39 protein-coding genes and 5 pseudogenes are annotated in these 43,471 nt (G+C 61.8%); 16 read left to right on the forward strand and 28 right to left on the reverse strand.

The window, feature by feature from the left end:
• Positions 1 to 83: 83 nt before the first annotated feature.
• A pseudogene (locus ACSHZY_RS16865) lies at positions 84 to 569 on the forward strand (DUF932 domain-containing protein); the annotation flags it as partial.
• A gap of 55 nt (positions 570 to 624) precedes the next feature.
• Positions 625 to 912 (forward strand): hypothetical protein, encoded by a 288-nt coding sequence (locus ACSHZY_RS16870; RefSeq protein ID WP_435171123.1) that lies wholly within the window; start codon positions 625 to 627, stop codon positions 910 to 912.
• Between the two features lie 338 nt (positions 913 to 1,250).
• On the opposite strand, the gene ACSHZY_RS16875 is transcribed toward ACSHZY_RS16870, so the two are convergent.
• Genes ACSHZY_RS16875 through ACSHZY_RS16885 form a run of 3 tightly spaced genes read right to left on the reverse strand, consistent with a single transcriptional unit; the run spans position 1,251 to position 3,658 of the window.
• Positions 1,251 to 2,297 carry an SOS response-associated peptidase gene (locus ACSHZY_RS16875; RefSeq protein WP_435171126.1) on the reverse strand — a complete coding sequence of 349 codons (1,047 nt, stop codon included), beginning with the start codon at positions 2,295 to 2,297 and terminating at the stop codon, positions 1,251 to 1,253.
• Positions 2,298 to 2,312: 15 nt separating this feature from the next.
• On the reverse strand, positions 2,313 to 2,951 hold the full coding sequence (locus ACSHZY_RS16880) for a VirC2 family conjugal transfer protein (RefSeq protein ID WP_435171128.1): 639 nt from the start codon (positions 2,949 to 2,951) through the stop codon (positions 2,313 to 2,315).
• A complete protein-coding gene (locus ACSHZY_RS16885) occupies positions 2,948 to 3,658 on the reverse strand; it encodes a hypothetical protein (protein ID WP_435171131.1) in 711 nt (236 codons plus the stop codon). Before ACSHZY_RS16885 ends, ACSHZY_RS16880 begins: the two co-directional genes overlap by 4 nt.
• 630 nt (positions 3,659 to 4,288) lie before the next feature.
• On the opposite strand from ACSHZY_RS16885, the gene ACSHZY_RS16890 reads away from it, so the two are divergent.
• Genes ACSHZY_RS16890 through virD4 form a run of 3 tightly spaced genes read left to right on the forward strand, consistent with a single transcriptional unit; the run spans position 4,289 to position 9,371 of the window.
• Positions 4,289 to 4,765 (forward strand): DNA mobilization endonuclease VirD1/MobC family subunit, encoded by a 477-nt coding sequence (locus ACSHZY_RS16890; RefSeq protein ID WP_435171133.1) that lies wholly within the window; start codon positions 4,289 to 4,291, stop codon positions 4,763 to 4,765.
• On the forward strand, positions 4,762 to 7,173 hold the full coding sequence (locus ACSHZY_RS16895; RefSeq protein WP_435171134.1) for a relaxase/mobilization nuclease domain-containing protein: 2,412 nt from the start codon (positions 4,762 to 4,764) through the stop codon (positions 7,171 to 7,173). The genes ACSHZY_RS16890 and ACSHZY_RS16895 overlap by 4 nt, the downstream gene beginning before the upstream one ends.
• Before the next feature lie 11 nt (positions 7,174 to 7,184).
• Positions 7,185 to 9,371 carry a type IV secretion system ATPase VirD4 gene (virD4, locus tag ACSHZY_RS16900; RefSeq protein ID WP_435171136.1) on the forward strand — a complete coding sequence of 729 codons (2,187 nt, stop codon included), beginning with the start codon at positions 7,185 to 7,187 and terminating at the stop codon, positions 9,369 to 9,371.
• A gap of 35 nt (positions 9,372 to 9,406) precedes the next feature.
• Here the strand turns inward: virD4 and virB11 are convergent, their stop codons facing one another.
• The 13 genes from virB11 to ACSHZY_RS16965 all read right to left on the reverse strand — a co-directional run bounded on the left by virB11 (position 9,407) and on the right by ACSHZY_RS16965 (position 19,733).
• The gene (virB11, locus tag ACSHZY_RS16905) at positions 9,407 to 10,405 is read right to left on the reverse strand and encodes a P-type DNA transfer ATPase VirB11 (RefSeq protein ID WP_435171138.1); all 999 of its coding nucleotides are present in this window, start codon (positions 10,403 to 10,405) and stop codon (positions 9,407 to 9,409) included.
• Positions 10,406 to 10,416: 11 nt separating this feature from the next.
• Complete coding sequence (locus ACSHZY_RS16910) at positions 10,417 to 11,778, reverse strand: TrbI/VirB10 family protein (protein WP_435171139.1); 1,362 nt, start codon at positions 11,776 to 11,778, stop codon at positions 10,417 to 10,419.
• On the reverse strand, positions 11,775 to 12,548 hold the full coding sequence (locus tag ACSHZY_RS16915; RefSeq protein WP_435171141.1) for a TrbG/VirB9 family P-type conjugative transfer protein: 774 nt from the start codon (positions 12,546 to 12,548) through the stop codon (positions 11,775 to 11,777). The genes ACSHZY_RS16910 and ACSHZY_RS16915 overlap by 4 nt, the downstream gene beginning before the upstream one ends.
• A 1-nt stretch (position 12,549) precedes the next feature.
• On the reverse strand, positions 12,550 to 13,257 hold the full coding sequence (locus tag ACSHZY_RS16920; RefSeq protein WP_435171142.1) for a virB8 family protein: 708 nt from the start codon (positions 13,255 to 13,257) through the stop codon (positions 12,550 to 12,552).
• A 71-nt stretch (positions 13,258 to 13,328) separates the two neighbouring features.
• Positions 13,329 to 14,510: a type IV secretion system protein gene (locus ACSHZY_RS16925; RefSeq protein WP_435171144.1), complete on the reverse strand. Its 1,182-nt coding sequence runs from the start codon at positions 14,508 to 14,510 to the stop codon at positions 13,329 to 13,331.
• Positions 14,511 to 14,519: 9 nt separating this feature from the next.
• On the reverse strand, positions 14,520 to 14,942 hold the full coding sequence (locus tag ACSHZY_RS16930) for a hypothetical protein (protein ID WP_435171146.1): 423 nt from the start codon (positions 14,940 to 14,942) through the stop codon (positions 14,520 to 14,522).
• Positions 14,939 to 15,637, reverse strand: a complete 699-nt coding sequence (locus tag ACSHZY_RS16935; RefSeq protein ID WP_435171147.1) for a type IV secretion system protein — start codon at positions 15,635 to 15,637, stop codon at positions 14,939 to 14,941. Before ACSHZY_RS16935 ends, ACSHZY_RS16930 begins: the two co-directional genes overlap by 4 nt.
• On the reverse strand, positions 15,634 to 15,771 hold the full coding sequence (locus tag ACSHZY_RS16940) for a hypothetical protein (RefSeq protein ID WP_435171149.1): 138 nt from the start codon (positions 15,769 to 15,771) through the stop codon (positions 15,634 to 15,636). The genes ACSHZY_RS16935 and ACSHZY_RS16940 overlap by 4 nt, the downstream gene beginning before the upstream one ends.
• 2 nt (positions 15,772 to 15,773) lie before the next feature.
• Positions 15,774 to 18,131, reverse strand: coding sequence for a hypothetical protein (locus ACSHZY_RS16945; protein ID WP_435171151.1), 2,358 nt, complete (start codon positions 18,129 to 18,131; stop codon positions 15,774 to 15,776).
• Positions 18,124 to 18,399 (reverse strand): VirB3 family type IV secretion system protein, encoded by a 276-nt coding sequence (locus ACSHZY_RS16950; protein ID WP_435171152.1) that lies wholly within the window; start codon positions 18,397 to 18,399, stop codon positions 18,124 to 18,126. Before ACSHZY_RS16950 ends, ACSHZY_RS16945 begins: the two co-directional genes overlap by 8 nt.
• A gap of 6 nt (positions 18,400 to 18,405) precedes the next feature.
• Positions 18,406 to 18,693, reverse strand: coding sequence for a TrbC/VirB2 family protein (locus ACSHZY_RS16955; protein WP_435171153.1), 288 nt, complete (start codon positions 18,691 to 18,693; stop codon positions 18,406 to 18,408).
• Positions 18,681 to 19,361 (reverse strand): lytic transglycosylase domain-containing protein, encoded by a 681-nt coding sequence (locus tag ACSHZY_RS16960; protein WP_435171155.1) that lies wholly within the window; start codon positions 19,359 to 19,361, stop codon positions 18,681 to 18,683. Before ACSHZY_RS16960 ends, ACSHZY_RS16955 begins: the two co-directional genes overlap by 13 nt.
• A gap of 81 nt (positions 19,362 to 19,442) precedes the next feature.
• Positions 19,443 to 19,733 (reverse strand): hypothetical protein, encoded by a 291-nt coding sequence (locus ACSHZY_RS16965; RefSeq protein ID WP_435171158.1) that lies wholly within the window; start codon positions 19,731 to 19,733, stop codon positions 19,443 to 19,445.
• Between the two features lie 425 nt (positions 19,734 to 20,158).
• Here ACSHZY_RS16965 and ACSHZY_RS16970 point away from each other — a divergent pair.
• Positions 20,159 to 20,970: pseudogene (locus ACSHZY_RS16970) on the forward strand (IS3 family transposase); the annotation flags it as partial.
• A gap of 69 nt (positions 20,971 to 21,039) precedes the next feature.
• Here the strand turns inward: ACSHZY_RS16970 and ACSHZY_RS16975 are convergent.
• The 3 genes from ACSHZY_RS16975 to ACSHZY_RS16985 are packed head-to-tail and all read right to left on the reverse strand — an operon-like array spanning position 21,040 to position 24,028.
• The gene (locus ACSHZY_RS16975; protein WP_435171160.1) at positions 21,040 to 22,350 is read right to left on the reverse strand and encodes a TRAP transporter large permease; all 1,311 of its coding nucleotides are present in this window, start codon (positions 22,348 to 22,350) and stop codon (positions 21,040 to 21,042) included.
• A gap of 9 nt (positions 22,351 to 22,359) precedes the next feature.
• The gene (locus ACSHZY_RS16980; protein ID WP_435171163.1) at positions 22,360 to 22,848 is read right to left on the reverse strand and encodes a TRAP transporter small permease; all 489 of its coding nucleotides are present in this window, start codon (positions 22,846 to 22,848) and stop codon (positions 22,360 to 22,362) included.
• 55 nt (positions 22,849 to 22,903) lie between these two features.
• Complete coding sequence (locus ACSHZY_RS16985) at positions 22,904 to 24,028, reverse strand: C4-dicarboxylate TRAP transporter substrate-binding protein (RefSeq protein WP_435171166.1); 1,125 nt, start codon at positions 24,026 to 24,028, stop codon at positions 22,904 to 22,906.
• Positions 24,029 to 24,203: 175 nt separating this feature from the next.
• Here ACSHZY_RS16985 and ACSHZY_RS16990 point away from each other — a divergent pair, with 175 nt between their 5' ends.
• Positions 24,204 to 24,836: a TetR/AcrR family transcriptional regulator gene (locus ACSHZY_RS16990; protein ID WP_435171168.1), complete on the forward strand. Its 633-nt coding sequence runs from the start codon at positions 24,204 to 24,206 to the stop codon at positions 24,834 to 24,836.
• Positions 24,837 to 24,844: 8 nt separating this feature from the next.
• Here the strand turns inward: ACSHZY_RS16990 and ACSHZY_RS16995 are convergent, their stop codons facing one another.
• Genes ACSHZY_RS16995 through ACSHZY_RS17010 form a run of 4 tightly spaced genes read right to left on the reverse strand, consistent with a single transcriptional unit; the run spans position 24,845 to position 29,285 of the window.
• Complete coding sequence (locus tag ACSHZY_RS16995) at positions 24,845 to 26,077, reverse strand: amidohydrolase family protein (protein ID WP_435171170.1); 1,233 nt, start codon at positions 26,075 to 26,077, stop codon at positions 24,845 to 24,847.
• A 34-nt stretch (positions 26,078 to 26,111) separates the two neighbouring features.
• On the reverse strand, positions 26,112 to 27,347 hold the full coding sequence (locus ACSHZY_RS17000; protein ID WP_435171171.1) for an amidohydrolase family protein: 1,236 nt from the start codon (positions 27,345 to 27,347) through the stop codon (positions 26,112 to 26,114).
• Positions 27,344 to 28,288 (reverse strand): ornithine cyclodeaminase family protein, encoded by a 945-nt coding sequence (locus ACSHZY_RS17005; protein WP_435171173.1) that lies wholly within the window; start codon positions 28,286 to 28,288, stop codon positions 27,344 to 27,346. The genes ACSHZY_RS17000 and ACSHZY_RS17005 overlap by 4 nt, the downstream gene beginning before the upstream one ends.
• Positions 28,278 to 29,285 carry a proline racemase family protein gene (locus tag ACSHZY_RS17010; protein ID WP_435171174.1) on the reverse strand — a complete coding sequence of 336 codons (1,008 nt, stop codon included), beginning with the start codon at positions 29,283 to 29,285 and terminating at the stop codon, positions 28,278 to 28,280. Before ACSHZY_RS17010 ends, ACSHZY_RS17005 begins: the two co-directional genes overlap by 11 nt.
• A gap of 171 nt (positions 29,286 to 29,456) precedes the next feature.
• On the opposite strand from ACSHZY_RS17010, the gene ACSHZY_RS17015 reads away from it, so the two are divergent.
• From ACSHZY_RS17015 to ACSHZY_RS17035, 5 genes are all read left to right on the forward strand, one after another.
• A complete protein-coding gene (locus ACSHZY_RS17015; RefSeq protein ID WP_435171176.1) occupies positions 29,457 to 30,440 on the forward strand; it encodes a TRAP transporter substrate-binding protein in 984 nt (327 codons plus the stop codon).
• 7 nt (positions 30,441 to 30,447) lie between these two features.
• Positions 30,448 to 30,969: a TRAP transporter small permease subunit gene (locus tag ACSHZY_RS17020; RefSeq protein ID WP_435171178.1), complete on the forward strand. Its 522-nt coding sequence runs from the start codon at positions 30,448 to 30,450 to the stop codon at positions 30,967 to 30,969.
• Between the two features lie 21 nt (positions 30,970 to 30,990).
• Positions 30,991 to 32,301 carry a TRAP transporter large permease gene (locus ACSHZY_RS17025; RefSeq protein WP_435171180.1) on the forward strand — a complete coding sequence of 437 codons (1,311 nt, stop codon included), beginning with the start codon at positions 30,991 to 30,993 and terminating at the stop codon, positions 32,299 to 32,301.
• Positions 32,294 to 32,818: a GAF domain-containing protein gene (locus ACSHZY_RS17030; protein ID WP_435171181.1), complete on the forward strand. Its 525-nt coding sequence runs from the start codon at positions 32,294 to 32,296 to the stop codon at positions 32,816 to 32,818. The genes ACSHZY_RS17025 and ACSHZY_RS17030 overlap by 8 nt, the downstream gene beginning before the upstream one ends.
• Before the next feature lie 76 nt (positions 32,819 to 32,894).
• Positions 32,895 to 33,140 (forward strand): hypothetical protein, encoded by a 246-nt coding sequence (locus ACSHZY_RS17035; RefSeq protein ID WP_435171183.1) that lies wholly within the window; start codon positions 32,895 to 32,897, stop codon positions 33,138 to 33,140.
• 91 nt (positions 33,141 to 33,231) lie between these two features.
• Here ACSHZY_RS17035 and ACSHZY_RS17040 read toward each other — a convergent pair whose 3' ends face one another.
• Entirely contained in the window at positions 33,232 to 34,314 is a 1,083-nt protein-coding gene (locus ACSHZY_RS17040) for a hypothetical protein (RefSeq protein WP_435171184.1), read from the reverse strand.
• Between the two features lie 147 nt (positions 34,315 to 34,461).
• On the opposite strand from ACSHZY_RS17040, the gene ACSHZY_RS17045 reads away from it, so the two are divergent.
• A complete protein-coding gene (locus ACSHZY_RS17045) occupies positions 34,462 to 35,505 on the forward strand; it encodes a tyrosine-type recombinase/integrase (protein ID WP_435171185.1) in 1,044 nt (347 codons plus the stop codon).
• Between the two features lie 279 nt (positions 35,506 to 35,784).
• Here ACSHZY_RS17045 and ACSHZY_RS17050 read toward each other — a convergent pair.
• The 4 genes and pseudogenes from ACSHZY_RS17050 to ACSHZY_RS17065 all read right to left on the reverse strand — a co-directional run bounded on the left by ACSHZY_RS17050 (position 35,785) and on the right by ACSHZY_RS17065 (position 40,704).
• Positions 35,785 to 37,004: pseudogene (locus ACSHZY_RS17050) on the reverse strand (IS5 family transposase).
• A gap of 274 nt (positions 37,005 to 37,278) precedes the next feature.
• A complete protein-coding gene (locus ACSHZY_RS17055) occupies positions 37,279 to 38,331 on the reverse strand; it encodes a replication initiator protein A (RefSeq protein WP_435171186.1) in 1,053 nt (350 codons plus the stop codon).
• Positions 38,332 to 38,949: 618 nt separating this feature from the next.
• Positions 38,950 to 39,696 (reverse strand): annotated as a pseudogene (locus ACSHZY_RS17060) (DDE-type integrase/transposase/recombinase); the annotation flags it as partial.
• A gap of 396 nt (positions 39,697 to 40,092) precedes the next feature.
• A complete protein-coding gene (locus ACSHZY_RS17065) occupies positions 40,093 to 40,704 on the reverse strand; it encodes an AAA family ATPase (RefSeq protein ID WP_435171188.1) in 612 nt (203 codons plus the stop codon).
• 548 nt (positions 40,705 to 41,252) lie between these two features.
• On the opposite strand from ACSHZY_RS17065, the pseudogene ACSHZY_RS17070 reads away from it, so the two are divergent.
• The 3 genes and pseudogenes from ACSHZY_RS17070 to ACSHZY_RS17080 form a co-directional block, all read left to right on the forward strand.
• A pseudogene (locus ACSHZY_RS17070) lies at positions 41,253 to 41,995 on the forward strand (type IV secretory system conjugative DNA transfer family protein).
• The gene (locus tag ACSHZY_RS17075; protein ID WP_435171189.1) at positions 41,904 to 42,386 is read left to right on the forward strand and encodes a hypothetical protein; all 483 of its coding nucleotides are present in this window, start codon (positions 41,904 to 41,906) and stop codon (positions 42,384 to 42,386) included. The pseudogene ACSHZY_RS17070 and the gene ACSHZY_RS17075 overlap by 92 nt, the downstream one beginning before the upstream one ends.
• Before the next feature lie 135 nt (positions 42,387 to 42,521).
• The coding region (locus ACSHZY_RS17080; protein WP_435171190.1) for a transposase at positions 42,522 to 43,471 on the forward strand (950 nt) is incomplete at its 3' end.

Below are 43,471 nucleotides of genomic sequence, written 5' to 3' on the forward strand. Positions count from 1 at the left end.
CCAAGCTACGACCATGTGCACCACCCGGCGAGAATTTGCACTCGCGGGACATAGTCCGGCTCCGGACATAGTTCCGCTTCGTCTGTTCCAATGGCCTGATGGCAGGCGAAACCTTCAGCGAAGTGAAAGTGAGGCATTCGGGCAACGCCATTGGCGAAGTCATCGAAGGCGCATATCGCGTTCTGCAAGATGCCCCGCAGATTGCCGAGCGTGTGCAGGAGTTTCGCGCGATCACCTTGCAGGACGAGGAACGCGCGATCCTGGCCGAAGCCGCGCACAGCCTGCGCTTCCCCGCCGCGCACGAGAACGGCGGCAAGGCCGCGCCCGTATCGGCCGAGAGCTTCATCCGCCCACGCCGCACCGCAGACCGCGCAACCGACCTTTGGACCGCGTTCAACGTGGTGCAGGAAAACACGATCAAGGGCGGCATGACCGGATACGTTCGCGACGATAAGGGCTACATGCGCCGCCGCAGCGTGCGCGAGGTCGCGGGCATCGACCAAAACCGCAACCTGAACCGCGCCTTGTGGATGCTCACCGAGCGCATGGCCGAACTGAAGGCCGCCTAAGCGCGACAGGCAGGGGGCCAAAGCGCCCCCTGCCTTGCAAATCGGAGGTGAACCGATGGACGATCTTTTTCCCGACACGATCACCAAAGCCGCGCATGGCGCAATCTGGTGGGCAGGCAATTACGAATGCCGGAACTGGCATGGATATTTTCAGAGCCGCGAAGGAGGGCGTGGCAACTGGCGGTTTCAGGTGCCGTGGTTTTCGACCGATGACGTGACATGCAGCGTCTATGCGATCACCGAGGCGGGCGACGTCCAGACCCGCGACCTGATCCCCATTGATGACAAGGCCCGCATTACCATCATGGGCCGGAAATACACCCGCGAGCATTGGGAACACTGACCCCGACCCCGTTCACAGCAAGACCCGCCTAGAGGCGGGTCCTTTTGCTAGCGCACAAAGACTGTGCGCGGATGTTGAATGCTTATTGTGGACGGATGCACCGCCCGTTCCATATCCCGCCCCTTGTAGCGAGTTGAGCGTTGTGTGGCTCTGGTTGTTCAGCCGTGGCCGGTTTAGGAACCGACCCCGGCTGAACCGGCGCTACCCGCGCCGGGGCCGCTGCGCGGCACTTTCCATCGGTTTCCCACAAGGCTCCATTGACCTTCGCCATTTGATAGGCCGTTCAATTACGCCATGATCGGCCGTGCGGCCTTGGAAAACCGGGAATCTTTTGGCGGCTATGCCGCCACAAGCTCCATCGACAGCGCACCGTCCGGCAACGGACGTTGCAGCTCCTGCACCACGCTCCACGGTTCATGCAGCCATGCGTCCCATTCGTCGGGGTCGGTCAGAATGACCGGCATCGCCTTGGGGTGCACCTTTGCCACTTCCGCGTTAGGTTCGGTGGTCAGGAAAGCATAAAGATCATCGGTGGTTTCCCCGTCCTTCAGCTTTCGGATCGAGGTCCATTGCGGGACATGCAGCCCCGCGAAAAAAGCCGGTCGATCATCGGCGGGCGTGAACCATGCTTTTCCTTCGCCGTAAACCGGCTCGGAAAATGCGGTCAGTGGAACGAGGCAGCGGAACCGCGGATTGAGCCACCGTCGCCAGTGCGGCGACTCCGTATTGCGGATGTTGGTCACGCCCTTGTCGATGCCGTTCTTGGAATGGAATTGCTTAGGGCTTGGCAGGCCCCACCGCGCCATTACCAGTTCCAGCCCCTGCCCTTCTCCGTTTGTATGGCGCAGGACGGGTGCAAGCTCGTTGGGATAAATCCGTTCCTGTGCAGGCAGGTTGCCCAACCGATCCTCAACGGGCAAGCCACGGAAGATCCCGCGCAGCGCCTCTTGCGGTCGCGTGTGGCGGTAAAGATTGCACATGGCTGTTTCCGCACCTTCCACGGCGGGCCGGTCCTTCGCACGCGGCCACGACTCTTTCGGTTTCGGTGTGGAAGCGCAGGGCGGCGCAGCCGGTTCCGGCTTTGGCGCTTTCACGTCTGGTTTGTGTTCCGGTTCAGCCACCGCCGCCGCGCCCATGGCGCGGCGTGCCCGCTCCGCCGTCAGCGCCTTCAAGTAGGCGTCCAGAACGCAATCCGTCGCGGTCGTGGCCCAAAGCGCCGCCGCTTGATCCAGATGCTCATGCGTGAAGGCATCGACGTCCGGCTGTTCCCACAGCTTGCAAAGGATCGAGATAAGGGCCTGTTCCCGATCCTCCGGATGGCAGGCATGGGCGGCATACACGAGAGCTTTGGCCGCTGCGAGGCGACTAACATGAATACCCGTCATCGTCCCCCTGCCCTATCAGGCCGTTTTGGCTTCCTTATCGAAGAACAAAGCCAAGGCCCGTTCCGCTATGATTCGGCCCAATGTGGCGGGTGCCGTCAGCCCGTCAGGGTCCAAAGCGTCGGTGACGACTTTGAACTGACGCACGGTCATGACCTTGGTGCTGCGATGGGTTTCCTTGCCCATTGGATAGGATTTCGGCCCTTCGGGCATTTTGCCTTCGTCCAACCGATTGCGGTAATTTTCGAACGCCGCCCGAAACACCGCGCGAAAGGCATCATCCTCCCCGAGTTGCGCCGCCAAGGCGTCATACTTCGGAGACACGCCGGACGCGGGAAAACGCACCCTGACCCGGACCTGCACAGTTTCCGTTTCTTTCGCGGCACCCTTAGCGGCTGGCTTGGCAGACGCACTGGCGGGTTCGGCAGAGGAAGGCGCGGGCGTATCCGTTTTCTCAACGGGCGGTGCCGTGTCTTGATTTTGCGCCTCGACCGCAGGGGTCATCGGTGGCCGTTCATCCGGTTTCGGTCCATCTTCTACCGGCTGGCCTTCGGCCTTCGCCGGTTCCGGCGCTTTGTCCTTGGCATAACGGTTCGAACGAACATCGTTGAACAGCGCCTCGTGATCGACAGTGTATTTCTTGAACCCCGCCATCATGCCGCCCTTTCTTCCGCAACCGCTTCCATGATTTCGTCGGCCAAGGCTTGCGCCTCTTTCAATGCAACGTCCGTATGCGATGCGGCGATTTTCTTGGCAGGGTTTCCGAGAAGTGCTGCATGGTGAAGATGCAGCAGGCCGTTGGCGAACAGGTCCGCGAACGCACCGCGTTCGGCAAGCTGCGCCGTCATTGTGGGCAACTTGCTCAAAATCTCGATGCTCTGCTTTTCCGAAGCCTTCTGCTTGCTGGCATTCGGCACCTGCGTGAGCAGGCAGGCGACGGGAACCGTCACATCTGCCTCTTTCATCGCGTGAACGGCAAACCGCAGTGTCCGGATCACAAACTCAATGTCGATGGGCGTCAATGACGTGGGGATCAGGACCATGTTCGCGTTCAAGATCGCCGTGGTGTTCAGCTCTGAATCGCCGCCACGAGAATCCAGAAGCGCATATTCGAAGCCTTGGCCGGTGGCAGCTTCATAGGACGTTTCCAGCGTTTTTTCGTCATAGGCATCGAAGATGCCGACCGCTTCATCCCATGTTCCGATTTCGCGGGCATTGTCCCGCCACGTCCTCAACGGATCGTTGTTGTCCGCCTCGAACAAGGCGACTTTTTTCCCGCGCGTCAGGAAGGCCGAAGCGCAAGCCATCAAAGCTGTGGTCTTACCGGCTCCGCCTTTGAAGGATGCGAATGTGACGAACTTCATGATGGGCCTCGCGATTCAAGCTGCCATGTTGTGCCGATAACATGAAGTGCATGAGTGACGTTAGCACGATGCGCCTATGTGTCGGTGTGTTGTTATGGCGTTAGCACATTACAGCGTTGTGCGTCAATCATGTTACGTACTTATGCGCCAATGCCTAAGCGTCATAATGACCTTATCGTTTAACGCCGTTATCCATCCGTGACCTTATGCTTTTATGCTTAAAGCACTGATCTGAGGAAATGACGTTGTGTATTACCGCCGTTGTGATTTCGGCGTGTTGTGGTGATATGGCGGTATGCTGAAATGTCGTTTATGTCGTTACGCCCAAAAGATAGTCCTGACTTGAAAGCCCACCCGTCGCGCAGCGCGTGTATGCGCCCCTGCAGTGTCGCATCTGGCGTTGATTGCCCACCCCCACCGGATGCCCCCTTGTCGCGCCTCCAGCCCCCTCTCCGTGGCTCTCAGCACTATCCCGTAACGGAAGAAGCCGCCGAAGGTGGCGGCTAAAGCGGAGCTTCCTGCGTCAGCAAGTTTCATCCTATGGGTGGGTTTGAGTGAATGGCAGGATATATGCACAGGTAGAACCTTGTGCCATAAGTATCGAAACCCACCCCACCCGAGGCCCCCGCAATGAGCGATGACCAAACGCCAAAAAAGCCGTGGAAGAAGCGCCGGATGATCGGCGGGCAGTGGACGGACCCCGATGCCGTCACGTCCAAAGCGGTCGTGACCAAGACCATTTCCGTGAAATTGACGGAGGACGAGTTGGCCGAGTTCGACCTCCAGATCGACGCTTTGGGGATCAAACGGAACCGCGCCCTGCGGATCATGGCCCGTCAGGTGGGCGGTTTTCTGGAAGAAGATGCGGCCTCCGTCGCCCATCTGGCGGACATTTCCCGCCAGCTTCGGGGCATCGCCGTCAACGTGAACCAGATCGCCAAGGCCGCGAACCGCACCACAGACCCGGATTTCATCGCCTTCATGGAAGAGCGGCAGCGTCTCGGGAAGGAGCTTTCGCGAGTGCAGTCCTACCTTCAGGCCCTTTTCGACATCGACAAGAGACGGTCTGACGGGGCGGAGCGATTGAAGAAAGCGACCCAAAAGTGAGCATCCACGTTCCCGATCTTCTGGCAAATGCTCGCACAGCCCCGCGCCATTATTCGGCGCTGGATGCGGTCATGGGCGAGGATTGGGCCGAGGTGAAGCTGGGGCGCGGCGGCCGGATGCTGCAAATGCAGGTGGCCTTGAAAGCCGCCCATGACAGAGACGTGGCACCTGGTGGTGCTGCCTATTCGCCCCAGATACTGCCCGCCATCAATCCGCAATCCGTCGTCAAGATGGTGAAGGGCGGAGGCGCATCCACGGCGCGGGGCTTGATGGCGCAAATGGATTACCTGAGCCGTCAGGATGATCTGCCCCTTCGCCGTTCGGAGGAATACATGGGCGTCGAGATCGACGCCGAAGAAGCCGCTGCGATGGCGCGTGGCTGGCAGATGCCCACGGAAGGCGGAAAGGCCGACCGCACGTCGCATTTTGTGGTCAGCTTTCCGATCAATACCGACCCCGCCGCCGCCGAAGCCTCGGGGCGGGCGTGGGCGCAGGAAATGTTCGGCTCCGGAAACTTCGGGGGCGACCGTTTCGACTATTACACGGCATTCCATACCGACAAGGATCACCCGCATATCCACGTCATCGTGCATCGGCGGGGAATGGATAACGGAACGTGGTTGGCCGTTTCCAAGCGCAGCGAGTTCAACTACCAGACCTTCCGCGACGTGCATGTGCGCGTGGCGGCCGAGCATGGCGTCAACCTTGAGGCCACACCGCGCCTGACCCGTGGTGTTCACCAGCGGGCCGTGCCGGACGCGGAGTATCGTCGGGCGCAGGCCGAGCGCCGTCCCGCCGTTGCCCCCGTCCATACCGAGGAAAGCGCCATTCGCGCCGCTGCCGCTCTGGTCCATCATGCCCGTCGCTTGGAAGCGGATGCCAACGCCTTGCGGGCGACCAATCCGGGTTTCTCCGACCTGTTGCGCGCCGCTTCCGAACGGCTGGCGCAGGGCATGGAGATCACCCCCGACCATCACGACAAAACGACCCTGACCCACAAGGATATTTCCCCTATGGCCGAACGTCTTGAGCAGGCGCGCACGACTGTGCGCGACAATTTCGATGTGCTGGACGCCCGTGTTTCCGGCATTCCCCACGGCGCGGATCGTGTGCGTTTCGAGCGTCAGGTGGCTGAACTGAAGGCGGAAGCCGCGCCGTCGATGCCCGAGCGGGATGCGTTGCGCGCTTATGTGCAACCTTCACTGGACGGGCGGTATCAGGGGATGCGTGAGGAAGCCTTCGGCCCGCATCATTCCGAAATCAAGGCCGAAGCCGACCGCGTAGTGAAGCTGCTTGCCGAACGGGCTGGCCTCAATGGCGATGCTATGGTGGCTCGCTATTCCGGCGAGGCTCCGTCGCGTGGGCTGGCACAGCAATATGCCGCCTCCGAGGCGCAGGAACGCGAAGTGTCCCGCAGTCAGCGCGGCGAGGCCGAGGAAACCCCATCGCAGCGTGATGCCACGCTGGCCCAGACACATCGGGACATCCAGCGCGTCTACCGCGAAGCCAACGAGCGGGCCACGGGCGCATCGGTTGAAATCTCGGTAAAGGACGTCGGGGAGTTGCACGACCAGTTCCGCGCCGTGGATTGGACGCACCAGAATTCGGACTCCGGCGAAGATTACCGTCGCGGTCGCGCCCAGGTCGCTGCCGCAGGGGAAGCCTTTGGCACGTTCGCCAGCCGGTCCCCGGATCATGCGGCCGTCGCATCGGCGGCATGGGATGAAGCATCGGGCAACGCCAACCCGCCTGCCGGATATGTTGCGGCGGACAAGCGCAGCCTGTCCCCCGAACAGATCCATGCTGTTTTCAAAGCCGACGATCGCCAGCCGCAGGCCGACCGCACACCTGTGAGTGTCGATCGCTCCGGCGAAGTGGACATGACGTTGATCCGCATCTTGCGGGATCGCTTCACCAAGACCGATTTCAACTATGGCTATTCCGACTCTCCGGACGCGCGGGCGCAGGGCCAGGAGCAGGTAAAAAACGCCAAGGCTGCGTTCCGGTCCTTTGCCGCGAAATCCTCCGCCTATGCCGCCGTTGCCTCCGCCGCATGGGATCAGGCGACAGATATTGTGCGCCCGCCCGAGGGCTACGTTCGCCCGAATGATCGCCTCATCCCCGTTGAACGCACGAACGAACTGTTGCGCGAGGCGGCGCAACTGGACCGCGCCGAGCGCATGGCACAGGCCGAGCGCGAGATTGCCGCCCGTCACGCTCAACGTGCCACGGACAGCACAGAGGGTAGGACACAGGACGCGGCCCCGACACCGACGCCGCGGCCCCGTGCATTGACCGCCGAGGAGAAGAAGCTGGCTGACCGTGCGGAACGCATGGCCGAGGCCGAACGCGACATTGCCGCGCGACAGGCCAAGGGCAAGGACCGCGACAGCGGCCACGGGCTGTAAAAGGGCGGCGCATGGCACAGACAACCGAAATTGCAAAGCTCGCCGGTGGCGGGCTTCTTCTTGGGGCCTTGTTGGGCATCGTTGCCGCCAGCGGATACGTGACGTGGCAGACAGGCGGGGATCTCGCCAACATCGAGGTGCTGCGCGTTTTCGACTTTGCACCTTGGACGCGCGGCTATTTTGGCGAACCCTTCCGCATGGCCCTCTACATCGGCCTTGGCGTCATGGCCGCGCTGACGGTGCTTGTGCCCGCCATCGGTTTCAAGAAGCCGCTGAGCAGCCACGGCACCGCCCGTTGGTCTACAAAAGCAGACTTGAAGCGCGCGGACCTTCTTGCCACCCCCGCCAATATCCTTGGTCCGATCTATGGAAAGATGGGAGGCCCGAGCAGCCGTGGCGAGTTTCTGTCCACGCGCCCCGGCACCGAGGAAATCCCCCACAGCCTCATTGCAGCCCCCACCGGCTCCGGTAAGGGCATCGGGATCGTGGTGCCCACGCTCCTGACCTACAAAGGCTCCGTGTTTTGTCTGGACGTGAAGGGCGAGAACTACGACCTGACCGCCCGCCGCCGTGAAGAGCTTGGCGACCGCGTGTTCAAATTTGCCCCCTATGACGACCATGGGCAAACGCACCGCTACAACCCTCTCATGTATGTGGTCAGCGCCCGCGAACGCCGCCGCTTCACCGAAGCGCGACGGCTGGCCGCCAGCCTCATCATCGCCAAGGGGAACGGTGAAGGGTTCTTGGAAGGCTCGCGCGACGTGTTCGCCGCAGGGGCCATCCTCGCCATTCAGCGCGGCACCCCCACCATCGCCGCTGTCTATGACGCCTTTTATGCTACGCCGGGGGAAGCCGCAGATGTGTTTCGCCGTCTGGCGGCCGAGGTGGATAGCACGGAGGCCAAAACGATCTTCAACCGCATGGCGGGCATGGAAAGCCGTATTTTGAGTTCCTACCTGTCCGTCTTGTCGGACGGCGGCCTTGGCCTCTGGGCCGATCCGGCCGTGCGGGACGCGACCGCCGTTTCCGACTTCGGCATCCACGACCTGCGCCGCGATCCGGCCTCGATCTTCATCATCGTCTCGCCCAACGACCTTGTGCCGTTGGCACCTCTGATCCGCCTGATGTTCCAGCAGACCATCGCCATGCTTCAAGCCTCGATGCCGCAGAAGGACGAGAAGTTTCCGGTTCTGTTGCTCCTGGACGAGTTTGTATCCTTGGGCCGCATGGACGTGCTGGCGACTGCCATCACGACACTGCGCGGCTTCGGGGGCCGCGTCATGCTGGTGGTGCAGAGCATCGCCAGCCTGCGCGACCTTTACGGTAAAGAAGGCGCATCGGGCTTCCTCGCCAACTGCCGTCTGCAACTGTTCATGGCTCCGGCTGACGAGGACACGCCCGAATATATCTCGCGAGCCATCGGGGATGAAACGCGCAAGAGCCGCAGCAAGTCTTGGCGCACGAACGAAATGGGGAGCAACTGGCAAGAGCGGGAAGAAGGCGCACGCCTTTTGCGTGCCGAACAGGTGCGGATGCTGCCCAAGAACAAGATCGTGGTTCTGGTGCAGGGGATGCCGCCCATCACGGCGGATCGCGTGGAATACTATCGCGACCGCTATCTGAAGAAGATCTACCAGAGCCAGACCGGCCCGCATCCGCAGCCGCCATCGCTTTACAACGATCCGCCGCCTGCACTGGACGCGGACCCCATTGCACCGGATGATCCGCCGCCAGCTCCGCCGACCTTGACCTCAATGCCACTCTATCCACTTGAGGATGCGACGCCCTCCGCCGCAGAAGCTGCGCCGGCACCAACGACCGTTTCTGAAACTTCCGTCGAAGAAAGTGAGCCGGCTGCGCCGGACGTTCGCGAACCCGAGCCTGTGCCTGTCGCGGACAACACCCCGTCCGAACCCACACCCGAGCAGACCTCCGAGGAACAGGCGGAGGAACCAACGGTGCAGTCTCTTAACGCGGTCACGGACAAGCAGCGTTTTGTTATGATGAGTCTGGATGAATTGGACAACGCCATGGGCCACGCGCAAAATGCCAACCTCCGGCGTGACGGAGGAACAGCCGAGGTCGCATCAAGCCCGACTGTAAAAGCAGATAAGGCAACGTCTGTTTCGGGTCCAAGCAACGTCGTTGACCTGAATGCCGCGCTGGATGCGGCTTCGCAGGAAAACGCCAAGCGATAAGATTAAAAGACAACGCCCTCTTTCGGGGGCGTTTTTTACTGTGCAAGGGCTGGCATGTAGACCTGAAGGACACCGCGCTTTCCGCCCCGCCTGCCGACCTGCACAATCAGATCGACCGTCTGGCGGGCGTAGTCCAGCACGTCTTGCCGTGTCTGGTTCAATCCCGCCCGCATGACCATCATCGCCAGCCGTTCCAGCGCGAGAACTGGACTGTCGGCATGGATCGTGCTGATCGACCCCGGATGCCCCGTGTTGATCGCTTCCAGAAAGTTTAGAGCTTCGACACCGCGGATTTCCCCGAGGATCAACCGATCCGGCCGCATCCGCAGCGCGGATTCAAGCAGAAGGGCGGGGGAGCGTTCCGATCCGGCCCGCCGTTCCGCTACCAGCGCCACCGCGTTCGGGTGCGGCAAGTGTAGTTCTGGCGCATCTTCGATTGTCACCATGCGTTCGCCGTGATCGCTGATCGCCAGAAGCGCCCGCGCCAGCGTCGTCTTGCCCGAGGACGTGCCACCCGATACCAGAATGTTCAGCTTGTCGCGGATCGCCATGCGGAACAGGTTTTCCAGATCGCCCGCCTGCGCCATGTCAGTCAGCATCTTGAGGCGGTCGCGCCGCAGCGCGTCCACATCGACCTGCCCGCCGTCAAGAAACCCGACTTCCTGCACATCGAGGACGCGACTCACATATTTGCGGATCGAGACGGAGACGCCCTTTTCGATGGCGGGCGGCACGATCACCTGAACCCGCATCGTCTGGCCGAACAGGACGACCCGCCCTGACACGACAGGATGCTTCGCGCCGAGCTGGTTGCCGGTTTCCCCTGCCAGATGGCCGCCGAGCGGCTTGATCCGCGTTTCCGGCAAAGAGCCTTCCCACCGGATCATATGAACGCTGCCCGAGCGTTCGATCCAGATCCCGCCGTCCGGATTGATCACCACTTCGTTCACATCGTCCGAGGTCAGAAGCTCGCGCAATGGCGCAAGCCCCTGTTCGGCATGGCTGGCCGGAACCATCACAGGGGACTGTGCCATCTGTCCCGTCATCAAAACACCAGATCGCGATTGACGAACACGGTCATCGTCGTGCCCTGGTCGATGTAGATGACGGGCGGCAAGGACAGGTAATCGTTCATCACGCTCTGCGTCGTATTTTCCAGATCCTCGCCCACGTCTTCGGCAAGCTCTTGCGTGTTTTCGCCCGCGCTGTCGTCCACGATGACGTGCGGCGTGATTGCCAGCATCGAGATCAGGAAGGCCGAGCCGAAGCGTTCGCCAAAGCGCGTATCCACAAAGCCGGTCTGCCCCGACATGCCCAATTGGTCCGCACCGTAGCCGCCGAGTTCCACGCTGCGTCCGTCCGGCGTGATCGCGCGGTTCCATGCAAGCTGTGCGCGGCTCATAGCAATAGACACGTCCGAATTGTAGCTGCCAATCAGGCGGGTGCCGCGCGGCAGAAGGACGGTTGATCCGTCATAGGAATACACATCATGGGTGATCGACGCGCGGATCACGCCCGGAAGCTCCGTGCTGATCGCCGTTTCCAGGACGGCTTCCAGCGTCGTGCCCTGCACGATGGTCCGATCCGGCGCGGCAATCCGGGTGGCCCGCACCGTGTCGTAGCTGGCGGTCGACGCCGAGGCCATGAATTGCTCGTGGGTGGACAGCTTGCGTTCACCGGCCCCGCTGGCCCCGCCGCCCGTCACCTGACCGGAACTGTCCAGCACCAGAAGATCCGATGACACCTGCGCCTCGTTGATCGCGTTGAGGCGGGCGCGCTCTTCTTCCAGACGCTGGCGGGCATCGGCTTCGCCGTCCATCCCCTGCGCGGCAATCGCGTCCTGAAGCTGACGCTGATAGGCTTCTTCTGCAAGTTGGCGTTCGCGCTCGAACTGTTCGCGAAGATCCGCCGCCTGTTGTTCCAGAAGATCGCGGGTGATTTCGCCACGTCCTTCTTCCATGGCCTTCAGCCGCGCTTCCAGCTCCGCCAGCCGCCGCCGTTCGGCGTCGGCCAACGCGCTGTTGCCAGTCGGCACGGCTGTTTCGCCCTCGGGCAGTGCCGTATCCGGCACGTCCGTATCAAGGTTTGTTTCCCGTTCGGTGATTTCCGTAGACAGGCCGGTATCGCCTGAACTGGTCGATTGCATGTCCTGCGCCTCGGAGGTGCGCCCACCGCCGAAGAGGCTTGCCATCTGCTGAGGCGCGATCAGCATCAGGGCCAGAATGAGGATAATAATGCCAACGAGACCACCGACGAGGATCTTGACCATGTTGCCGGGACCGCCCCCGTCGAACTCGGAGCTACGGGCCGAAATACGAGCTTCACGGTCATTTTCCGGATCGGGGCGCAGGCGCGGCCGATCCTCGTTTTCAGCATCATTGGGGATGTGGTTGTCTTGGTCGGTCATTGGATCACCACCTGATTGCTGTTGGCCGGTTGCGCCTGACGGCCGCCCCGAACGGTTTTGACCACTTCGCCACTGGCGATGCACAATTCCTCATCCCCGATCCGCAGCGTCCAGCGGTCGGACGTGCGGTTGACCACGAACCCTTCGCTGGTCTGCTGCACGTTCACGATGGCTTCCTGCCCGTCCGCGTTCGCCGCGAAGATGCCGGGGCGGGGCGCGTTCGGCGCGAACCGGAAGGTGGTTTTCACCCCATCATCGTAGACCTGAATGGGCCGGATGCTGGTCGATTTGCCCGCCACGAAGTAGTTGTAGTCCTTCGGACGTGCCGCCACCGCCGCCTGTTGCTGACGTGCGCGGGCCGCTTCGCCGGGATAGTTGAAGCTGATCCGGTAGCTCGGACTGTTCGATCCGGCCTGGGCGGTTTTCGCGTTCAATTCGAAGGTGTAGACGCGGCGATCCGTGTAGACGGTCATGTTGGTGTAAGCGCCCTGGACGAGCGGCTTCACCGACAACACGTCGCCCCGGTTCAGGCGCACGATCTGCCAGGAGGCGCTGTCGCCCACCTGCACGGACTCGATGTTCTCGCCGGAGGCAAACTGGATCGAGGTGATGAAGCGCATATAGACGTCGAGGCGGTACACGTCATGTTCGCTGTAGGTGTAGTAGCGGATGCGGGGATCGGCCGAATAGGCGCGCGGGGTGGTTTCCGCAAGGGCGGCCCCCATGCTGGCGATCAGCGCCGCAGCGGCAAGCGTGGCAAGCCGTTTCATGTCAGTTCCCCCTCGCGTTCAGGGTTTCCGCATCGACGCGGTAGTTGGTGACGGTGAAGCCGAGCGGGTTGGCCCAGACCTGTTGCAGCGACGTTTCCGTGCGCGGCCGGAATTGGAAGGTGATCGTCGCCACGAAATCCCGCGTCGTGGGCGTCTGGCCTACACGCTCGTAGGTGCGGGTGAACCGCACCTGTGCCGTGTCATCGTCCAGAAGCGAGATCGACCGGACGGCGACGGTGATCAGCATCGCCGTCCCGTAGAGGTTCGGCGGATACTGGTCGTTGCCCGAGTTCCACAGCGCCCGCAGCGAAGCGGCGGCCTGTCCGTCCGACGTGGCATTCACCTGCGGAATGCGTTCGCTGTTGTCGGACACGTCATAGGTTTCGCGGTCGGTGACGTAGCGCACCAGTTCCGCCTCCCGCACCGCTTCCTGATCCGACAGGCTGGTGGGACGTGTCGCCACGACCTGTTCGCTTTCCCCCGTGGTGCGGTCCACCATCACGACATAGGGGCGCATTTCCTTGAGCGGCATCACCATCGCCAGCGCGATCACCGCGACGAGGCCAATGCCCATGCCCGCCACGCCGAAGGCCGCCCCGATGTTGCGCTGACGGCGCAGGGTGAAGAACACTTCATCCTCGAACGCCGTGGCAACGGACGGGGTGACAGGCGCGGGAGAGGGCGCGGAGGCTGTCTTTCTCTTGAACATCGGGCAGAGTCCTCGTGCGGCGCGGAATCGGTCCGCGCAGGAATGTCATTCAGGTGGATAAGTCGGGCGGCTTAGGAGCCGGGCTTTTTGGTTTTACGGTTCAGCATTTGCGACGTGCGGTCCACATGCGCGGCGCTGTCCACGCCCCGCTGCTGCTGACGGAACCGCTTGTTCTCGCGATGCTGCTCCATGCGCGCGGCCCAATCGGCCTCGCGCCGTTCCCCAAAGCTGGATTTGTGGCCCCGTTCGGCATTGCGGATGCCGGTCAGCTCGACGTTGCGCTTGCCCGCATCCTTCATGCTTTGGCGTTCTTCCATGGCCGCCGCGATCCGGCTTTGGCCCGCAGCCGGAGCGGCGGCGGCTTGCGCCATCGCCATCGCGCCGGCCGCATAGGGGGCTGCGACGGAAGCTGCCATCTTGGCGGCACTTCCCGCCGTGTCCTGCATGGACTTCAGGCCGGTCGCCGTCGCGGTGATCGTGCCCGCAAGACTGTTCACCAGCGTCGGCACCTGCGCCATGAGCCATATGCCCGCCGCCGAGACAATCAGGAAGCCAGCGGCTTCGGATAGTTCCGTCGCGCCATCTGCCTCTCTAATAAGGTTCGTTCCGATGCCGACGATCGCCCCCATGACGCCCGCCGTCACCAGCGGGATCATGGCGAAGCCAAGCGTAAACTTGACCCAGGACTCGAAGAGATTGCTCGTGGCTTTGAACAAGAGGCAGGGCACAAAGATGGGGGCGAGTGCGATTGCCATGGCGAGCCCGACCTTCGCGAGAGACATGATGATGATCGCGACCACCGCCAAAAGTGCGCCCAGAACCCAGATCAGCACGGAGGTCAGCGAGATCGAGAACATGCCGCTTTCGTCCGCTGCACGATCCGAAAATTCGAAAAGGCTGGTGATCATCTCATCCAGCGCCTCGTTCATGTTGGTGGCGCTCGTCGCTTGCAGGAAGGATGCGCCGAGGTTTCCCGGCACGTCAGTGACGATGTTGTAGATAGGGTGAAATTGCTGCCACGAGGTTGCGATCATTGTGACGACGACGAAACGCACGCCCCATTTCAGGTAGTCGGAATATCTGACGGGCACCAACTGCATGACGGAGTTGGCAGCCATAAATGCCAGCGCAACAAGGCCCATGAGCTGACAGGTGGTTGCGATGGCTCCCCCAAAATCTGCAAACACGGACTCCGTGTATCCGAGGATCGCGTTGTCTATGCTATCCAATGTGGTTTGAATGTAGGTCGCCATCGGTTGCTCCTATCGGCTTACGCCGAGTTCGCGGCAGTGGTTCAGGGAGTCGCGGTAGCCTGTGCCTTCATCTTGGAGTTTCAGCAGATGCGGGCGGATGCCTTTGTTATCCAAACCCCAAAGTTCGCTGGGCACCATGGCGGCAATCGCATCCCAATCGCGATGTCCGATCATGCAACCGATGTAGGCGGGTTCACCGGCCGCAGCCGCGTCACACTGTGCCCGCGCGAAATCAGCATCCCATCGGTCGCGATAGTGGCTGAGGACGTTGACCATGCCATTGTTGTGAGCGAGTTCGCGGATTTTTTGAGGTTCACCGCTTCCACCGCCATCACAAACCCATTTGGGAAGATCCTTCGCCTGTGCGGTTCCGGTCACGTTCAGCGTCGTTAAGGCGACGATCAGGGCGGTTTTCATTAGATTCATGGTCATTCTCCTCCGTTCGTGCCTTGCAAGAAGTTGCGCTGCGAGGCGCGGTCTCGTGCAGCGGTCAGAGCATCGCTGCCCATCGCGTTCGCGATGCTGGCCTGAACGCGCAGGTTTTCATTCAGAAGCACGGCGACTTCGGCCAGCATCCGCGAGTTGAAGTCCACGCTGGCCTTCATGTCCGCGTTGCTATCGATCCGGTCGATCAGCGTGTTCACCCGCCCCATGGCCGCGTTCGACCGCGTGTAGGTGTCCTCGGCCGTCGCCATTGCGACCATGCCCGCACCGGCCTGCGTGGCGATGGCGCGGTCTTGCGGCAGGTCCGAGTTCAGGAATGTGTCGAGGTTCGGAAGGGCAAAAGTCTCTTTCAGATCAGCAATCCGGTCCGTCAGGACAGAGGAATTGCCGCCGATGTTCGAGCCGCCGATTGCACCATCCATGATCGAAGACAGGCTTTCCGCCGCTTCGCGCGTTTCTTGGTCGGTGACGCTGTTGAGAATGTCGCTGATCCCGCGCCCGCCCGTCATGGCGGCAAGCTGCTGAAGCTGGTTTTCATAATCCTGCTTCATCTGATCGAGTTGCTGGATCGCGTTGGCGATGGAGCGGAGATCTTCGGTCGGCACGCCTTGCGCTGTGGCGCTGGTGATGGTCGCCAGTGACAGAACACCCGCAAGGGCGGTGGAGCGAAGACCGCGGATCATACGATCACCTCCGTCTGAGCGTTGAGCGGTTGCCAGTCGCAGGCGCAGGGCGACGTGCGGCTGGTGTAGTTGGCGCAAGCGCCGAGGATCAGGGAAAGGCCGAGAAGGGCCACAAGGCGCAGGGGCCGTGTCATCGTCACATCTCCTTCCAGAAATCAGGATTGTCGCGCCAGTTCGCGGGCGACATGTCGTCGCCCTTGCCACCCGCAAGGACGCGCAAAAGTGGACCGAGGGCGGACAGGTCGAGGTCCACGACCGTGCTGGTGTCACCATTGCGGACCAGAGCCGCGCGACTGGCACCGCCCGTGTTCATTAGGAACGCCTCCTCGCTGTCCGAGAGGTTCAGCGGAGCCAGTTCCTCCGCCGTATTGCGGCGGTTCGGGAATACGATGGTGGTGTTGACGGATTCGAGGATCGAGTTACCCGCGCGGCTTTCCGCGATGTGCGACACGCGTTGCGTCAGCATGACCACGGCCACGTTTTTCTTCCGCATCGTCAGCATCCAGTCCTTCAACCGGGCCTCGAAATACGGATCATCCAGCAGCTTCCACGCTTCATCGAGGATCAGCAGCGTGGGGCGTCCGTCTTCCACCGTGCGCTCGATGCGGCGGAACACATAGGACAGCCACGCCGTCCGGACGGATGACACATCGAGGATTTCCGTCAGATCAAAGCCCGTTACCGCCTGGTCGAAGTGCACGGGGTCTGCCGCCATGCCGCCGAACACCCATCCATATTGCCCATCGGTGTCCCAGACCCCCATGCGGGTGTAGAGATCGCCGCCGTCATCGACGCTGAGAAGCTGCGACCGGAAGTGCATGACGTTCTGCAGGGCCGCATCGGACTCCGCGTTCGCAGTCACCGCACGGGACAGGGATTCACTTTGCTCCGCCGTCAGGGGCGGTCCGTTCTGTTCCAGCAGGGCCGACAGCCAGTCGGTCAGCCATGCGCGGCCCCGTTCGTCGGTTTCCGCGGCAAAGGGATTAAAATCTGTGACCTCGCCCATGCGGACGGGCGCATAGCTTCCGCCCAAGGCGCGGAGCGGCATTTCCAACCCGTTGTCCTTGTCGAATGCGATGATGCGCGGGTTCGCGCGCTGCACCTGTGCCGCAAGGAACGCGATGCCCACGGACTTGCCCGTGCCCGTGCGCCCGATGGTCAGGCTGTGCCCGACCGTGCGCTCCCCTTGCGCACCCGCCGCATGGAAGTTGAAGCGGTAGGGTTCGCCCGACACCGTGGGCAGGATCGTGAGCGGAACGCCCCACGGTTCGCGCCCTTCTTCCACGCCGATGCCCGCCGCATGCAGGGAGGCGAAGCTGGCGAAGTTGCGCGAGCTGGTCATGCTGGCGCGGGAGCGGTAGCCGTAATTGCCCGGATGCTGCGCGAAATAGGCCGTGCGGGCGTTTATGTCCTCGCGCACGATCACCGCCCCGGCCCGTTGTCCGGCCGAGCGGATCGAGGCCGCTATGTCGTCCAGTTCGGCGCGGCTTTCCGCGACGGCCATGATCGTCACCAGATGATGCCCGAACACGATCCGTCCCGACGCGAGCTGGTCGCTGGCCTCCACGAGCTGCGCTTGGAGGCTGAGTGCGGCATCGTCGGCGGCGCGCATCTGGCGGATGGTGCGCTGCAAGCGCCCTGTTGCCGTGACCAGATCCATCGGGGTGAAGCTGTGCGTGACGACCATATCCGCCGCCATGTCGAAGCGGTCGAAGATCCCCGCCATCGTCTCGGACGGATAGCCCTTCATGCCGAAGATCGCGCCATAACGGGTATCTTCGCTGTCAGTGCCGAACACCGTGAAGGTGTCGCCACGGAAATCGACCCGCGATCCGGCCATCAGGTTCGACAGCGGCTCGAAGCTCGATCCCGGCGTAAGAGGCGCATACTGGCCCGTGACACAGGTGCGAAGCAGGCCAAGCCACTGCCCACCACCAACCGTCAGACGGCGCGGGCCGACAGGCCGCAGAACCTGCATCATGAAGGCAATGATTTCGTTGAGCCGCGCGATACGGCGGTCCCGCAGTCCGCGCAGATCGGTCTTGCCGCCGCCGCTGATCTTGGACCAGAGCGAGGTCAGCTTGCGCGGGCGCAGGCAGACCGTGACCATGATCGTGCGCTCACGCAATCCGTCGCGGGCGATGTGGCGCTGCCACACGCGGTCCACTTCGACTGCAAAGCCGTCGCCCTGGACGGGCGGAAGTTGGGGCTGCGTTTCCATGGACACCCGATGGATGTAGAGCGCCACATCGGGGCCCATCTGCGCGACGGCGTTTTCCATGGCGGCTTTCACGTCGTCGATCAACGCGGCTTCGGCGGTGGCGGCCTCAAGGCCGCGCACGGTGAAGCTGCCCATCACGTCGCCGTCGCGCAGCATCACCACATCATCGCCCACGGGCGTGATGTAGGGAAGGTGTTGGGCCAGCATATGCTCGCGGGTGATGCCCTGCGGTTCCAGGGCTTTCCGGCCGAGGCCGCGTTGCAGATCAAGCACGGTAGATGATCCCTTTTCCTTTGAACCACGAGGGCGGCAGAGGTGTTCTGGCGAGGGATATGAAGACGATTTCAACAATCCGCGGATCGTAATTCGCCACCAGACGCAGAACTGCGTATCCCGCCACCGCGCTGCCCAGGAACCAGAGGAAGGACAGCGTGGCGATGAAGCCGCCCACCACCAGACCGAACAGCAGGGCGAGGTAGGTGATGGGGAGGCCCGCCATCGAGACGGGCCGGGTCAGGGCCTTGAAGCAAGGTTCCGACATGAGGGGTCAGGCGAAGCCGTCAAGCATGGTGCCGGCACCAAACAGGATGGCGAGGCCCAAGACGACGGAGATGGCCAGCATCCAGTTCATGCGCCCGATCAGAAAGGCGATGCCCACTCCGGCCAGAGCGACCAGGCCAAGGGCGCGGCCTGTGGCCCCCGTCAGGGCGTTGCCGATGTTGCCAAGCATGGTGTTCACCGGCGACAGATCCTGCGCCAGTGCAGGCAGGGATAGGGCGATGAGCGTGGCAAAGGCCAGAGCGATGAACCGCCCGTACCGGGTCAATACTGCCATACGGAGATACTCCTTTGTGTGTCTGGGGAGGGGGTCAAAACCTCCGCAACAGGAGTTACGGAAGCAGGGTCTGCGGCCGGAACGTGAAGCCCCGTCGCGGCAGTGATGGAGGCGACATAGTTCCGCGTTTCCGGGAACGGCGGAATGCCACCGTAGTGTTCGACGCGATGCGGACCGGCGTTGTAGGCCGCCAGTGCAAGGCGCACGTCCTTGAAGCGGGCCAGCTGCTGCGCGAAGTAGCGGGCCGCTCCGTTCAGGTTCTGATGGGGGTCGAAGGCATCCGTGACCCCGAGCTGGCGAGCGGTCGCGGGCATGAGCTGGCCCAGACCTTGCGCGCCCACGGGGCTGACGGCCCGAGGATTGAAGCCGCTTTCCTGACGGACCAATGCGACGAACACCCGCTGGAAGGTCAGCGCATCGAGGCCCGCCGCACGGGGGCCGGGGCCGCCTGCATGGGCCAGCGCGACGTCTTCGGCCAGCGCCCGATATTGAGCGCGGCTGGCAGGAACCGCCGTGGACCGGCGCGAGACAGCCGGACCCGGTGCGGCGCTCACTTCCGGAAGGCCACGCTGCACCATGGTCCCGTCGGGCAGGAACTCGAACACATCGGCCGAGGCAGCGCCAACGGTCAGGCACAGCGTAGCGAGGATGAGGATGGGGCGGCTCATAGGATGCGCCCAAGAATGGGGGACAGCATCAGCGAAACGACAGACATAGAGACAACGGTTCTGTCGCCTGGGCCCGTATCATCAGTCTTCAACGTCATCGCCGCGAAGCCCCTGCCCTTCTTCCAAAGGAAGAATGCCGACACAAAGCTCGGTCGCGAGGGGGAAGTAGTCCTGGTGGAAGTTGAGAACCGCGCCGATGGTTTTGAGGATGCGCGCCTCCCCGGTTCGGACCACACAGACCGGAAGTTCATGACCGTTCGGCGCGATGCCGAAAACCTGCCAATGGATGCGCCCGTCTTTTGCCACAAAGGGCTGGTAGCGCAGCGTCCCGCCTCTCCGGACGAAAGGTCGAATAGCATTGCCGAATAGCACCTTTCCCTCGTCGTACCTTAATCTCCACCCCGTTTTGGGGAAGGAATAACTGCCAATATAGTTATATATTTCCGTATCTTGCGGGTTTGGTACACGCCAAGGTTGCAGGGTGTCAAACCGGTTTGAATTTTAGAAATGGTGTTCGGGCACCAGACCAATAGGCAGGATTTTTTTTCCTTTATTGGGGCGATGGTTAGAATGATATTGTTGCAATTACGGAGGTATGCGTTCGACCCTGAGGGGATCTTTGGCTGTCGCCAACGATTTTTTGTCACGAAAGCTCAAGCCGTGGATTGGCAAGTGAGGCGCGGGATGATCGAGCGGGATCACCCTGCATTGTCGATCGGGGCGCAGTGCCGCCTGCTGTCGATTTCACGTTCGTCGTTCTACCACGAGCCGGCCGGTGAGATGGAACAGAACCTCGGCTGATGCAGCTGATCGACCGGCAGTTCCTGGATACCCCCTTCTATGGCGTCCGTCAGATGACGTGGCATCTGCAGAAGTCGCAGGGGCCGTGGCCCCAGTGGGGCCGCGTAAGCCCGAAGACGGACACGGCGTGAACCAGAAGCGCATCCAGCGGCTGAGGCGGCTCATGCGCGTTCGTCGGGAAAACAGTTCCCCGGAGTGTTTCCTGATCCTCCTCACTCCCGATCTACCAGAAGCCCAACACCAGCAAGCCGAGAAAGGGCCACAAGACCTATCCCTACCTGCTGGGCGGGCTGCGGGTGGATCGTCCGGGTCAGGTCTGGTGCGCCGACATCACCTATCTGCCGATGCGCCGGGCTTCCTCTATCTGGTGGCCATCATGGACTGGTTCACGCGCAAGGTTCTGGCCTGGCGGATATCGAACACGCTGGAGGCCGACTTCTGCGTCGAGGCGCTGAACGAGGCCATCCACCGCTTCGGCGTGCCCGAGATCATGAACACGGATCAGGGTTCGCAGTTCACATCCTTCGCTTGGACCGACAGGCTGAAGCGCGTCGGCACCCGGATCTCCATGGACGGAAAAGGGCGCTGCATCGACAACGTCTTCATCGAGCGTCTGTGGAGATCGCTGAAGTATGAATGCGTCTACCTGCACGCTTGGGAAACAGGATCGCAGGCCAAGGCTGCCATCGGCCACTGGATCACCTTCTACAATCACAAGCGGCCCCACGCCGCCCATGGGGGGCAGCCGCCCGCCGTGGTCTATTTCATCAGCATCGAAACCGATCAGCAGGCACAGGCAGTAGTTTAAATCAGCCGGAAAGCTGTCCAATGATCGGGGAGTAGCTCATTTTGGCGAATCTTGTACGATAATGTAACGTCAACGGTAAGCCATGGTCGGCAACCAGAGCGTGATTGCGGGAACGAGGATCAGCAGCAAAAGCGTCACGAAGTCCATCACCACGAACCATCCCACCCCCCGGAAGACTTCCTTCAACGTGACCTCGTTCCCGAGCGCGCTTTTGATCATGTAGACGTTCAGCCCGACGGGCGGCGTCACAAGACCGATCTCCAGCAGTTTGATGACGATGATGCCGAACCAGACGGGGTCCATCCCCGCCTCGTTCACCAAGGGCAGGATCAGCGGGATCGTCAGCAGCAACAATCCGATGCTGTCGATCAGCATCCCGAGGATGAGGTAGATGACGGTCACCGCCAGAAGGATCCACCACGGCTCACTGCTGACGGAAAGGATAAGGTCGGCAAAGGCGGCAGGTAGCCCCGACAGCGCCAGAAACCGGGTGAAGAACAGTGACCCGATCAGGATGATGAAGATGGATCCCGTGGCGATGATGGCCTGCACGATTGCATCCAGCAGCCGCGCCATCGTCATGCGGCGCTGCACGGTCGCGATCAAGATGGCCACGAAGGCCCCGATCGCCCCCGCTTCGGTGGGGGAGAAAATGCCACCGAAGATGCCGCCCAGAACGGACAGGATCAGCACCGGCAGCGGCCAGATCTCGCGATAGGCCTGCCGACGCTCCTCCGCGCTGACCTCCACCACCGCGCCGCCGCCAAGGCTGGGGTTGATCTTCACCCTCACGACGATCATCGCCATGTAGATCAGCGCGGACAGGATGCCCGGCAGGAAACCCGCCATGAACAGCTGGCCCACCGACACCTCGGCATACACGCCGTACAGGATCAGCAGCACCGAAGGCGGAATCAGGGAACCGAGCGTGCCGGACGCCGCGATGGTGCCGGTGGCAAGGCCGCGATTATAGCCGTTTTTCAGCATTTCCGGAACCGCGATGCGCGACATGGCCGACGCCGTTGCGGTGGACGATCCCGCCGCCGCCGCGAAAAAGGCGCAGGCGGCGACCGATGCCACGGCCAGACCACCCGGCAGACGGGCGAGCCAGACCCGCAGGGCGATGAACAGCCCTCGCGTCATTTCCGTTTTGGAACAGATAAAGCCCATCAGCAGGAACATCGGTGCGGCGGACAGTTCCCATTGCCCGACATAGTCGAACGGCGTGGCCGAGATCATCCCCCATGCCACATCGAGGTTGAACATATGCGCCAGGCCCGCCACCGCCACGCAACCGAGCGACAGCCCGATGGGCATCCGCAGTCCGATAAGCACGAGGGCCAGGACCGTGTAGAGAACACCGATTTCAAGTTGGCTCACGTCAGACCCTCAAAACGCGCGGCGTGCGGCGACGGCACGGGTGAAATTGCAAAGCAGCGCCACAAGCAGACCAAGAAAGCCGAGCGGCAAGGCCCATCTGGCAGGCCAGATGTGAAAGACGAAATTGGCCATGGCCGTTTCGCGACGCGCCGCGGCACCGATCGCATCTTCCAGCGTTTGCCAGCCCAGCATGCCGAAGAAGACGATCCCCAGAATGCAGGACAGAAGATACAGGGCAAGCTGCACGGGTTGCGGCATCATCTGCGCGAACAGGTCCACGCGGATGTTTTCATGCCGCAATTCCACATAGCCGAGGGACAGGAACACCAGCCCCACCATGTCGTAATAGGACACGAATTCCAGCGTTCCGACGAGTGTTGTGTTCCACATTGCCCGCATCACGACGTCTAGCGTGATCTGCAGCATCATCAGCACCATGAACACGGCAGCAATCACGAGGAATGCGCGGTTCAGCCCATTGGCCACACGCTCGATCATATGCGATATCCCACCTTTCGAAGATCAGCACGCCCGTGGGGGCGTGCCCCGTTCCTCAGTTCACGCCATAGCTCGACGGGTCGAGGTCGGCATAGATTTCCTGCATCGCAAGGGCGGTCAGCGCATCCTCGTCCTGACGGTCGACGGTTGCGAGAAGCGTCTGCCATTTGTCCATGGCGGCGCGGAAATCGTCGATCAGCGTCTTGGAGTCCACAATTCCGTATTTGCTGGTGGCCAGGTCATACACGTTGACCAGCGCCTGTTCGCGGAAGGCCGCGACCGAATCCGACAGGTCCTGTTCCGGCTCGTAGATGGTGTTGCCCTTTTCCTTTGCGCTGACCAACGCCGCCTCGGCCGAGGCGTTGTAGCCGATGGCCAGGCGCACCATCGAACGGGCGCTGGCCTCCATCAGGGTGCCACGATCCTTCACGGATAGATCGGCCCAGAAATCGGCGTTGTATCCCCACATCGGACCGGCCCAATACATTCCGGTCGGCACCAGCGTCGTGTGCTTGGCCACTTCCCAAAGGGAACGGTCGATTAGATCGTTGGGGGCATTCGACGCGCAGTCGAGGGTTCCACGCTCCAGCCCCGTATACATCTCGCTGGACGGGACGTTGACGGGAACGCCGCCGGCCTGTTCCACCCATGCGGATACGGTGGAGCCGGCGGTGCGGATACGCTTGCCCTGCAGTTCGGCAAGGTTGCGCACGGGTTCGCGGCAGAACAGGACATAGGGCGGCGTGGCATAGGCCCCAAGATAGACGAGACCCAAATCCGACCATTCCTTCAGTTGCACGGGGTTGTGCATGGAAAAGTCGGCAGCTGCCAGAAGGGCGACCACCTGATCGGAATAGTTGAAGCCCAGTTCCTGCACGGCATTCGCGACAGGCATTTCCGACGGGGTATACACCGCCGTCTGGTGCGCGACCTGAACGACGTTGTCCTGTGTCGCCTGCAGGTTCGCGCGCGGCGCCAGCAGAACGGTGCCGGTATAGACCTGCGGGTTCAGATCGCCCTCCGACAGCTCCTTCACCAGATCGGCCCACTCGACATAGGTGTATTCAGCCAGCGGGCTGCTGGCGTCATAGAACACGTTGGCGATGAAATCGGTCTGGGCCGACGCTGACGCGGCCCCAAGGCCAAGCAGCACGGAGGCGGTGGTGAGTAGGCGGATCATCAAGTCTCTCCCATCGGGTCGCGTTTATGTGACATCTTATTTAGAAACATTCCTGCCCGTTTGTTCATGTCTGTCAAGCGTCGTGATGGATGCGACAAATAAAACAGGTCGGTTTGTTCGCTTGTTAGGCGTTCGGTGACAATCTATCTGGGAAGCGGACAAGAAGGAGCATGTGGTGGACATTCAGCCCCCCCCAAAGCGACGCACGCAGGCCGAGCGGTCGGAAGAAACGCGGATGCGGCTGTGCGAAGCCACGCTGGATGCGCTGAACGAGCTTGGATACGAAAAGATGTCCACGCAGGATGTCGCGCGGCGTGCGAACGTGTCCCGCGGGGCGCTGACCCACCAGTTTCCGTCGCGCAACGACCTGATCATCGCGGCTTTCCGCTACCTGATTGATACATGGGAACAGGGCTGGCCCTTCACACCCGCCGGCGATCTTCCGCGGTTGGAGATCGAGGACCTCGTCGATGTTCTGTGGGCAAAGCTGTTCCATACCGGCCGCTACATCGCCTCGCTGGAGATGATGCTGGCTGCACGGATGGATGACGATCTGGGCATCGGACTGCGGCAGGAGATGTCGCGCTGGACGACGTTGCGCGACCGCTTGCTGGCCGAAATGCTGGGCCTGCCCGCCGACGATGACCACACGAAAGACTTCATCCAGATCAACCTGTGCCTGATGCGGGGCATCGCGGTGCATCGCAGCTTCGACACCGAACCCGGGCAGGACCAGCGCCTTCTGGCAGAATGGAAACGCATTCTGGCGGCGGCACGGGCGGCAGGGCTCCTGCCCCGCTCGCCCTGAGCGCCGGATCAGATGTGGGCGTCGCGTTTCACGACCGTGCCGCCCTTCAGGATTAGCGGGATATGCGCCCCCTGATCGCCCAGAAGCGTCAGATCCTGCAAGGGATCGCCCTTTACGAAGATCAGGTCGGCATGAGCGCCCGCCACCAGCTGACCGACCTGCCCTTCCATCCGCAGCACCTTTGCCGCATCCAGCGTGGCCGAACGGATCACGTCCTGCGCGGGAAGGTAACGGCCCCGCAGCTCGAATTCCCGCGATTGGTGGGGCATCATGCCCCCCAGAAGATCGGTGCCGAACCCTGTGGTGACGCCTGCCGCATGGAGATGCGACAAAGCCTCTAATCCGGCGCTACGGACATCCTCCACCTTGGCCACGGATTCGGGGGGCAGGCCGTACGCCGGGCCCTCGCTGCCCAGAACGTCATAGGTCACGGTCGTTGGCACCACGACCGCGCCCATCTTCGCGATCCGCCGTGCAGTCGATGCCGACACGAGGTTGCCGTGCTCCACACATTCGACCCCACAATCCAGCGCACGGTTGATCGCCGCATCGTCATAAAGATGCGCCGAGACATAGGTTCCGGCCCCCTTGGCCACCTCCACGATGGCGGTGATCTCCTCTCGTGAAAAGGCCTGGTATCCGATCGGATCACTGGGGGAGGAGACGCCGCCATCGGCCATGATCTTGATGAACTGGGCGCCGGATTTCAGCTCCTCTCGGGCGGCGCGGCGGCAGGCATCGACCCCGTCCACGATCCGGCCCAACGATCCCAGCCGATCTGCATACCAGCCGACATCGCGGTTGGAATACGGCCCCCGATAATCCGTGTGCCCGCCCGTCTGGCTAAGCGCCTTGCCGCAGATCACGAGGCGCGGCCCTGTGAACAAACCCCGCTCCACCGCCTGCACGAGGCCGATATCCGCGCCGCCCAGATCCCGGACCGTGGTGAAGCCGCGCATCAGCATCGCCCGCATGATCGCGCCCGATTCCGCCGCGACCAGCGAATTGGGCAGGTGGGCATTGCGCCCCAGATCCGCCGTGGAGGCGATGACGTGGACATGGCAGTCGATCAGTCCGGGCATCACCACATGGCCCGCCGCGTCGATGCTGTCGCCGGTGGTGGCGGAGCCTGCGGCCGCAATCTCGCGGATGCGGCCGTTCTCGATGATGATATCGCAGGGATCGGACGGACGGTCTGCCGTGCCGTCGACGATGCGGGCGTTGCGGATGGTCAAGGTCATGAAGGCTCCTATCAGGTCGGGGGGGCAGGTCGGATCAGTCGGCAAGTCGGTTCTTGTGGAAAACGCCATCCTTCAGGATTACGTCCAGCGGGGCGCCGTGGTGGGTGAACAGGTCGGGATCGGTCGTGGGATCGCCATCGACGACCAGCAGGTCTGCCAGCGCACCGGCGGTCACGGTTCCCACCTGCCCGTCCATCATCATCATGCGGGCATTCAAGCCCGTGGCGGACAGCAGCGTGTCGACCGGATCTTCGGCCCGCGCGCGCAGGGTGAACTCGCGACCTTGGTAATGATGCAGCTCGATCCCCAGAAGGTCGGTGCCAAAGCCCATCGGAACACCCGCCGCCCGCGCGATACGGATGCTTTCCAACCCGCGTTCGCAGACATGCGCGATCTTGCGCATCGACACGTCCGAAAACCCGTAACGGTCTGCGAATTGCGTCAGGATGTCGGAGGCGACAAGCGTCGGACACAGCCATGTGCCGGTATCCGCCATCAGGGTCGCGGTATCCGCGTCGATCAGGTTACCATGCTCGATCGTGCGCACGCCTGCCGCCATCACGGCGCGGATGGCCCGCGGGGTATAGGCATGGGCACAGACATAAGTGTTCCACGCCACCGCCTCCTCGACGACGGCCCGCAGCTCCTCGGCGGAAAACTGGGTGTTGTCGATCGGGTCCGTGACCGACGCCGCCCCGCCCGAGGCCATGATCTTCACGAAATCCGCACCTTTACGAAGCTCGTCACGGGCCGCCTCGCGGATCTCGGCCACGCCATTGCAGACGCGTCCGATCATCGACCCCACGCGGTGCGGCCCCGCCTGCCCCGGCGGCGTGAAGACGGACCGCATGTCCCCATGCCCCCCAGTCTGGCTGAGGGCGAGGCCCGAGATGTTCAGCCGCGGCCCCTTGATCCATCCTTCCGCCACCGCCCGCACAAGGCCCGCATCCGCGCCCCCGCAATCGCGCACTGTGGTGAAGCCGCGATCCAGCATTCCCTCCATGATGTGGCGGGCCTGCGTATGCACGAACGAGGGCCATTGCCGGTCGGCGGACAGATCGACGCTGTTGGCCACGACATGCACATGCGCGTCGATCAGGCCGGGCATCAGCACCTTTCCGGCGCAGTCGATGCGGGTGGCATCGTCGGGCACCACGACGTCGGGGCCGGCGGCGGCGATGCGGTCCCCTTCGACCCGCACCACCCAGCCGTCCTGCAGGTCGCGCGAGATTCCGTCGAAGATGCGGGCGTTCAGAAAAACGAGTGTCATGTGCGGTCACGTCCGTGGGTATAGGTAAGGGCCGCCCCCGCCAGATCTTCCAGCGCGGAGCCTACGGCCTTGAAAAGCGTAATGGCGTCGGGGCCGCTTCGACCGGAATGGTCGCCGCGCACCAGCGGGGTCAGCGTCGCGCGGATGCCGTCCGGGGCCAGCGCCCCTTCTGCGCGGGCAGCCAGAATGTCGCCGGATTTCGTCGCAGCCTCGTCCGTGTCGGCAAAGACTTCGGCGCGGGCGAAGCATCGGGCGTTCGTTTCGCGCATATGGGGGGCGAAGCTGCCGATCAGGTCCAGATGAGTGCCAGGCCGCAGCCAGTCGCCCATTATCAACGCTTCCTCGGACAAGGTGGCGCAACTGATGAGGGTAGAGGTGCGGACTGCCCCTTCCAGATCGGTGGCGACCTCAGCAGCGTGGCCGTCTTGCACCAGCGTGGCGGCAAGCTGCTGCGCCTTTACCGGATCACGCGCCCAGATGCGGATGCGCGACAGGGGCCGCACCGCTGCGAACGCATCGGCCAAAAGACGCGCGACACGCCCCGCCCCCACGATCAGCAGATCCTGCCCGCCCGGGGAGGCCAGCAGATCGGCCCCGAGCGCGCTGGCCGCCGCGGTGCGTCGCGCCGTCAGCTCGTCCGCGTCCACAAACGCCAGCGGAACGCCGGTCGCCGCATCGAACAGGGTATAAACGGCGTGAAGTCCGGGCAGACCCTTTGCGGAATTCGCAGGCTGGATGTTGATGATCTTTACGCCATAGAAACGATCCGTCCATGCGGGCATGACAAGACTTTGCATCCCCCCCTCCATCCGGTGGACATGGCGGGACGGAACATGGGCCGGATCGCGGAACGCGTCACGCAACGCAGATACCAGCACATCGAAGGGCAAGGCCTGCGCGACGGCCTCGGCATCAAACGCAAGGGGCGGTTCAGCGGACAAGGAAGCCCCCCGCCAGTTCGTCCGCCGGATCGAACATCCAGTTTGCCGTTCCCAGAAAACCGGCCCCACCCGAGACTTCGGGGATAACCGCGTCGCGACCGTGAAAGGTGACGCGTTCCAGCACGCGAGCGTGCATGCGCGTGCCGATCAGGGATTCGTTGGTCCAGCGCTCACCAACGTCGATCACGCCGCGCGCCGCTAGAATCGCCGTGCGTCCTGCCGTGCCCGATCCGGTGGGGGATCTGTCCACCTGCCGGTCTGCGAAGATGCAGCAATTGGCCTGCAACGATCCTTCATGCGCGGGCGGGCCTGCGATGATGGTGCCGTAGATGTGGTTCAGCTCCGGAATCTCGTCATGCACGACCGGATGGGCGAGGTTGGCCGCCGCCTTCACCTCGGCCCCGAAGCGGATCAGGGCATCGACGTTCGAAGCGGTGATGGACAAGCCGTGCGGCGCACCGTCGGCATAGAAATAGAACGCCCCGCCAAAGGCGATGTCGCCCGTCACGCGGCCGAAACTGGGCGTGTCCACATGTACGTCCCTGGCCCAGACGAAGGACGGCACGTTGACGAACCGCACATCGCCGACGCGGTCGCCGTCCCATTCCGCGAAGGCCTCGATCCGGCCGCAGGGCGCGTCGATCACGACACGGGTTTCGGGTAGTTGTCGTTCCACCCAGCCCAGCAGGACCGCCGCCGTGGTCAGTGCGATCACGCCGTGCCCGCAATGGTCGCTGTAGCCTTCGTTGTGCGCGAAGATCACCCCGAAATCCCCGTCGGGAGAGACTGGAGGCGTCAAGATGCCCAGATACATGTCGGCGTGGCCACGCGGTTCCAGCGTCAGGGCGCGGCGGATATGGTCGGCGTGTTCCAATAACCACGCGCGACGGGCAACGATAGTGTCGCCCGCCAGCTTCGGTATACCACCCGTGACGATGCGGAACGGCTCCCCCCCGGTATGCATCTCTATGGTGGTCAGCAGTTGATCGACGCGCATGTTCGGCCCTGTCCCCTGATATTCTCAAGCGTTTTGCAGATCCGCGAAAGAAAAATGACACGATTGCAAAATACCGCTTCATTTAAAGACAAACATGCCGGTATGTTTTGTCAAGAGAAATGGAGAGCCCGGATCGAACCGTGCCCCATCCCCCCGATCAGGAGAGTTGACATGACCCCGTTCATCCCCGCCCTTGCCGCCGCCTGCCTTTTGGCGACAGGTGCTGCCGCGCAGGCCAACCTCGATCTTGCGAACGAATATCCGGCCAGTTCCATCCACGGGATGACGGCGGACCGCTTCGCGGCGCTCGTCTCCGAAAAAAGCGGGGGCACGGTGGCCATCACCACCCATCACGGAAGCGCACTGGGTTACAAATCCCTCGACCAGTTCGATGCCGTGGGCGACGGGGCGATCGATCTCGCCTCCTCCGCATTCGTATTCTGGACAGGGATCGACCCGATGTTCCAGCTCCCCTCCCTGCCGTTCATCGCGCCCACGATCGACGACACCCGCGCATTGAGCGAGGCCGCGACGCCGACATACGAACGAATTCTTGAAGACAGCAACCAGATCCTGCTGGTTCTGACGCCGTGGCCTGCAAGCGGATTGTGGGGCAACGAACCGCTGGACACGGTGGAGGCATTGGCGAACAAGAAGGTGCGCACCTATGACGTGTCCTCCACCGAAACGATGCGCAATGCGGGTGCGTTTCCGGTGCAGACGACATGGGCCGACGTGCCCGCGCAATTGTCGACGGGGGCGATCGATTCGGTCCTGACTTCTGCCGACGGGGGCGTGGGCGTGCAGATGTGGGAACAGCAAAAGGCGTTCACGGTCGTGAATTATGCCATGCCACTGCAGGCCATCCACATGAACCGCGACGTGTTCGACGGCCTGACCGAGGACGAACAGCAAAACATCCGCGACGCCGCCGCCGAGGCGCAGGCCTATGGCTGGTCGCTTCTGCAGGACCGCACGGCGGAGAATTTCGCCGCAATGCGCGAACATGGCATGACCATCGTGGAAGACGTCTCGACCGAATATCTTGCGGCCCTGCGCGCGGCGGCCCAACCCTTCGTCGACCGCTGGACAGCAGATGCAGGCGACGAGGGCGCGGCGATCCTCGCGCGCTATGCCGAACTGCGCGGGCAGTGATCCGCCGATGGCACGTTTGTACCGCGCGATCTATGCCCTGTCGCAGGCCGGGGCCGTTCTTGCCGCGCTGATGCTGGTCGGAATGGTCGGCCACATCATGCTGGAGATCATCCTGCGCGGCCTGTTCGACACGTCCACCTTCGTGGTGGACGAGTTCGTGGGCTATGCCATGATCGGCGCGATCTTCTGGTCGCTGGGCTATACGGTGGAACATGGGGCGCTGATCCGCGTCACGGTCCTGACGCAGCGCCTTCCGGCATGGGTCGAACGTGCCTCGCTGGTTCTGGCCGCCGCCAGCACGCTGGTGGTGACGCTTTGGCTGATGCAGTTTTTCTGGACGCGTCTTGCTCGCAATTATGCCCGCGGCACCGTGTCCAGCAGCATCGCCGCCGTGCCAAGCTGGATCCCCGAGGCGATCCTGTTTTCCGGCCTCGTGATCCTTGCGCTGCAACTGGCGGCGTTCGGCCTGCGTCAGATCACCGGACATCCGTCGCCCGCCACCCCCACCGACGACGCATTCGTCGAATAACCCCGCAACAGGAGTCTGTCGATGGACGCCCTTATCGCTGCCTTCACGGTGCTGGGCCTGCTGGCCCTGACGCTGGGTGCGGGTCTTTGGATCTTCACAAGCCTGCTGATCGTGGGGGGAGTGTCGCTTTGGCTGGTCATGGGCCAGTCGCCGGACCGGATCGGGACCATCGCCTCCGGCATCCTGTTCCGCTACGCCTCCAGCTGGGAATTGGCTTCCATCCCGATGTTCGTCTGGATGGGAGAGATCATCTTCCGCACTGACATCTCCGCACGCCTGTTCCGGGGCCTGGCCCCCTTTGTGGAGCGGATTCCGGGGGGCCTCCTGCACACGAACGTTCTGGGATGCACGCTGTTCGCCGCCGTCAGCGGATCGTCCCCCGCAACGACGGCCACGGTCGGACGCATCACCACGGCAGAGCTGTTCAGGCGCGGCTATGACCGCAACCTTGCCGTCGGATCCATCGCAGGGGCAGGCAGCCTCGGTTTGCTGATCCCGCCCTCCATCGTGCTGATCGTCTACGGCATCCTTGCCGAGCAGTCGATCACGCGACTGTTCGCCTCCGGCATCCTGCCGGGGCTGATGATTGCCTCGCTCTATGCCGGATACGTCATGCTGCGCGCATGGCGGGACCCTTCCGTCGCGCCGGGCGCACCCCCGCAGCGCAGCCTGCGCGATTTCGGCGTGGCGCTGCTGGATCTATTGCCCCTGTTCGTGCTGATGCTGACGGTCCTCGGCTCCATCTATTCTGGTATCGCCACCCCGTCCGAGGCGGCGGCCATGGGCGTTGCGGCCTCGCTCGTGGTGGCGGCGTGCTTGCGTCAGCTGACGCTGCGGCTGCTGCGGGTCACGATCCTCGGGGCGCTGCGGACCAGCACGATGATCTGCACGATCCTGATCTGCGCGGCCTTTCTGTCCACGGCGATGGGATACATGCACATCCCCGCAGACGTGGCGGCGGCCATCGGCGGGCTGAACCTTTCGCCCTATATGCTGCTGCTGCTTCTGACGGTGTTCTACCTTGGCCTCGGCGTCATTCTGGACGGCAGTTCCATGGTGGTGATGAGCTTGCCGATCGCCCTGCCCCTGGTGCTTCAGGCCGGATTCGATCCCATCTGGTTCGGCATCTATTTGGTCCTGATGGTGGAAATGGCGCAGATCACGCCCCCCGTCGGCTTCAACCTGTTCGTGCTGCAAGGCGTCACCGGCTGGTCCATCTGGCAGGTTGCCCGCGCGGCGTTCCCGTTCTTCTGCCTGATGGTGCTGGGCCTGCTGCTGATCACCATCTTCCCCGACATCGTCCTGTTCCTGCCGAGGTATCTTTATGGCTGACATCACCCCCCGCCCCGGACTGTCGATCGCACTGCCCGACATGCCCCCCACCCCGCTGCATGCCCGTCTGGATGCCTGCGGGTCCGACGCGCAGGCCTTGCTGACCACATTCGAGGATATCTGCGCCGAGCGTTTCGGGGTCATGCTATTCACGGTTCTCCAGTGGGATCCGTCCCGCGATGAAATCCAACGCGTTCACAGCAACGACCCCGATCATTATCCCATGGGCGTGTGGAAACCGATGGGACCGACCCCGTGGGGGGCCGAGTTGCTGAAAGCCGGTCGCGCCGTGCTGTGCCATGACGAGGCGGAACTTCGCTGGGCGTTCCCCGATGCGGACCTTCTGGTCCGTCTGGATTGCGTGGCCAATCTTTCCGCGCCCGTATGTCAGAACGGGCGCGTTTTGGGGGTCGCATCGATCTCGAACGTATCGGGGCATTATATGTCAAACGACTTGGCGCTTTACGCCACTCTCGTGCAGTACTTGGTGCCAGTGTTTTCAAAAACCTCGCTATAAAATAGGATTGCAGGTCCACTCAAATCTATTTGGTCAGTGGACGCCCAAACAAAGTCAATCCGAAAGGCCCCGCATCATGATACCCGAGTTCAAGATCATCTCCTTCTCCGAAACGGCCCTTGTTCACTTCGCCGCCGTGCAGATGGTTGCCGAAGAGCGCCGGGAGCTCGCGATCCACGAGGAGGACGGGCAGGTCGTGTTCACGCTCGCCAACATGGGCCATGACGACCGGCCCGAGCAGGCGAGCTTCACGGACCAGGAGTTCGACACGCTCCTCGAGGCCTACGAGCATCTGGCGCTTCTCTTGGGAAAGGACACCTGATCCGCAGGAGGCGTTGCCCATGCACGCATGATCTCGTCATCTCGGCATGACGATCGATCGGAGCCTTGCCTGGATTGCAGACGTTCTGCCATCAGACCGTGGCCCTCCACAATCTGAACCGCCCCCGCCCTGTGATTTCATGCACGAGGCCGCGCTGTTCGAACGTCCGCAAAATCCGCTCGGCGGTATCGCGGCTGACGGTGGCGGTCTCTGCCACATCGGCGGCGGAGACATAGGGCCGGGCAGCCAGCACTGCGAGCACCTTCGCTGGATTGCGACCCCCCAGATCCGCGACCCGGGCCGTCGCCTGCTCCCGCCAGTCCGCGGCGCGGTCGAGGTCGGCAAGGGCGGACAGCGCACCGCTGCGCACCTCGGCCATCCAGAGGCGCAGCACATCCAGCACTGCACCCCCGCGTCGCCAGGACTGGCCCGCCGGAGCCAGGGGGACAAAGCCAAGGGCCCGGTGTTCCCGTGCCGCGATGCGGGAGGCCATCACGGCCCCGTCCAGACCCTCGCCCTCGCCCGACACGTCAAGAAGCCGCCACGCCCGAAGCGCCGCGCAGCCCTGCGTGATCGGGTGCAGGTGCGCGGAGCGGTCAAGGACCTCCTGCCAGGCGTGCTGCACGTCGTCGACGGCGGCGTCCAGGGTCACGCGTTCCGCAAGCAGCGGATCCCCCTGCCACGCCGGCCGATGTCGTCCCAGAAACCGCCGCAGGTCCGAAGGAACCCCCGGTGACGCGGTCAGACGACGCAGCGCCCACCGTGCCCGCTCCAGATCCCGGACGCGATCCGGATCGCCGCCGGCGTCCAGCTGCGCGCGGCCGATGCGGTCGCGGTCGAGCCAGCGTCCGTCGGCGCGGAGCATGGCCTCGACCTCGCGATAGGCCAGACGCTCCGCCGCCCCCTGCCCCACGCGGCGCACCGCTTCGTCCAATCGACCGAGAGCCTGCGCGGCCCGTGCGAGATCGGCGGCCAGCGCCGCTTCCGCCCGCCGCCAGGGATCGACATCGAGAAGATCGCGCCGGTCGGCGCGGGGCAGCGGTAGGTCCCAGGCGGCGACACCTTCAGGCGCATCCGGATCCTCTTCCACTTCGCCCGGCGGGTCATACGGGGACGGTAACGACCACCGCGGGTCATCGTCGAACCATTCACTATCATTGAGATGAGGTTTCATGACCGCATTATACGATAGCTATGCGGTTTACCGAAGCATTTGTCTTCTTGATCCATCAGTCATGATAAGTAACTCTTATCACGAGTCTTGCTTTACGGCGAATGACACGGCAAGATCGTGGTTCAAGATCGCGATCGGACCACCTCCATGCCCTCCCTGCCCTCCTCGTCCTGCCTCGTCTCGGTGCTGCCGGAGATGTCCGAGGAGCTGACCGAACTCTACCGCCGGGGCACGCCAGCGAACACGCTGCGGGCCTGGGAACGCGACCTGGTCTACATCCGGGCCTGGAAGCAGCTGACCTTCGGCACCGACATGACCTGGCCGGAAGAGGAGCGCGTCGCTTTGCGCTTTCTTCTCGATCATTCGACAGCCCTCCACGATCCGGCGCATCCGGCGCAGGGAGTGGCGCTGGCCCTGATCGGTCTGGGCCTGCGGCGGTCCCTTGCCTGCCCCGCCCCGGCAACCCTTGACCGGCGGATCGCATCCTGGCGCAGCTTCCACCGCATGCGCAATCTGGCCTCCCCGTTCGACGCGCCTGCGGTCTCGGCCGCCCGAAGCAAGGCCCGACGCGCCGCAGACCGGCCGCGAAAGCCCAAGTCCGCCAAGCCCGTCACCCGGGAGGTTCTGGAGACACTTCTGGCGACCTGTGATTACACCGCCCGCGGGATCCGCGATCGGGCCATGCTGATGCTGGCCTTTGCGTCAGGTGGCCGCCGGCGCAGCGAGGTCACAGCGTTGGATATCGAGGATGTTGGAGCGGATGATTATAAGACTAAAGGTGTGATCTGGCTGCGCCTGCTCGAGACGAAGACGACAACGCGCGCCCTCGCGCCCAGGCTGCCGCTCAAGGGTCGCGCCGCGAACGCCCTGCTGGACTGGCTGAAGGTGCGGCCGGCAGGACCGGGTCCGCTGTTCCGGCCCGTCTCGACAGCGGACCGCGTGCTGGCGCGCCGGCTCGCTCCGGACGCTCTGCGGGTCATTCTGCGGCACCGTCTGACACAGGCGGGGTTGCCCGTCGACTACGCCTCTCCGCACGGGCTGCGCGCCGGGTTCCTGACCCAGGCCGCCCTAGACGGTGTACCCCTGGCCGCCGCCATGAAGCTGTCGCTGCACAGTTCGGCCGTGCAGGCGCAGCGCTACTACGCCGATGTCGAGGTGGAGATGAACCCGGCGACGGAATTGCTGGGGTGAGGCAGTTCTATGATGTGAGTCTTCTAGGGGCTGCAGACTTCTGGCCTGCGTTGGGCTAAAGGTATTCCCAGAGGTGTGTAGGGCGAGCGCACCGTGTCAGAGCTTGTCACCGCCAACGATCCTGTGCAGGGCTTACGCAGCCCTACCCGGGCCAGGCTCAATACACTAAAATGTTTAACAGGCCGCTGAAAAAGGCTAATGTTCGGAACGGCTTCCCGGAGATGGGGCATTCGACAGGTCTCAGTCGTGGGCAGACAGTTCTGTCGGTAGCTCCTCGTCTCATGCCGCGAGCAATTTCGGCAGTCTGGCCAAGTTGCATGCCGCCATCGCCAAGGTGAAGCAGGCCCGCACGCGCTCTACGCCGCGATACAGGGTCTGCGCCATGCCGCCGATGGTCTTCACCCAGCCGAAGGGTTCCTCGATCTTCTTCCTACGCCGCTGTGACTTGGTGTAGCCGGGGTGCCGGGTGGTTCTGCCGTCTATGGCGGAGTGCCGGGACTTCTGGGCGACATGCGGCGTGACCACCATCTGGCGCAGCTCGGCGACAAAGTCCGCGCTGTCGTAGCCGCGGTTGGCTGCCAGTGTCAGGCGCCAGGTCGAACCGGGCGAGTGGCGGTGAAGCATGTCGATGGCAGCACACCGTTCGGCGTGCCCGTCCGCCCGCGTCAGGTCGGCCTGCACGATCAGGCCGGAGCGCAATCGGCATGTTCCTCGAACCAGTGGCGGAACATGCCTCATATCCATCAGGCTGTGCCCCATGAAGCACAGCATGGCCCCGGCGCCGGGTGACTTCTTGAGCAGCCGGGCCTCTGGATCGGTTGTCGAGGCATGGGTCGCGTTAGAACGTCATTCACCTCGGAAGCCGACTTCGACGTTGCGGTTGCGGCGTGTGGGGCGGGGCATCGGTTCAGGCTCGGCGGTGGACTGGTCGGGGGAGGATGTGGGCAGCACACGCGTATCTGGCGGATCGCCGGGATCATCGCCTCCGTCGGGGGTCGCTCTTTCCTTACGCTGGAAGCTCTTCATCGAAGTCCAGGCCTTCACCAGGGTGCCATCGACCGAGAAGTGATCGTCCGACAGCAGCGATGCCACCTCGCGATGCGCCAGGATGGCGGCCATGATCTTGCGGGACATGTCCGTGGTCAGCAGCCGGTCGCGGTTCTTCGTGAACACAGTCGGGACCCAGACAGCGTCGTCGATCCCGAGCCCCACGAACCAGCGGAACATCAGGTGTAATCCATCTGTTCCATGAGCTGTCGCTCGGACCGGATCGAGTAGAGGATCTGCAGCAGGCTGGATCGGATCAACCGTTCCGGCGCGATCGAGGGGCGGCCCTCACCAGCGTAGAGACGATTAAAGTCGACATCCAGCGAACGAAGCGCATCGTTGACGACAGCCCGGATCTTGCGCAGCGGATGCCGGGCCGGGACGCGCTCCTCGAGATCGACGTAACTGAACAGCGATCCCGTCGCCACCTCCGTCCATGCAGTGGCGCCAATGAATCATGTTCCGAAAGCCGGGTCGAGGCCAGAGTTTTTTCAGCAGCCTGTTAAAGCTCAACTTTCAAATCAGGAAATCAAGTGCGAGACGATTGAACGGAATCATCTGGCATTGCAAACTAGGGCACAGTGTAGGCTTATTCAAATTTTGCGTTGGTCGTACTACAACAAGCTGATAGATGACACAGAAATGAATATTGGTGATTGCAACTGATCAACAGGCACTGTCTGAATACAGCTTGCGCAAAACTACTGTCTCTGGGGTTGTATACCATCATGCTCGCCCTCGCTTCTCGTACCAAGTTACGCAAAATTTGAGAAAATGCCGTCCCGGTGCCTTCGGCTCAATTTCCTCTTGGGTGCACCAATTTCGCCATTCCTGTTCGATCATCCGAACGTCCCAGCCGGGAGCGGCTTGTCGGGCTTGCTCATAAATATCAGAGTCCAAAGTGCCAATGGAAACAGCCTCGATGATGGCCGGCTGTGGAACCGTCCCACGACTTGTGAACACCACCATGTCTCCGTCAAGAGCGAGATGATAATCAGGAAGGTGATCCGTTTCCCCGATTTGCTTCAACAGATATCGGAATTGCTTCATTGGACTTTTGCTGCCCGATTTAGCATAAAGAACATCGACACCACACCGCCAAGACTTCTGGTTTCCGCAGTGTTTGCGCGCTAATTCGTAGACGCGCCTCTCCATTGGTTTCCGAAGTCGGAAATAATCACGAGAGAGCGTGAGCACCTCGTTATGCCTGATCGCATTGAATACCCAATCGGACAATGTAAGCTCAATATAAAGAATCCGCCCTTCTGGCTTGCCGTTTATTAACTGTCGACCAATATGGGCTTCGTCGATAAGGCCAAACAAACTCGTCTGCTCTTCATTACCCGTTCTGATATTTGTAGCTATTCTTGTACCAGAGAGACGCTTCAGCCCTTCTACCAAAGCATCATAATCTTTACCGCCAGTCCCCCGATTTGTGAAACGCAAAAAGTCAAAGCTGTCTAACCGAATGCGCTTTGACACCTTTTGCCCACGGTTTAATTTTGTCATGATCTGCGAAATTGCGTAGATCAAAATATCTTTGTCATAGATCGTAGCAAGCCCTTTGACGCTCGGCGTGATCTCAAGCCAATGACCGTTCCTCTCATACCTCCTAATCGCAACATCAGGCTTTTTGGAAAGCGAATAGAATGGGTGCTCGAGTTGCGGCAGGATATCTTTGAGAACCGCATCGGCAACATCACAGACAAATAGATCCTCTTCCGGATACTTCTCCGGAAGCAGTTCGTCATATAAAGGATTCGGGGGAACAGTGACCATACTGCATCATTCGGGGGAACAGTGACCCTGTCAAGAGATTCGGGGGAACGGTGACCACTATGTCAGAAGGAAGAGATTCGGGGGAACAGTGACCGTGCCGTGGGTTTCGGGGGAACAGTGACCGATTTTGCAGCCTTAGTGTGCCACCTTGGCTGTAAAATAAGCCGCGGAGAAGAGTTCAGTGTCGCATTCACAGGGAAAAAGACGCCATGAGGGACATGTCGGGATTTAGTGACCGTCTATCGGGATTTGATGACTAAACTTCGGGGTATTAGAGACCAGGACAACATTTTTGATGAATAGAAACAACGAGTTAATATGACTTTTCAACCTCCTAACACTATATTTAACACATACTAACACAGAGGCGCTTGTGGATAACTTACCTATGGTAGGCCGCCACGGCCTAAGTTCAGACACCAATGGCACTAAGTCCAGTAATGGTTCAGACCCCGCGAGGAGACTGAGATGACCAGCAACCTGCTCTGGTTAACGACCGCCCGGATAAAAAATGTCCTGCCTTCTTCCGAAGAGCCATGAGCATCCCGATGTTGATGGCAGAGATGATGCTGAGCAGCATTATAATCATCTGGTCTTGCCCCCTGTTTCACCGGACGCTCAGGCGGTTGCGGTTTGATCTGCAATGAACTCGCGGGGCGAGCGCATCTTCAGCCCAGAGTGCGGGTGATTGTCGTTGTCGTCCTCGATCCGGCCTCTGATCAATCCCAGAACGGTTTGGGCGTCTGGCCGCGGCGTGACGTGGACGCAATCGCGCTTGAGCGTCTTCACGAAAGCCTCCGACATGCGTGCTGCGCACCTCCGAGGGCTCCGGACCGGGGTGAAGCAAGGCTTCAGGCCAAGTTGGCGGGCGAAGATCTGCGTGTCCCTAGCAATGTAGGGTGAGCCGTTGCCGGACAGCATCTCGACGGCTGAAGGCGCACGGTATGTCCCGAAGCGACGCTCGACGGCTTCGAGCATGATGTCGCGGATGTCTGACCCGCTGATCCCTCCATTCACCACCGCACGCCAGGCGATGATTTCGCGGTCGTGGGCATCGAGGATGAAGGCGCCACGGACGATGTCGCCGTTCCAGCAGGTGAACTCGAAGCTATCTGAACACCACCGCAAATTTGACCGTATGACGATAACCATGCCGCCGTGAACATGCTCGGGACGCTTCGTATACTGTCGCGCCGGCAGCAGGTTATGGACCTGCGTGATCCGGTAGACCCGCTTGTGATTGACCGGCACCAGATCTTCCGACCGCAGCTGGCGGTTCAGGATCGCGGTGACACGACGGTAGCCATAGGTGGGCCGGGCCGTCCCCGGTGTGGCGATCCGCGGCACGGGGGCCAGTTCATCAGCAATTTAGCGGCTTGCGGTGGTGCTATGCACCCATGGCCTGCAGTTAGGCTAGAGCCCCTAAAATTGTAGGAAGTGATGGAGCAAATTGAGCATGCTCGCTAAAATCTTCGGTATTCTGCGTACCTGCGTACGCAGGTACTTACTTCCTGTTTGTGCCTAGAAACTTTTTTACGGCTTGTTCACACAAAGCTTGATGGGATGTACCTTCATCGAAAGCTTTCTGTCGCAAGGCAGCGTATGTCTGAGAGTCCAAGACAAGGGATAAGCGTTTCGAGGGCCCCTGCCCCACTGCCTGCAGAGCAGGGTCGGGCTTCTCAGCTCCACGCTGAGTTACTGGCTGCTCGGGTGTAGTAGCTTCATCAAGGAAACCTCCCATTTCGAACGTCTTTTTCGCCATTACAGTTGCTCCTTCACATATGCCCATGCTGCAAGAAGTTCATCCCGCGCCTTTGGGTCGTCACCTTCAATCACAGATCGTCCGTCCATGTCGGTCTCGGCGTGCGCGACTCGAAGGGCGAGATTTACATCGGCCAACTTGCCGCGTGCAGCAAGCGCCCGAACTGCCTCATCGGTCATTTTCGTTCGCGTTGTCTGTGAAAGAAAGAATACAAAATCGGTGCCTGCGGATTTTGCGGACGTCAACGTTGCTCGGACGGCCCTAAGGTCTGTCGGCGATGGTCGCACGGGGATAACAACTAGGTCCGCAAGCTTCATGGCGTCAGATAGCCATGCATCAGAAGCCGGTGGCGTATCGATGAACAGATAGTCAAAACCATGAATCGCTGTGGTATCTATAGCCTTTTTTAGTTCCTTCGGCCCAGGGTCTCGACCAGGCATCACAGGCTCGTCGGCCTCGCGCTGGTCATACCACTCGCGAAGCGATTTCTGGGGGTCCATATCGAACATCATGACCTTGGCGCCCTCAGCCGAGGCCGCGACCGAAAGATTTTTTGCGATCGTTGTTTTACCGGCGCCCCCTTTCTGCGACGCCACTAGTATAGTTTTCATCTGCGTATCCCCTTACGTAAGTGTGCATGTGCGTAACTACGCAGGTGCGTTAGTGCGTGCGTACAAAGTTCTAACTATGCGCTTTCCAGAAATCAAACTTTTTCTGCGGTAAGTGTCTGCGTAAATACGTATCATGCGGAGCAAATGCTTACTGACCAGGGGGCCATACCCTGTTTAGGAAAACCATACGTAGATTGAGATGGCGTTGTTGAACCTACGAATATGAACAGTGTAGTACGTATGCATGTGCATGCGTAATGAAGTGCGTACGTGCGTACAGGATTGAACTGAAGAGGGAGGTGCTGAACCCGGTAAAGCGCATGGCCGAGTTGGGAAAGATCGCGACACTGTTCTTGCAAGCCGATGGGAGCAGCGCCGCCAGCTTCCTTCCGAACAGCCGGACCATTTTCATCGCGTGCGGAATTCTGGCCTACGAGCAAGGCGAGCTGACCCTTGGCCGCATCCATAAGCTTGCCTTTGGCGGTGGCGAGAGCAACGCCAAGTTTGGCGCCTACGCCAAGGTGGTGAAGGACCGCAGCGCCCGACTGATGTTCGAGCAGCTTGCAGGGACGACCGAACGCACCCTGTCCGCCTATCTGTCGGTTCTGTCATCGGCAGGCATGTCGGCATGGGCCAACCCACATACCTGCGCCGTCACGGACACCAGCGACTTCGATTATTCAACCTTCCGCAGGCGCCCGCAGACGGTCTACCTGACTACCCCGTTCAACGAATCCCCGCGATTGCCCCGCTGATCCGGTTGTTCTTCTCCGACCTGATCGCGGCCCTTCAGGATCACTCACCCCGTCGCGACGAGCCGTTTCCGATTCTTATCATGCTGGACGAGTTTCAGCGCATCGGGCGGATGCCGATCGTGGCCGAGAGCATTTCGCTTCTGCGTGGCTATGGCGGCAACCTCGCGCTTGTCACCCAAACCATTCCCGACCTTGATGTGGTCTATGGTGAGCAGGTTCGCAAAACCTTGCAGGGCGGGGCAGGGATCAAGCTATACCTGACGCCTAACGAACCGGACACGATTTCTGAATTGTCCGACGCAGTGGGCATGACGACCAAGCGCGTCGTCAGCAAGTCGAAGAACATCAAGGACGGGCTGTTTTCCAACAATGTCTCGGAGCGCACCGAAGAACATCCCTTGCTGACACGCGACCAACCTCGACCAGATCGCGGCGCAGGCGAACGTGACGCGTGGCGCGGTTCACTGGCATTTCAAGAACAAGGAAGGGCTTCTGTTCGCCATCGGCGCGCAGGCGCAGGAACGATTTTCGCGTGAGGTCGCCGATCTGAGCCATCTGGGATATCGGGCGCATCTGGACGCGGTGGCGGATGCGGCTATCGCGATCTTCGCCCGTCTTGAAGACGATCGCAGACACAAAGGTCTGCTGCGAATGGTCTTGCGCAGTGACATTCTCGCGCGGGACCGAGGCGATGGTGTCGAAAGCGCCTATCGGAAAAACTTGCACGATGCCCTTTTGTCGGCTTTTGAGGCGGTGGAGAAGAATGGCGCCCTCAGATCCGGATGGACCGCCGCTGCTGCCGCGCAGATGACCGCCGCCTTCATCTGCGGCCTGATCGCGGAATGGGCGCTGGACGAGAGTTTGGAATTCGCTCCCGCCGCTGACATCGTGCGCGAGATGCTGGGGTCCTTGTTAGCTCAGGACTAGACGCCGGAGGTTTGTGACCGAGGCGGCCTACCCACCTGACAGATAACCACTCTGTTCCCCTGTTCAAAACCGTTCCAGACCGTGTGAAAACTCAAACAGGATTCACAGGTTTGGGCGACCGTGGTATTCTTGGTCATGGCACATATTTCAGGCGATGATCGGTCCCAACTCCTGCTTTTGCCGGACTCTGTGGACGACTATGTGGGGTCGGACAACGTTGTCCGGTTTATCGATGCTTTCGTTGACGGGCTCGATTTGAAGGGTGCTGGCTTCGGACGGGTCCAGGCGAAGACCACCGGTCGACCGGGATATGATCCAGCCGATCTCTTGAAGCTCTACATCTACGGATACCTGAACAGGGTGCGGTCCAGCCGCCGGTTGGAGGTCGAGACGCGACGCAACCTCGAAGTTATCTGGCTGCTCCGCCGCCTGACGCCAGATTTCAAGACAATCGCCGACTTCCGACGCGACAACAGGACGGCGTTCCGCCAGGTGTTCCGGGAATTCGTCGTGCTGTGCCGGGAACTCGACTTGTTCGGACGAGAGTTGATCGCGGTCGACGGCACCCGGATCAAGGCCGTGAACAGTCGGGAGCGGAATTTTACCAAAGCCAAACTAGCCAAAGCGATTGCGGAAAGCGATGAACGCCTGGCGCGGTATCTCAAGCAGCTCGATGAAGCCGACAAGAACGGTGAGGACGCGCCGGAGGGTGGCACCGTCGAGAAGCTTCAGGATAAGATCGCAGTGATCCGGGAGCGGCGTGGACGCCTTGATGATCATGGCAAAGCTCTTGCGGACAGCGGCGAGGACCAGATCTCGCTGACAGATCCGGACGCACGCGCAATGCACTCCAGCAGCCGCGTCGGGGTCGGTTACAACATCCAGATCGCGGTCGATACCAGGCACAAACTGATTGTGGAGCAGCAGGTCCACAACAAGGTCGGCGACCTGGGCCTGCTGACCGAGACGGCCAAGGCTGCGCGTGAGGCCCTCGATGTAGCTCAGATCGATGCCGTGGCCGACCGGGGCTACTTCAAGATCGAAGATATCGAGGCTTGCGAGACGGCAGGCATCGTGCCCTACGT

Origin of the sequence: Falsirhodobacter sp. 1013 (genome assembly GCF_051195255.1) — a bacterium.
Lineage (GTDB): Bacteria > Pseudomonadota > Alphaproteobacteria > Rhodobacterales > Rhodobacteraceae > Falsirhodobacter.

Bases quoted from the DNA above. Each gene is read 5' to 3' on its own strand.
- ACSHZY_RS16870 (WP_435171123.1), top strand. From the start codon at position 625: ATGGACGATCTTTTTCCCGACACGATCACCAAAGCCGCGCATGGCGCA.
- ACSHZY_RS16875 (WP_435171126.1), bottom strand. From the start codon at position 2,297: ATGACGGGTATTCATGTTAGTCGCCTCGCAGCGGCCAAAGCTCTCGTG.
- ACSHZY_RS16880 (WP_435171128.1), bottom strand. From the start codon at position 2,951: ATGATGGCGGGGTTCAAGAAATACACTGTCGATCACGAGGCGCTGTTC.
- ACSHZY_RS16885 (WP_435171131.1), bottom strand. From the start codon at position 3,658: ATGAAGTTCGTCACATTCGCATCCTTCAAAGGCGGAGCCGGTAAGACC.
- ACSHZY_RS16890 (WP_435171133.1), top strand. From the start codon at position 4,289: ATGAGCGATGACCAAACGCCAAAAAAGCCGTGGAAGAAGCGCCGGATG.
- virD4 (WP_435171136.1), top strand. From the start codon at position 7,185: ATGGCACAGACAACCGAAATTGCAAAGCTCGCCGGTGGCGGGCTTCTT.
- virB11 (WP_435171138.1), bottom strand. From the start codon at position 10,405: ATGGCACAGTCCCCTGTGATGGTTCCGGCCAGCCATGCCGAACAGGGG.
- ACSHZY_RS16910 (WP_435171139.1), bottom strand. From the start codon at position 11,778: ATGACCGACCAAGACAACCACATCCCCAATGATGCTGAAAACGAGGAT.
- ACSHZY_RS16915 (WP_435171141.1), bottom strand. From the start codon at position 12,548: ATGAAACGGCTTGCCACGCTTGCCGCTGCGGCGCTGATCGCCAGCATG.
- ACSHZY_RS16920 (WP_435171142.1), bottom strand. From the start codon at position 13,257: ATGTTCAAGAGAAAGACAGCCTCCGCGCCCTCTCCCGCGCCTGTCACC.
- ACSHZY_RS16925 (WP_435171144.1), bottom strand. From the start codon at position 14,510: ATGGCGACCTACATTCAAACCACATTGGATAGCATAGACAACGCGATC.
- ACSHZY_RS16930 (WP_435171146.1), bottom strand. From the start codon at position 14,942: ATGACCATGAATCTAATGAAAACCGCCCTGATCGTCGCCTTAACGACG.
- ACSHZY_RS16935 (WP_435171147.1), bottom strand. From the start codon at position 15,637: ATGATCCGCGGTCTTCGCTCCACCGCCCTTGCGGGTGTTCTGTCACTG.
- ACSHZY_RS16940 (WP_435171149.1), bottom strand. From the start codon at position 15,771: ATGACACGGCCCCTGCGCCTTGTGGCCCTTCTCGGCCTTTCCCTGATC.
- ACSHZY_RS16950 (WP_435171152.1), bottom strand. From the start codon at position 18,399: ATGTCGGAACCTTGCTTCAAGGCCCTGACCCGGCCCGTCTCGATGGCG.
- ACSHZY_RS16955 (WP_435171153.1), bottom strand. From the start codon at position 18,693: ATGGCAGTATTGACCCGGTACGGGCGGTTCATCGCTCTGGCCTTTGCC.
- ACSHZY_RS16960 (WP_435171155.1), bottom strand. From the start codon at position 19,361: ATGAGCCGCCCCATCCTCATCCTCGCTACGCTGTGCCTGACCGTTGGC.
- ACSHZY_RS16980 (WP_435171163.1), bottom strand. From the start codon at position 22,848: ATGATCGAGCGTGTGGCCAATGGGCTGAACCGCGCATTCCTCGTGATT.
- ACSHZY_RS16985 (WP_435171166.1), bottom strand. From the start codon at position 24,028: ATGATCCGCCTACTCACCACCGCCTCCGTGCTGCTTGGCCTTGGGGCC.
- ACSHZY_RS16995 (WP_435171170.1), bottom strand. From the start codon at position 26,077: ATGACCTTGACCATCCGCAACGCCCGCATCGTCGACGGCACGGCAGAC.
- ACSHZY_RS17000 (WP_435171171.1), bottom strand. From the start codon at position 27,347: ATGACACTCGTTTTTCTGAACGCCCGCATCTTCGACGGAATCTCGCGC.
- ACSHZY_RS17010 (WP_435171174.1), bottom strand. From the start codon at position 29,285: ATGCGCGTCGATCAACTGCTGACCACCATAGAGATGCATACCGGGGGG.
- ACSHZY_RS17015 (WP_435171176.1), top strand. From the start codon at position 29,457: ATGACCCCGTTCATCCCCGCCCTTGCCGCCGCCTGCCTTTTGGCGACA.
- ACSHZY_RS17020 (WP_435171178.1), top strand. From the start codon at position 30,448: ATGGCACGTTTGTACCGCGCGATCTATGCCCTGTCGCAGGCCGGGGCC.
- ACSHZY_RS17025 (WP_435171180.1), top strand. From the start codon at position 30,991: ATGGACGCCCTTATCGCTGCCTTCACGGTGCTGGGCCTGCTGGCCCTG.
- ACSHZY_RS17030 (WP_435171181.1), top strand. From the start codon at position 32,294: ATGGCTGACATCACCCCCCGCCCCGGACTGTCGATCGCACTGCCCGAC.
- ACSHZY_RS17035 (WP_435171183.1), top strand. From the start codon at position 32,895: ATGATACCCGAGTTCAAGATCATCTCCTTCTCCGAAACGGCCCTTGTT.
- ACSHZY_RS17040 (WP_435171184.1), bottom strand. From the start codon at position 34,314: ATGAAACCTCATCTCAATGATAGTGAATGGTTCGACGATGACCCGCGG.
- ACSHZY_RS17045 (WP_435171185.1), top strand. From the start codon at position 34,462: ATGCCCTCCCTGCCCTCCTCGTCCTGCCTCGTCTCGGTGCTGCCGGAG.
- ACSHZY_RS17055 (WP_435171186.1), bottom strand. From the start codon at position 38,331: ATGGTCACTGTTCCCCCGAATCCTTTATATGACGAACTGCTTCCGGAG.
- ACSHZY_RS17065 (WP_435171188.1), bottom strand. From the start codon at position 40,704: ATGAAAACTATACTAGTGGCGTCGCAGAAAGGGGGCGCCGGTAAAACA.